The 51,841-nt window shown below is 71.6% G+C and carries 80 protein-coding genes and 1 pseudogene (2 of these 81 cut by a window edge); 73 read left to right on the forward strand and 8 right to left on the reverse strand.

The features are described 5' to 3' along the window. Window positions 1–716, reverse strand: the 5' portion of a protein-coding gene (locus IE251_RS12905) for an MBL fold metallo-hydrolase (protein WP_189753036.1). It extends 103 nt beyond the left edge of the window; only the first 716 of its 819 coding nucleotides appear in the window; it begins with the start codon at window positions 714–716; its stop codon lies beyond the left edge, outside the window. 144 nt (window positions 717–860) lie between these two features. After that, a complete protein-coding gene (locus IE251_RS12910) occupies window positions 861–3,170 on the reverse strand; it encodes a beta-L-arabinofuranosidase domain-containing protein (RefSeq protein ID WP_189753037.1) in 2,310 nt (769 codons plus the stop codon). 378 nt (window positions 3,171–3,548) lie between these two features. On the opposite strand from IE251_RS12910, the pseudogene IE251_RS12915 reads away from it, so the two are divergent. Beyond that, a pseudogene (locus IE251_RS12915) lies at window positions 3,549–4,367 on the forward strand (glycoside hydrolase family 43 protein); the annotation flags it as partial. Between the two features lie 39 nt (window positions 4,368–4,406). Then, the gene (locus IE251_RS12920) at window positions 4,407–6,068 is read left to right on the forward strand and encodes a recombinase family protein (protein WP_189753038.1); all 1,662 of its coding nucleotides are present in this window, start codon (window positions 4,407–4,409) and stop codon (window positions 6,066–6,068) included. On the opposite strand, the gene IE251_RS12925 is transcribed toward IE251_RS12920, so the two are convergent. Continuing rightward, window positions 5,983–6,540 carry a hypothetical protein gene (locus tag IE251_RS12925; RefSeq protein ID WP_189753039.1) on the reverse strand — a complete coding sequence of 186 codons (558 nt, stop codon included), beginning with the start codon at window positions 6,538–6,540 and terminating at the stop codon, window positions 5,983–5,985. The two genes, IE251_RS12920 and IE251_RS12925, sit on opposite strands and share 86 nt — an antisense overlap. 14 nt (window positions 6,541–6,554) lie before the next feature. Continuing rightward, complete coding sequence (locus IE251_RS12930) at window positions 6,555–7,016, reverse strand: helix-turn-helix domain-containing protein (protein ID WP_189753040.1); 462 nt, start codon at window positions 7,014–7,016, stop codon at window positions 6,555–6,557. A 236-nt stretch (window positions 7,017–7,252) separates the two neighbouring features. On the opposite strand from IE251_RS12930, the gene IE251_RS12935 reads away from it, so the two are divergent. The 36 genes from IE251_RS12935 (at window position 7,253) to IE251_RS13105 (ending at window position 23,819) form a co-directional block, all read left to right on the forward strand. Beyond that, window positions 7,253–7,495 (forward strand): helix-turn-helix domain-containing protein, encoded by a 243-nt coding sequence (locus tag IE251_RS12935; RefSeq protein ID WP_189753041.1) that lies wholly within the window; start codon window positions 7,253–7,255, stop codon window positions 7,493–7,495. Next, window positions 7,492–7,665: a hypothetical protein gene (locus tag IE251_RS12940; RefSeq protein ID WP_189753042.1), complete on the forward strand. Its 174-nt coding sequence runs from the start codon at window positions 7,492–7,494 to the stop codon at window positions 7,663–7,665. Before IE251_RS12935 ends, IE251_RS12940 begins: the two co-directional genes overlap by 4 nt. Window positions 7,666–7,753: 88 nt before the next feature. Continuing rightward, window positions 7,754–8,152, forward strand: a complete 399-nt coding sequence (locus IE251_RS12945) for a hypothetical protein (RefSeq protein WP_189753043.1) — start codon at window positions 7,754–7,756, stop codon at window positions 8,150–8,152. Beyond that, complete coding sequence (locus tag IE251_RS12950; RefSeq protein ID WP_189753044.1) at window positions 8,149–9,093, forward strand: hypothetical protein; 945 nt, start codon at window positions 8,149–8,151, stop codon at window positions 9,091–9,093. Before IE251_RS12945 ends, IE251_RS12950 begins: the two co-directional genes overlap by 4 nt. Beyond that, window positions 9,090–9,617 (forward strand): hypothetical protein, encoded by a 528-nt coding sequence (locus IE251_RS12955; protein WP_189753045.1) that lies wholly within the window; start codon window positions 9,090–9,092, stop codon window positions 9,615–9,617. The genes IE251_RS12950 and IE251_RS12955 overlap by 4 nt, the downstream gene beginning before the upstream one ends. Further along, window positions 9,617–10,081 carry a hypothetical protein gene (locus tag IE251_RS12960; RefSeq protein WP_189753046.1) on the forward strand — a complete coding sequence of 155 codons (465 nt, stop codon included), beginning with the start codon at window positions 9,617–9,619 and terminating at the stop codon, window positions 10,079–10,081. Before IE251_RS12955 ends, IE251_RS12960 begins: the two co-directional genes overlap by 1 nt. Further along, entirely contained in the window at window positions 10,078–10,338 is a 261-nt protein-coding gene (locus IE251_RS12965) for a hypothetical protein (protein ID WP_189753047.1), read from the forward strand. Before IE251_RS12960 ends, IE251_RS12965 begins: the two co-directional genes overlap by 4 nt. Further along, the gene (locus tag IE251_RS12970; protein ID WP_229896725.1) at window positions 10,338–11,384 is read left to right on the forward strand and encodes a YqaJ viral recombinase family nuclease; all 1,047 of its coding nucleotides are present in this window, start codon (window positions 10,338–10,340) and stop codon (window positions 11,382–11,384) included. Before IE251_RS12965 ends, IE251_RS12970 begins: the two co-directional genes overlap by 1 nt. Further along, window positions 11,381–12,166 (forward strand): ERF family protein, encoded by a 786-nt coding sequence (locus tag IE251_RS12975; protein WP_189753048.1) that lies wholly within the window; start codon window positions 11,381–11,383, stop codon window positions 12,164–12,166. Before IE251_RS12970 ends, IE251_RS12975 begins: the two co-directional genes overlap by 4 nt. Next, window positions 12,163–12,915 carry an exonuclease domain-containing protein gene (locus IE251_RS12980; protein ID WP_189753049.1) on the forward strand — a complete coding sequence of 251 codons (753 nt, stop codon included), beginning with the start codon at window positions 12,163–12,165 and terminating at the stop codon, window positions 12,913–12,915. Before IE251_RS12975 ends, IE251_RS12980 begins: the two co-directional genes overlap by 4 nt. Beyond that, window positions 12,915–13,322, forward strand: coding sequence for a hypothetical protein (locus IE251_RS12985; RefSeq protein ID WP_189753050.1), 408 nt, complete (start codon window positions 12,915–12,917; stop codon window positions 13,320–13,322). Before IE251_RS12980 ends, IE251_RS12985 begins: the two co-directional genes overlap by 1 nt. Further along, window positions 13,319–13,612 (forward strand): hypothetical protein, encoded by a 294-nt coding sequence (locus IE251_RS12990; RefSeq protein WP_189753051.1) that lies wholly within the window; start codon window positions 13,319–13,321, stop codon window positions 13,610–13,612. Before IE251_RS12985 ends, IE251_RS12990 begins: the two co-directional genes overlap by 4 nt. Further along, on the forward strand, window positions 13,609–14,232 hold the full coding sequence (locus IE251_RS12995) for a hypothetical protein (RefSeq protein WP_229896726.1): 624 nt from the start codon (window positions 13,609–13,611) through the stop codon (window positions 14,230–14,232). Before IE251_RS12990 ends, IE251_RS12995 begins: the two co-directional genes overlap by 4 nt. Next, window positions 14,229–14,675, forward strand: coding sequence for a hypothetical protein (locus IE251_RS13000; protein WP_189753052.1), 447 nt, complete (start codon window positions 14,229–14,231; stop codon window positions 14,673–14,675). The genes IE251_RS12995 and IE251_RS13000 overlap by 4 nt, the downstream gene beginning before the upstream one ends. Continuing rightward, window positions 14,672–14,917: a hypothetical protein gene (locus tag IE251_RS13005; RefSeq protein ID WP_189753053.1), complete on the forward strand. Its 246-nt coding sequence runs from the start codon at window positions 14,672–14,674 to the stop codon at window positions 14,915–14,917. Before IE251_RS13000 ends, IE251_RS13005 begins: the two co-directional genes overlap by 4 nt. Then, window positions 14,914–15,156: a hypothetical protein gene (locus IE251_RS13010; RefSeq protein WP_189753054.1), complete on the forward strand. Its 243-nt coding sequence runs from the start codon at window positions 14,914–14,916 to the stop codon at window positions 15,154–15,156. Before IE251_RS13005 ends, IE251_RS13010 begins: the two co-directional genes overlap by 4 nt. Before the next feature lie 43 nt (window positions 15,157–15,199). After that, window positions 15,200–15,637 (forward strand): hypothetical protein, encoded by a 438-nt coding sequence (locus IE251_RS13015; RefSeq protein WP_189753055.1) that lies wholly within the window; start codon window positions 15,200–15,202, stop codon window positions 15,635–15,637. Window positions 15,638–15,730: 93 nt separating this feature from the next. Then, the gene (locus IE251_RS13020; protein ID WP_189753056.1) at window positions 15,731–16,669 is read left to right on the forward strand and encodes a helix-turn-helix domain-containing protein; all 939 of its coding nucleotides are present in this window, start codon (window positions 15,731–15,733) and stop codon (window positions 16,667–16,669) included. Beyond that, window positions 16,666–16,965 carry a WhiB family transcriptional regulator gene (locus IE251_RS13025; protein ID WP_189753057.1) on the forward strand — a complete coding sequence of 100 codons (300 nt, stop codon included), beginning with the start codon at window positions 16,666–16,668 and terminating at the stop codon, window positions 16,963–16,965. The genes IE251_RS13020 and IE251_RS13025 overlap by 4 nt, the downstream gene beginning before the upstream one ends. 34 nt (window positions 16,966–16,999) lie before the next feature. Continuing rightward, entirely contained in the window at window positions 17,000–17,323 is a 324-nt protein-coding gene (locus IE251_RS13030) for a hypothetical protein (RefSeq protein WP_189753058.1), read from the forward strand. A 75-nt stretch (window positions 17,324–17,398) separates the two neighbouring features. Continuing rightward, a complete protein-coding gene (locus tag IE251_RS13035) occupies window positions 17,399–17,863 on the forward strand; it encodes a hypothetical protein (RefSeq protein WP_189753059.1) in 465 nt (154 codons plus the stop codon). Continuing rightward, window positions 17,860–18,387, forward strand: a complete 528-nt coding sequence (locus tag IE251_RS13040; RefSeq protein WP_189753060.1) for an Lsr2 family DNA-binding protein — start codon at window positions 17,860–17,862, stop codon at window positions 18,385–18,387. The genes IE251_RS13035 and IE251_RS13040 overlap by 4 nt, the downstream gene beginning before the upstream one ends. 37 nt (window positions 18,388–18,424) lie before the next feature. Continuing rightward, window positions 18,425–18,688, forward strand: a complete 264-nt coding sequence (locus IE251_RS13045; protein ID WP_189753061.1) for a hypothetical protein — start codon at window positions 18,425–18,427, stop codon at window positions 18,686–18,688. An 81-nt stretch (window positions 18,689–18,769) separates the two neighbouring features. Then, complete coding sequence (locus IE251_RS13050; RefSeq protein WP_189753062.1) at window positions 18,770–19,336, forward strand: hypothetical protein; 567 nt, start codon at window positions 18,770–18,772, stop codon at window positions 19,334–19,336. Then, window positions 19,333–19,533, forward strand: a complete 201-nt coding sequence (locus tag IE251_RS13055; RefSeq protein ID WP_189753063.1) for a hypothetical protein — start codon at window positions 19,333–19,335, stop codon at window positions 19,531–19,533. Before IE251_RS13050 ends, IE251_RS13055 begins: the two co-directional genes overlap by 4 nt. Before the next feature lie 109 nt (window positions 19,534–19,642). Beyond that, window positions 19,643–19,999, forward strand: a complete 357-nt coding sequence (locus IE251_RS13060) for a hypothetical protein (protein ID WP_189753064.1) — start codon at window positions 19,643–19,645, stop codon at window positions 19,997–19,999. After that, the gene (locus tag IE251_RS41695; RefSeq protein WP_267925860.1) at window positions 19,996–20,130 is read left to right on the forward strand and encodes a hypothetical protein; all 135 of its coding nucleotides are present in this window, start codon (window positions 19,996–19,998) and stop codon (window positions 20,128–20,130) included. The genes IE251_RS13060 and IE251_RS41695 overlap by 4 nt, the downstream gene beginning before the upstream one ends. Continuing rightward, window positions 20,127–20,555 (forward strand): hypothetical protein, encoded by a 429-nt coding sequence (locus tag IE251_RS40940; protein ID WP_229896727.1) that lies wholly within the window; start codon window positions 20,127–20,129, stop codon window positions 20,553–20,555. Before IE251_RS41695 ends, IE251_RS40940 begins: the two co-directional genes overlap by 4 nt. Then, the gene (locus IE251_RS13070) at window positions 20,552–20,722 is read left to right on the forward strand and encodes a hypothetical protein (protein ID WP_189753065.1); all 171 of its coding nucleotides are present in this window, start codon (window positions 20,552–20,554) and stop codon (window positions 20,720–20,722) included. The genes IE251_RS40940 and IE251_RS13070 overlap by 4 nt, the downstream gene beginning before the upstream one ends. Next, on the forward strand, window positions 20,719–21,204 hold the full coding sequence (locus tag IE251_RS13075; protein ID WP_189753066.1) for a hypothetical protein: 486 nt from the start codon (window positions 20,719–20,721) through the stop codon (window positions 21,202–21,204). The genes IE251_RS13070 and IE251_RS13075 overlap by 4 nt, the downstream gene beginning before the upstream one ends. 2 nt (window positions 21,205–21,206) lie before the next feature. Next, window positions 21,207–21,833, forward strand: coding sequence for a WDGH domain-containing protein (locus tag IE251_RS13080; protein ID WP_189753067.1), 627 nt, complete (start codon window positions 21,207–21,209; stop codon window positions 21,831–21,833). 2 nt (window positions 21,834–21,835) lie between these two features. Then, entirely contained in the window at window positions 21,836–22,303 is a 468-nt protein-coding gene (locus tag IE251_RS13085; protein WP_189753068.1) for a hypothetical protein, read from the forward strand. Further along, the gene (locus IE251_RS13090) at window positions 22,276–22,509 is read left to right on the forward strand and encodes a hypothetical protein (protein WP_189753069.1); all 234 of its coding nucleotides are present in this window, start codon (window positions 22,276–22,278) and stop codon (window positions 22,507–22,509) included. The genes IE251_RS13085 and IE251_RS13090 overlap by 28 nt, the downstream gene beginning before the upstream one ends. Then, window positions 22,506–22,742: a hypothetical protein gene (locus IE251_RS13095; RefSeq protein ID WP_189753070.1), complete on the forward strand. Its 237-nt coding sequence runs from the start codon at window positions 22,506–22,508 to the stop codon at window positions 22,740–22,742. Before IE251_RS13090 ends, IE251_RS13095 begins: the two co-directional genes overlap by 4 nt. Window positions 22,743–22,839: 97 nt before the next feature. Next, on the forward strand, window positions 22,840–23,595 hold the full coding sequence (locus tag IE251_RS13100; protein WP_189753071.1) for a hypothetical protein: 756 nt from the start codon (window positions 22,840–22,842) through the stop codon (window positions 23,593–23,595). Continuing rightward, window positions 23,592–23,819: a hypothetical protein gene (locus IE251_RS13105; RefSeq protein WP_189753072.1), complete on the forward strand. Its 228-nt coding sequence runs from the start codon at window positions 23,592–23,594 to the stop codon at window positions 23,817–23,819. The genes IE251_RS13100 and IE251_RS13105 overlap by 4 nt, the downstream gene beginning before the upstream one ends. 183 nt (window positions 23,820–24,002) lie before the next feature. On the opposite strand, the gene IE251_RS13110 is transcribed toward IE251_RS13105, so the two are convergent. Beyond that, window positions 24,003–24,233: a hypothetical protein gene (locus IE251_RS13110; RefSeq protein WP_189753073.1), complete on the reverse strand. Its 231-nt coding sequence runs from the start codon at window positions 24,231–24,233 to the stop codon at window positions 24,003–24,005. Window positions 24,234–24,338: 105 nt separating this feature from the next. After that, window positions 24,339–24,677: a DUF6233 domain-containing protein gene (locus IE251_RS13115; RefSeq protein WP_189753074.1), complete on the reverse strand. Its 339-nt coding sequence runs from the start codon at window positions 24,675–24,677 to the stop codon at window positions 24,339–24,341. Between the two features lie 24 nt (window positions 24,678–24,701). Here IE251_RS13115 and IE251_RS13120 point away from each other — a divergent pair, with 24 nt between their 5' ends. After that, window positions 24,702–24,908, forward strand: a complete 207-nt coding sequence (locus IE251_RS13120) for a hypothetical protein (RefSeq protein ID WP_189753075.1) — start codon at window positions 24,702–24,704, stop codon at window positions 24,906–24,908. Window positions 24,909–24,929: 21 nt separating this feature from the next. Next, window positions 24,930–25,100 carry a hypothetical protein gene (locus IE251_RS13125; protein WP_189753076.1) on the forward strand — a complete coding sequence of 57 codons (171 nt, stop codon included), beginning with the start codon at window positions 24,930–24,932 and terminating at the stop codon, window positions 25,098–25,100. Between the two features lie 26 nt (window positions 25,101–25,126). Here the strand turns inward: IE251_RS13125 and IE251_RS13130 are convergent, their stop codons facing one another. Together IE251_RS13130 and IE251_RS13135 are read right to left on the reverse strand one after the other, a co-directional pair. Next, the gene (locus tag IE251_RS13130) at window positions 25,127–25,363 is read right to left on the reverse strand and encodes a hypothetical protein (RefSeq protein ID WP_229896728.1); all 237 of its coding nucleotides are present in this window, start codon (window positions 25,361–25,363) and stop codon (window positions 25,127–25,129) included. 71 nt (window positions 25,364–25,434) lie between these two features. Continuing rightward, the gene (locus IE251_RS13135; protein ID WP_189753077.1) at window positions 25,435–26,154 is read right to left on the reverse strand and encodes a DUF6221 family protein; all 720 of its coding nucleotides are present in this window, start codon (window positions 26,152–26,154) and stop codon (window positions 25,435–25,437) included. Between the two features lie 171 nt (window positions 26,155–26,325). Between IE251_RS13135 and IE251_RS13140 the strand changes: the two genes are divergently transcribed. The 33 genes from IE251_RS13140 to IE251_RS13300 all read left to right on the forward strand — a co-directional run. Next, window positions 26,326–26,529, forward strand: a complete 204-nt coding sequence (locus IE251_RS13140; RefSeq protein ID WP_189753078.1) for a hypothetical protein — start codon at window positions 26,326–26,328, stop codon at window positions 26,527–26,529. After that, the gene (locus tag IE251_RS13145) at window positions 26,526–26,672 is read left to right on the forward strand and encodes a hypothetical protein (protein WP_189753079.1); all 147 of its coding nucleotides are present in this window, start codon (window positions 26,526–26,528) and stop codon (window positions 26,670–26,672) included. Before IE251_RS13140 ends, IE251_RS13145 begins: the two co-directional genes overlap by 4 nt. 157 nt (window positions 26,673–26,829) lie before the next feature. Beyond that, complete coding sequence (locus tag IE251_RS13150; protein ID WP_189753080.1) at window positions 26,830–27,702, forward strand: protein transporter Sec31; 873 nt, start codon at window positions 26,830–26,832, stop codon at window positions 27,700–27,702. Beyond that, entirely contained in the window at window positions 27,702–28,355 is a 654-nt protein-coding gene (locus tag IE251_RS13155; RefSeq protein ID WP_229896729.1) for a hypothetical protein, read from the forward strand. The genes IE251_RS13150 and IE251_RS13155 overlap by 1 nt, the downstream gene beginning before the upstream one ends. Further along, window positions 28,352–28,864, forward strand: coding sequence for a hypothetical protein (locus tag IE251_RS13160; RefSeq protein ID WP_189753081.1), 513 nt, complete (start codon window positions 28,352–28,354; stop codon window positions 28,862–28,864). The genes IE251_RS13155 and IE251_RS13160 overlap by 4 nt, the downstream gene beginning before the upstream one ends. Then, window positions 28,864–29,487: a hypothetical protein gene (locus tag IE251_RS13165; protein ID WP_189753082.1), complete on the forward strand. Its 624-nt coding sequence runs from the start codon at window positions 28,864–28,866 to the stop codon at window positions 29,485–29,487. The genes IE251_RS13160 and IE251_RS13165 overlap by 1 nt, the downstream gene beginning before the upstream one ends. 75 nt (window positions 29,488–29,562) lie before the next feature. Then, window positions 29,563–29,733 (forward strand): hypothetical protein, encoded by a 171-nt coding sequence (locus IE251_RS13170; RefSeq protein ID WP_189753083.1) that lies wholly within the window; start codon window positions 29,563–29,565, stop codon window positions 29,731–29,733. Window positions 29,734–29,816: 83 nt separating this feature from the next. After that, window positions 29,817–29,975: a hypothetical protein gene (locus IE251_RS13175; protein ID WP_189753084.1), complete on the forward strand. Its 159-nt coding sequence runs from the start codon at window positions 29,817–29,819 to the stop codon at window positions 29,973–29,975. Further along, window positions 29,972–30,670: a PP2C family protein-serine/threonine phosphatase gene (locus IE251_RS13180; RefSeq protein ID WP_189753085.1), complete on the forward strand. Its 699-nt coding sequence runs from the start codon at window positions 29,972–29,974 to the stop codon at window positions 30,668–30,670. Before IE251_RS13175 ends, IE251_RS13180 begins: the two co-directional genes overlap by 4 nt. Before the next feature lie 75 nt (window positions 30,671–30,745). Continuing rightward, window positions 30,746–31,024 (forward strand): hypothetical protein, encoded by a 279-nt coding sequence (locus IE251_RS13185; protein WP_189753086.1) that lies wholly within the window; start codon window positions 30,746–30,748, stop codon window positions 31,022–31,024. Window positions 31,025–31,149: 125 nt separating this feature from the next. Continuing rightward, a complete protein-coding gene (locus IE251_RS13190) occupies window positions 31,150–31,545 on the forward strand; it encodes a hypothetical protein (protein WP_189753087.1) in 396 nt (131 codons plus the stop codon). A gap of 75 nt (window positions 31,546–31,620) precedes the next feature. Further along, the gene (locus IE251_RS13195) at window positions 31,621–32,133 is read left to right on the forward strand and encodes a helix-turn-helix domain-containing protein (RefSeq protein ID WP_189753088.1); all 513 of its coding nucleotides are present in this window, start codon (window positions 31,621–31,623) and stop codon (window positions 32,131–32,133) included. 13 nt (window positions 32,134–32,146) lie between these two features. Then, window positions 32,147–33,442, forward strand: a complete 1,296-nt coding sequence (locus IE251_RS13200) for a PBSX family phage terminase large subunit (RefSeq protein ID WP_189753089.1) — start codon at window positions 32,147–32,149, stop codon at window positions 33,440–33,442. After that, window positions 33,442–33,648 carry a hypothetical protein gene (locus IE251_RS13205; protein ID WP_189753090.1) on the forward strand — a complete coding sequence of 69 codons (207 nt, stop codon included), beginning with the start codon at window positions 33,442–33,444 and terminating at the stop codon, window positions 33,646–33,648. Before IE251_RS13200 ends, IE251_RS13205 begins: the two co-directional genes overlap by 1 nt. After that, a complete protein-coding gene (locus IE251_RS13210; RefSeq protein WP_189753091.1) occupies window positions 33,635–35,224 on the forward strand; it encodes a phage capsid protein in 1,590 nt (529 codons plus the stop codon). Before IE251_RS13205 ends, IE251_RS13210 begins: the two co-directional genes overlap by 14 nt. A 30-nt stretch (window positions 35,225–35,254) precedes the next feature. Further along, a complete protein-coding gene (locus tag IE251_RS13215) occupies window positions 35,255–36,340 on the forward strand; it encodes a phage minor capsid protein (RefSeq protein WP_229896730.1) in 1,086 nt (361 codons plus the stop codon). 145 nt (window positions 36,341–36,485) lie between these two features. Beyond that, on the forward strand, window positions 36,486–37,304 hold the full coding sequence (locus tag IE251_RS13220) for a hypothetical protein (protein WP_189753093.1): 819 nt from the start codon (window positions 36,486–36,488) through the stop codon (window positions 37,302–37,304). Between the two features lie 17 nt (window positions 37,305–37,321). Beyond that, window positions 37,322–38,386: a major capsid protein gene (locus IE251_RS13225; RefSeq protein ID WP_189753094.1), complete on the forward strand. Its 1,065-nt coding sequence runs from the start codon at window positions 37,322–37,324 to the stop codon at window positions 38,384–38,386. An 11-nt stretch (window positions 38,387–38,397) separates the two neighbouring features. Next, window positions 38,398–38,931: a hypothetical protein gene (locus IE251_RS13230; protein WP_189753095.1), complete on the forward strand. Its 534-nt coding sequence runs from the start codon at window positions 38,398–38,400 to the stop codon at window positions 38,929–38,931. Then, window positions 38,931–39,440, forward strand: coding sequence for a hypothetical protein (locus IE251_RS13235; RefSeq protein WP_189753096.1), 510 nt, complete (start codon window positions 38,931–38,933; stop codon window positions 39,438–39,440). Before IE251_RS13230 ends, IE251_RS13235 begins: the two co-directional genes overlap by 1 nt. A gap of 81 nt (window positions 39,441–39,521) precedes the next feature. Continuing rightward, window positions 39,522–40,133 (forward strand): phage tail fiber protein, encoded by a 612-nt coding sequence (locus tag IE251_RS13240; protein WP_189753097.1) that lies wholly within the window; start codon window positions 39,522–39,524, stop codon window positions 40,131–40,133. Between the two features lie 13 nt (window positions 40,134–40,146). After that, complete coding sequence (locus IE251_RS13245; RefSeq protein WP_189753098.1) at window positions 40,147–41,436, forward strand: hypothetical protein; 1,290 nt, start codon at window positions 40,147–40,149, stop codon at window positions 41,434–41,436. A gap of 19 nt (window positions 41,437–41,455) precedes the next feature. After that, window positions 41,456–42,778, forward strand: a complete 1,323-nt coding sequence (locus tag IE251_RS13250) for a hypothetical protein (protein WP_189753099.1) — start codon at window positions 41,456–41,458, stop codon at window positions 42,776–42,778. Window positions 42,779–42,782: 4 nt separating this feature from the next. Next, window positions 42,783–43,451, forward strand: coding sequence for a hypothetical protein (locus IE251_RS13255; RefSeq protein WP_229896731.1), 669 nt, complete (start codon window positions 42,783–42,785; stop codon window positions 43,449–43,451). Further along, window positions 43,448–43,765: a hypothetical protein gene (locus IE251_RS13260; protein WP_189753101.1), complete on the forward strand. Its 318-nt coding sequence runs from the start codon at window positions 43,448–43,450 to the stop codon at window positions 43,763–43,765. The genes IE251_RS13255 and IE251_RS13260 overlap by 4 nt, the downstream gene beginning before the upstream one ends. A gap of 9 nt (window positions 43,766–43,774) precedes the next feature. Next, window positions 43,775–44,125, forward strand: coding sequence for a hypothetical protein (locus IE251_RS13265; RefSeq protein ID WP_189753102.1), 351 nt, complete (start codon window positions 43,775–43,777; stop codon window positions 44,123–44,125). Further along, a complete protein-coding gene (locus IE251_RS13270) occupies window positions 44,122–44,556 on the forward strand; it encodes a minor capsid protein (RefSeq protein WP_189753103.1) in 435 nt (144 codons plus the stop codon). Before IE251_RS13265 ends, IE251_RS13270 begins: the two co-directional genes overlap by 4 nt. Window positions 44,557–44,566: 10 nt before the next feature. Further along, the gene (locus tag IE251_RS13275) at window positions 44,567–45,040 is read left to right on the forward strand and encodes a phage tail tube protein (protein WP_189753104.1); all 474 of its coding nucleotides are present in this window, start codon (window positions 44,567–44,569) and stop codon (window positions 45,038–45,040) included. Continuing rightward, window positions 45,040–45,570: a DUF7426 family protein gene (locus IE251_RS13280; RefSeq protein WP_189753105.1), complete on the forward strand. Its 531-nt coding sequence runs from the start codon at window positions 45,040–45,042 to the stop codon at window positions 45,568–45,570. Before IE251_RS13275 ends, IE251_RS13280 begins: the two co-directional genes overlap by 1 nt. Before the next feature lie 11 nt (window positions 45,571–45,581). Next, window positions 45,582–45,773 carry a hypothetical protein gene (locus tag IE251_RS13285; RefSeq protein ID WP_229896732.1) on the forward strand — a complete coding sequence of 64 codons (192 nt, stop codon included), beginning with the start codon at window positions 45,582–45,584 and terminating at the stop codon, window positions 45,771–45,773. Between the two features lie 6 nt (window positions 45,774–45,779). Next, window positions 45,780–48,881, forward strand: a complete 3,102-nt coding sequence (locus IE251_RS13290; RefSeq protein ID WP_189753106.1) for a phage tail tape measure protein — start codon at window positions 45,780–45,782, stop codon at window positions 48,879–48,881. Next, window positions 48,881–51,622 carry a hypothetical protein gene (locus tag IE251_RS13295; RefSeq protein WP_189753107.1) on the forward strand — a complete coding sequence of 914 codons (2,742 nt, stop codon included), beginning with the start codon at window positions 48,881–48,883 and terminating at the stop codon, window positions 51,620–51,622. The genes IE251_RS13290 and IE251_RS13295 overlap by 1 nt, the downstream gene beginning before the upstream one ends. Window positions 51,623–51,631: 9 nt before the next feature. Beyond that, window positions 51,632–51,841: the start of a hypothetical protein gene (locus IE251_RS13300; RefSeq protein WP_189753108.1), read on the forward strand. It continues 300 nt past the right edge of the window; 210 of the gene's 510 nt are visible here — the first part of the coding sequence; its start codon is at window positions 51,632–51,634; its stop codon lies off the right edge, out of view.

Consider the following 51,841-nt stretch of genomic DNA (forward strand, 5'->3'; position numbering starts at 1 on the left):
AAGTGGGCCCAGCCGTCGTAGTGCGCCGGTACGACGACGTCCGCGCCCAGGACGGCCGCCGCGGCGGCGGCCCGGTGGCCGTCCAGGGTCAGGGGCCGCCCGTCGAACCTCGCCGGTACCCGGGCCGCTCCCGCGTGCAGGACGGCGGCGTCGATGTCCGGCACCCGGCGGGAGATCTCCACGACCGTGCGGAGCGAGGCGTTGTCACCGCTGACGTACACGGTGGGAAGCTCCTGTCCGGACAGCACGAACCCGATGACCTCGCAGTTGACGTTGCCGTCGGCATCCCGCTCGGCGTCCTCGGGGCCGTGGACGGCGGGGACCGCCAGCACGGTCAGATCGCCGGCGCCGTCCGGGCGGGGCACGGAGTGGGCGGTCCACGGGGCGAGGCCGACGGCCGGTGAGCCGAGCCGCCGCGCGGACAGCGGCCCGGTCAGCACCAGCGGAGCGGACTTCGCGAACGCGCGGCCCCGCTCGTCGAGGTTGTCCGGGTGGGCTTCGTGGCTGACCAGGACGAGGTCGACCGGCCCCACCACGTCTTCGCCGGCGGCCGGACCGGCGGTCTTGGTGAGGTACCCCTGGGGGCCCGCCGCGTCGAAGGCCGGGTCGCTGACGATGCGCAGCCCGCCCAGGTCGATGACGGCCGTCGGACCGCCCAGGACGGTGATCGCGCGGTCCTGCCGGGCCGTCCCTGTGCTGTTGATGGTTTCGTTCACGCCGTCGAGGCTAATGACAACCCGGAGCCGGATGAAATGACTTCGGCGTCACACCCATGCCCGGCGCGCATGGCTGCCTCGGCCCCGCGCCCACCGCGTGATCCCGGCGGCCGGGGCCGCTCACCGGCGGTCGTCCCGTGCCCGTCACCGTACGACGCGCCACCGGTTGTCGGCCGTGCCGTCGTCCGGGGCCTGCACCGCGAAGGCGCCCATCGCGGTGGAGTTGTTCTCGATGCCGAGCAGTTTCCCGCTGTGCGCGTTGCGGATCTTGAAGGTGCCGTCGCCCTGGTCGGTCAGGATCCACCGGTGGTCGGCGGTGCCGTTGTCCGACCACTGCAGCACGGCGGCGCCGTCGGCCGTCGACATGTCCCGTACGCCGAGCACCTTGCCGCTGTGCACATTGCGGAAGCGGACGGCGTCACCGTCGGGGACCATCTCCCAGTCGTGGTCGGCGGTGCCCGAGTCGCTCCATTGCAGCGCACGGCCGCCGTCGGCGGTGGACATGTCCTGGACGCCCAGCACCAGGCCGCTTGCCGCGTTGGCGAGCCGGACGGACGCCACACCCCCGGTCTTCCAGTAGACGGTGTAGTTGTGGCCGTGCGCGTCGTGGAACGGGCCCAGGCCGACGGGGGAGCCGTTCGCCGTGGCGGTGAAGGCGAGCGCGGTGGAACTGGTCCGCCTGATCGAGGAGGCGTCCAGGGCGGGCAGGGAGCCGAGCGCGGTGTCACCGTAGTCGCCGGCCAGCACGACCGGTCCGTAAGTGACCGCGACGACACCGGGGTTGTCGTTGGCAGGGCGCAGCACGGTGCGCATGGGCAGGCGGACGGTCACGGTGTCGCCGGACGTCCAGGCGCGGGTCAGGGCCGCGTAACCGCCGGGGGTCGTGGCGATGTTCTGTACGACGCCGTTGACACTGACGGTGGCTCCGGTGGTCCAGCCGGGGATGCGGACGCGCATCGTCCAGGTTCCGCCGACGTCGCCGGTGACCCGCAGGGTCGTGGTGTCGCTCGCCGGGTACGACGTGGTCTGGGTGACGGTGATGCCGCGCTGTGTCCAGGTGAGCACCGAGGGCACGAACAGGTTCACGGTCAGGGTGGTGCCGGCGTGGAAGTACACGGAGTCCATCAGCCGGGTGTGCATCTCCAGGCCCGTGCCCTGGCAGCACCAGAAGGTGGTGTAGTCGGTGCTCCAGGTGCCGCCGCCCCAGGTCGGCCCCACGCCCCGCCGGCCGCCGGGGTTGAGCGGGGTGAAGTAGGTGACGTGGCCGTGCGGGTCGGCGGGGTTCTGCTGGCCGATCATCTGGTTCAGCCACGCCTGCTCGTAGAAGTCGAACAGCTCGGCCCGGTCCGGGGTCAGCGCGAACAACTCCCGCGTGAGCGTGAGCATGTTGACGGTGTTGCAGCTCTCGCAGGTGTCCTGCCGCAGGTAGGCGGCGATGGCGTCCGGGGCGCGGAAGTGCTCCGCCTGGCTGTTGCCGCCGATGGCGTAGGTGTGGGCGTGGACGCAGAAGTTCCAGGCGTTGGTGGCGATGTCCCGGTAACGGGTGGTGCCCGTGGCCTTGTACTCGCGGACGGCCCCGATCCACTTGGGCACCTGGGTGTTGGCGTGCAGCCCGGCCAGCCGGTCCTCGCCCGCCGCCAGCGGGTCGAACACCGCGGCGTGGTCGAACCGCTGGGCGACGGCCAGCCATCGCGCGTCGCCGGTCTGCTGGTACAGGTCGGTCAGGACGGCGTTCATACCGCCGAACTCCGTGCCCAGCATGGCCTGGAGCTGCGCGGTGCTCAGCCGGCCGGTGCGCCGGTCGACCCAGCCCGCCAGGGCCAGCAGCACATCACGGGCCTGCGTGCTGCCGATGTACCGCCACACGTCCAGCAGACCGGTCAGCGTCTTGTGGATGGTGTAGTACGGCACGTTCCCGTTGGACAGCGTGCGCGCCTCCAGAGCGGTGAAGTCGGACTCGGGATAGCCGGAAAGGTACCCCGCGCCGAACCCGGCGGCGCCGTTGTTGGCCTGGCACTTGGCCAGCTCCGCCACCATGTACAGGGCCTTGTCCCGGCAGACGCCGTCCCCGGTCACCGCGTACGCCTGTGCCCACGCGGTGAGGAAATGGCCCTGGACATGGCTGCGGAAGGGGAAGTCGGGGGCCTCCCAGCCGCCGGTGGCGGCCGCGCCGTTGGTGGACAGACGGTGGTTGGCGCGGAAGTTGTACAGCAGCCGGTCGACGTCGACGAACCGCAGATAGCTCAGGGTCCGGTTCTGGTTGTCCAGCCATCTGCTCGCGGTCAGCCTGACCTGGCCGAGCTCGAAGGGGAGGGCCTGGGCTCCGATGTCGGACCGGGCGGGGGGTACGACCGCGTGCGCGGCGGAGCCGCCGAGGACGGGGCCCACGGCGGACGCCGCCGCGGTGACCCCGGCGAGCTGGAGGAGACGTCGTCTGCTGACGGAGGAGGACATGGACACACCCTTTCGGTGAGAGCCCGTGCTGGTGGGGGACGCGCGGCGCGCACCGCCAATGTCCGTGATATCGAACACCGTTCGCCAATTCGTCGAGAACATAGTTGGGCGCCCGACGGGCCGTCAATGTCATCGACACGGGTAATCGGCCGCCGTGCCAGGCCGGTTGGGAGCCTTGCGCCGGCCCGGAGGGAGGCGGATCGCCGCGCCGCACACCCGGGTCCGTCGCGACCATTGACGCGTCTTGAGCGACGCCTTACGGTCTGACCGGTCTCCCGAACCAGGTTCGATATATCGCACATAGCGGAGTTGCCGAGCCGGCTTCCGAACCCCACGTGTCCGCCATGTCCCGCACCCCCGTACGAGCCCGGAGCGCCGATGCAGCCCACCACGCCCGCCCGCCCCATGCCCTCCCGCAGACTCTTCCTGGGGGCCGCCGCGGCCACCTCGCTCGCCCTGGCCGCCGACCTCTCCCTGGGCGCCCGGCCCGCCCACGCCGCCGACTCGGCGTATGTGATGGGGTACTTCACCGAGTCACCACAGGGCCTCGGCACCGACTACGGCCTGCACCTGGCCGTCAGCACGGACGCGCTGAACTGGATGCCGCTCAACCAGAACAACCCGGTCGTCACCCCCACCGAAGGGGCCGGCGGGCTGCGCGACCCGTTCATCATGCGCAAGCGGGACGGCACGTTCGTCGTCCTGGCCACCGACCTCAAAGGCACCGACTGGGGCTACAACAGCCAGTACATCCACGTGTGGGACTCCACCGACCTGCGCACCTTCACCGGCTACCGCCGCCCCCGACTGCACGACATGGCGACCCACAGCTGGGCCCCGGAAGCCTTCTGGGACGCGGGCCGCGGCCAGTACGCCCTCCTGTACTCGGCCGTGAACTCCAGCGGCCACAACGTCCTGATGGTCAACTACACCACCGACTTCCGGACCGTCTCCGCGCCCCAGGTGTTCTTCGACCCCGGCTACGACGTCATCGACGGCGACATGGCGGTCGGCGTGAACGGCGTCAACTACCTCTACTTCAAAAGCAGTCGCGCCGGCGGCCTGGTCGGCGCCCGGTCCACCTCACTGAACCCGGGCAGCTTCGTGCCGTTCGGCACACCGGTCGCCCACGGCGGCACCGAGGCTCCGACCCTGGTCAGGTCCCTCACCACCCCCACCTGGCACCTGTGGGGCGACAACGTCGCTTAGGTACACAGGAGTCAGTAGCATCGATCCATGCCCTATGCGCCTGAGTACCTCCACCTCGTCATCCCCGACGTCCGCTTCGAGGCGTACCTCTATGGCCGTAACAGCGACAACGTCTTCGCTGGCCAGACGGGCGCCAGGGATTCCGTTGACGACCAGCTAGCTACCGGTCGCGACCTGTGCCACCGCCACGGCTGGCCCATCATCCACGAGTTCAAGGACTCCGATGTCTCCGCGAGTCGCCACGCGAAGAAGGCCCGCGGCGACTTCGAAGACCTGCTCGCCACCATCATCAGCAGCCCCGCTCCTGAAGGTGTCCGCCGCATCGTCGTTGCCTACGAAGCCTCCCGCTACTACCGCGACTTGGAGGCGTACGTCCGTCTTCGCAACGCCTGCATGACCACCGGGACACTGCTCTGCTACAACGACCAGGTCTACGACCTCAGCCGCAGGGACGACCGCAAGGCGACGGCCATGCACGCTGTTGACGCTGAGGACGAAGCCGACGCGATGCAAGCCCGCAACGCGCGAACCACCACGCTGGAGGCTGAGGCCGGCAAGCCGCACGGGCGGTTGCCGTTTGGGTACGCCCGTGAGTACGCGGTGGTGGGTGGCCGGTCGCGTTGCATCCGCCAGTACGAGCATCCAGTCCAAGGCCCGGTCGTTCTCAAGGCGTTCCAGCACATCGACTCAGGCCACTCGGTGCGCTCCCTCCTTCGGTGGCTCAATTCGCATCCGGACGCGGCCCGCCCGGACGGATCAAAATGGAGCTCTCGTACGGTCAGAATCATGCTGAAGAATCGGGCGTACCTCGGCGAGCGGCTTCACAACGGTGTCTACCGCAAGGGGACCTGGGAGCCGATCAAGGGGCTGGAAACGCCACAAGGTCGGGCCATGTTCAACCGTGTGACGGCGAAGTTGACAGACCCCGCGCGCCGACCGCAGCGGGGTACGGAGGTGTCACACCTACTGACCTACATCGGGCTGTGCGGGGAGTGCGGCGATCACGCGCTACTCTCCGCCCAACCTAGGCAGAACACGGGCCCCGGCTTGGCGTGCGATGCAGCTCGGGACGTCTCCATGGCTGAGGATGCCGTGAACGCCTACGTCGAAGAGCACGTCATTGCGTGGTTCAGCAACAAGGCAGCAGCGCGGGCCGCGCTCGTCCCGAAAGGCGAGGACATCGCCGAGAACTTGGCTGCCGCCCAGCGTTTGATCAACGGTTACGAAGAGCAGTTGCGGGAGGCTCGCCAACTGGCGGAGAAATTCGACGAGCAGACGGGTCGTCCGATGCTGTCCGCCGGTTCCTTGGCGCGGCTTGAGCAGAGTCTCGGGCCCAAACTAGAGGCCGAGCGGGCGAAGATGCGTGGCCTTACTGGTGTGTCGCCTTTGGTGCTTGGCCTGTTGGATTCCCCAGATCCAGATGCTGTGTGGAACGGCCGGCCGGCCACTGATACGGAGCCGGAGGTGCCGGCACTGACCTTGGAGCAGAAGCGAGAGGTCATCCGGAATGTGGTGACCGTGCGCCTGTACAAGGCCACGAAGCGCGGTTCCACGAAGCCCGACTTCACCCGGATCCGTCTCGCGTTCGTGGGCGAGCCTGGGTTCAGGGAGCAGCCTCTCCGTGCTCGCGGGACCGCTCGCGCTCAGCCGCTTGTGGTGCTGGCTGGCCCTGCTTCGGGAACGGTATGAGGTTGGCGGTAGGCGGTGCTTCCCTCCTGAGGGAGCCGGATCGTTCCATCTCAACGCCTGTCCTGAAGGCTTCCGCGGCCAACTGCGCGCGCTGCTCCTCGAACTCGGCGGCCATTTTTTGCCGTTCGGCGATGAGTAGGCGGGCGATGCGGGAGCGTTCGGCGGCCATGTCCTGGTTGAGACGCCCTTGTTCGTTCTCAAGGGCGGCCTGCGCTGCTATGTACCTGGTGCGCTCGGCCTGAGCTTCGCGCTGAGCGGCGCTCAGGATGCGCCGCTCAGCGTCGGTGTTGACTACCCAGTGCCTGACTAGTACGCAGATGATGACGGTCAGGGCGACCATGATGAGGCAGGCTCCGCCGACGGCGCCTGCCACGTTGTCGCCGGGCACGCTGCTGATGATGATGGCGAACCCTGAGATGAGGATCCCTGCGGCCGTTGTTGTGATGGCCTTGCTGGTGGCCGTGAACTCCAATGCGCACCCCCGGGTTACATCTGTGCGGCCGTGCCTCCGGAGGTGCCGGCCTCGTCGTCCTCAGCCTGAGGGGGCATGAGCTTGTCGACTGCGGCTAGGAAGATGAACCGCCCTACGTCGTCACGGATGCCCAGCCGTTCAGCCGCCTCCTCCGGAGTGATCGACTGAGAGCCTACCTGTGATTGTTTAGTTTCTGACAGTGTCTGTTGGGACTCCAGGTACTCAGGCGGCAGGATCTCTGCCGCGACGAGCAACTCAACGGGATCGAGCCCCGCAGCCTTGGCCAGGGCGGGGAAGAACTTGACGTGGGGAATCTGCTCGCCTTTGAGCAGACGCGAGACGGTGCTCTTGTTCATGCCGGTGTCGGCTACAAGGCGCTGCTGCGATCCGTAACCGGCGTAGCCGGCTACCTCGAGCGCGGGGAGGACCAGCGCGCAGAACTTCTGCACGCGTCCGTGGGGGGTGGCTTCCGTCATGTCCCCAAACTTTACTTCCCTGGAGAGGGAATAGTCACGGATTCCCTCCCTGGGGAAAGTGGTCATCCGGCCACTGACCTGCATCGATCCTGGCCGGACGTCTTTCGAACGCACGTTCGTCCCTAAATCCCGCCTTCCCGCGTGCGCACATTCCCTTGCTAGAGAGGGAATCTGTGTGGTTGAGTTTCCCTCGACAGGGAAACTACCTCGCTACCTGCGGGGGGAGGGGCACTCACGTGTACCGACTCAACGTCGCCAAGCTCCGGGCCGTCGCCGCCCAGCACGGTGACAAGACGCCCTACGCCATCGCCAAGCGCACAGGCGTGAGTATCTCGTCCGTTTATCGATACGTCGACGGGACCGCACAACCTGACCTGAACTCGGCGCTTCGACTGTCCACGGCATATGACCAGGACATTCGCACCCTCATGGACCCGGTCGATGACTCGGAGAACCAGCCCGCCGGAGCCGCCGCGTGACCCGCGAAGAGCGCCGCGCACTCCTCGGCGACGACGTCATCGCCCACATCCACGAGCGCGTCGCCGAGGCCCCGGAGCCCAGCGACGAGGTGGTCGAAAAGCTGCGGCGGATCATGACCCGCCCCGGCCACCACACGCTCAACCCGCCGCTGGCGGCCCGCGCCGCCTGACCCCTTGATGCGCCGAAGGGCCGCCCGCTTTGACCGGCCTGGCGACCCAACGACCGGCGCCCCTACAAGATCCGAAAGAGAGGCCCCGATGGGCACCCACGTTACCGAACCGAACGCGCAGGCCAGTACCCGGTCGTTGCGCCCGATCAGCGAGCAGCGGGCCGCGGCCGAGGCACTGGTCGCGCTGACCGAGATGCTGGGCGCGTTGCCCGGCGGGTACATCCAGATCCACCAGCCGTACTTCAGCCCGGCCTGGATGGGCCTCCAGTTCGAGACGCCGCAGGCGTTCGAGCTGTGGCGCGAGGCCCTGAACATCCCCGGGGCGGACGTGTCGCTGCACGCGACGTCGGACGAGTACGTGTGGCTGGACGCCAAGACCGTGTTCCGCGGGATCAGGGTCGAGCTGTCCGGGCACAATGTGCCGCTCACGGCGGAGCAGGCGACCACGCCGCAGGCTGCCGACGAGGCGCCGGCGGTGGCGGCATGAGCGATTCGATCACCGTCCGCGTGATGCTCGGCTCGTACGACATCGTGCACCCGGCCGAGCGGCAGACGCAGGTGTACGTGCAGATCCCCGAGGTGGGGCGCGCCGTCTGGCTGCTGGACGAGGAGATGTACCACGTCCTGAAGGACCGGCCGTGGCCGAGCGTGGTGGACTCGGCGGAGGAGTGCTACGTGCGGCGCGGCACGGTGTCGGACCCGGTGTCGGCTGCTTCGCGGGCCGCGGTGATGGCGTGGCTGCGGGACGACGTGAACCACGACGAGATGTACGTGGCGTGGGAGCAGGACCAGGCGCGTCAGCATCCGGTGGCGCGTCGGCTGCTCGCGGAGAACGAGCGGCTGCGCGGGCAAGTGGCTGGCGAGGAGCTGGCGTACGAGCGGCTGCGGGTGGCGCTGGAGTCCGCGAAGCGCGGTCGTCGGGAGGCGCGGGCCCGGATCGCCGAGCTGGGGACCCAGGACGAGCGGCGCCGTGCGCGGCTCGCGGCGGCCGAGTCCGACCTGCTGGCTGTGCGGGGTCTGCTGTCCCCGGCCGGCGGGGCGCGACGTGTCCCTGCGGAGGTGGAGATCCACGAGCGGGTGGCGCCGGCGGTCGAGTGGCTGCTGAACCGGGTCGCCGCGCTGGAGGCCGCCCGGGGCCGGGTCTATCGGGCGTCGCACGACTCGATCGTGATGGGCCTCTACACCACGGCCGCCGAGGCCCGGAAGCACTGCGTGACCGAGATGCTCCGTGAGTACGACGAGAGCACGAAGGTGTCGCTCTGGTGGTCTGAGGACGAGGACACCGTCGACAAGCCGGAGGACGGCGAGCAGGAGCTGTTCGCGCATGTCACTCCGCGTGGCTTCGACCGCGGGCGGACCTGGCGCACCGGCTACGTGGTGACACCGCTGGAGGTCGCCTCCGAGTACGACGAGGGGGCCGACGAGTGACCGCCCGCGACGAACTCCGGAAGTACGTCCGCCTGCTGGCCGACGCTTGGACGCCGCCGGAGCAGACCGACGCCCGAGTGGAGCGGCTCTACTCGCTGGTGCGCACCGAGGTGCTGCGCGAGGGCGCCGTCGAGCTGGACCTCATCGCTGACGAGGTCGAGGCCCGCGTCGCCGCCCACTACGGACCGGCGTCCGGCATCGGCCCCCGCTCGGCGGAGTTGGTCCGCGAGTCCGCCCGCACGTTGCGGTCGATGGCCGAGGGGAAGAGCAGCCGCCGCCCGGCGGCCGATGCCACCCCCGGGCTCACCGTCCGGCAGGAGCGTCTGCGCGACGCCATCCGCACCCACGGCGGTCCCTGGACCACCAGCCGCGTGCTGTCGCTCTACAAGGTCACCGACCCCGGCGTGGTCCAGCGCGGCACCGCTCGCCGCGACCTCGACGCCCTCCACCGAGCCGGTCACCTCGTGCTCGTGGACGACCCCGACAACCGGCACTACGTGCTGCGCAGGAAGGACGCCCGCTGATGAGCGACACGATCACCCGCCGCGGCTGGCTCCTCGCCGCCATAAGGGCCTACGGCCGGCCGGTCACCACCCAGCTCGCTGAGCAGATGATGACCGGCTCGCCGTGGCCGACGACCGGCCGCAACACGACGCGGAAGGACCTGCGGGCCTTCGCCCGGCACGGGCACCTCACCGCCGTCGACATCGACGGCCGCCGCATCTACCACCCCACGATCACCCCGGAAGGACAGCCGCCGATGAGCAGCCCGCTGACCCCGATGCAGGACCACGAGCGGGTCCTCGGTCAGATCGAGCGCGGGGAGGTCCGGGTGGGCCCGGACACCGCGCGGGAGATCGCCGCCCGCCAGGAGAAGGCGTACGGCGACGCGTTCGCCGGGACGCCCGCGGAGGCGCTGCGCCGCCAGCTGTGGGCCGCCACCGTCACCAGCGTCTTCACGACCACGGAAGGCGGTATGGCCGCATGAGCACCGGACCCGAGCACTACCGCGAGGCCGAGCGGCTCCTGAAGGGCAGCAAGAACAGCCACGGCGCCCTCGTCATCGAGGAGGGCACCAACGAGGTGCTGCTCGCGGCCATCGGCCACGCGCTTCTCGCGAACGCCGCCGCGACGGCGCTCAACGACAACTCCACCGACGAGGGCGGCATGCCGCTGGAGGACTACCGCGCGTGGGCCGAGGTGGCGGGCGTGTGGAAGCCGAAGAAGAAGGCGGGTGCTGCCTGATGATGACCACCGTGCAGGCCGGGGCTCAGGCCCCGGCCGCCGGCCGCCGGGTCACCCCCACCGGCCGCCTCATCCTCCCCGCCGACGCCGACCGCGATGTCTGGCTTCAGGCCCGCCGCTCCGGCATCGGCTCCAGCGACATCGCCGCCATCCTCGGCATCAGCCGCTACGGCAACGCCCTCTCCGTCTACCACGACAAGACCGGCGGCCTCCCGCTGGAGACCGACGACTCCGAACCGGCCCTCTGGGGCCGACTCAACGAGGAGACCGTCGCCCGCGAGTGGGCCCGCCGCAACCGCTCCGTCGTCCGCCGTGTCGGCCTCGTCGCCAACGTCGACCGGCCTTGGCAGATGTGCACCCTGGACCGTCGCGTCCTGGAGTGCCCGCTCGCCGACGGCCGCGAGAAGTGCGCGGTCGAGATCAAGTGCCGCGACAAGATGAAGGCCGGCCAGTTTCGCAAGGGCGTCGCCGACGACGTCCTGGTGCAGACGCTGTGGCAGGCCGACACGTGCGGCTACGACCACATGCACGCCGCGGTCCTGATCGGCGGCAACGACTACCGGCAGTTCGTCATCCGTGTCGCCGACCACGCCCAGCTCGTCGCCGACCTCCGCGCCGCGGGCGAGCGGGCCTGGCAGCAGATCACCGAGCGGCGGCCGCCGGTCCTCGCGGCTGACGCGGACCCGGATGTCCTCCTCGACCTGTACGGCCGCCTGTACCCGGACCGTGCCGGGGTCGTGGACCTGACCCGGGATGTCGAAACCCAGGAGGCCGTCGAGGAGTACCTCGACGCGCATCAGGAGGTCGTGGCCGCGGAGCGGCGGAAGAAGGCCGCGAAGGCGCGCATTCTCGCCGGGCTCGGTGGCGCCGAGGCCGCCGTGGTTCTGGACAAGCCGTACGTGTCTCTGGACGAGCGCTCCAAGGAGTGGACCGACACGAAGCGGCTCGCCGAGCGCTGGCCCGAGGCCTACGCGGACTGCGTCGAGGACCGCACGTACCGCCAGATCAGCATCCCCCGCTCTGTCCGTGAGGAGCACGCCGCATGACCACGATCGCTGAGCGGGCCGCCGCTGCCGCCGGCCGCACCGGCGCGGGCCCGGCCCCGGTCCCGGGCGAGGAGCCTCGCCCCGCCGAGGACTTCGCCGCGGTCCCGGACCCTATGGCCGGCTACGAGCACGGCGACGACGACCCGGAACTGGTGCCCGTCCACATCGCCTGGATCAGGGTCCGCAAGGACATCCGCGCCATCGGTAAGACCGAGCAGTACAACGACGGCTACTCCCGCTACAACTTCCGTGGCGTCGACGCCACGGTGCAGGCATTCGCCCCGGTCACGATGCGGCATGGCGTCAGCGTCATCCCGCACAAGGTCGACGCCACCTACCGTGACACGAAGACGGCCAAGGGCAAGGCAACCCGCGAGTGCACCGTGACCGTGACGTGGCACATCGTCGGCCCTCGCGGGGACGTCCTCGTCGCCCAGTCTCAGGGCGAGGCGCTTGACTCCGGTGACAAGGGCACCGCCAAGGCACAGTCGGTGGCGCTGCGGGTGCTGCTGTTGAACGCGGGCCTGGTGCCCACCGGTGACCCGGACCCCGGGCACAGCACCATCGACCGCGGTGAGGCATCCGTCCGTTCGGCCGCGTCGTACCTGGACGAGATCTGCAACCCGGGTACCAGCGCCGGGCGACTGCGGCAGATCCACTTCGAGCTGAAGCAGGCGAACCAGCTGCGGGCGTTGGTGACCAACGAGGTCGGCGACGAGGAGCCGATCGGCGACATGGTCGTCCGCATCGGCAAGGAGCGTGCAGCTGGGGGTGCCGAGTGACCTCCTTCGCCACCGTCCGCAGGGCCGCCTGGGACACCGAGACCACGGGCCCGGACCCGCTGACCGACCGCATCGTCACCGCCGCGTTCATCGTCCGCGGCGGCGGCCGGGAGGACCGCATCTTCTCCTGGCTGATCAACCCCGGCGTCCCGATCCCCCCGGAGGCGTCCGAGGTGCACGGCATCACCGACGCCATGGTCCAGGCCGCGGGCCAGGACCCGAAGACGGCGCTGGACGAGATCGCCACCAACCTGGTCAGGGCCATCGAGTGGGGCATGCCCGTCGTCGCCTTCAACCACAGCTTCGACTGGTCGATCCTCCACCACGACCTCGTCCGCCACGGGCTGCCGACCGTCGAGGAGCGCGTGGGCCTGCACCCGCTGCCCCTGCTGGACCCGCACGTCATCGACAAGCAGGTCGACAAGTACGTGAAGGGCAGCGGCCAGCGGAAGCTGAAGCCCACCGCCGAACGGTACGGCGTGCAGCTGGAGAACTGGCACACCGCCGAGGCCGACGCGCTCGCCGCACTCCTCATCGCGGAAGCACAGTTCGAGCGGTACCCGCACCTCAGCACCATGAGCCCGGCCCAGCTCTTCACCGCCCAGCAGGCCTGGCGCGCCGCCCAGCAGGCCAGCCTCCAGCAGTGGTTCCGCACCCGGGCCACCCCGGAGCAGGGCGGCGACCCCAACAAGGTGATCGACGGCTCGTGGCCGCTGATCCCGGCGCAGCGCGCGGGCGGTGAGGCGTGATGTTCGGACTGACCACCACCCGACGGCTCCGCATCGAACTCGCCGCAGCCGAAGCCGAGATCGCCCGGCAGCGGCGCCGCGCCGACCTCGCCGAGGACGACGCGGCCACCGCGGTCTACACCCGGCGGCAGCTGCTGCGGCAGCTCGCCGAGGCCGACGCCGCGAACCGCCGCCTGTACACCCGGGACCGGCACATCACTGACCGCGCCGCCGCCCTGGAGCGGCGGGTGGCCCGGCTGCTGAAGGTCGGCGCCCGGCTCCTCGCCGCCCGGGATGCAGAGCAGCAGCGCGCGGACCACCTCCAGCAGCGCCTGGACGACGCGCTGGGCCTCAACACCGCCGCGGTCATCGCGGGCCGGCACTGGCAGAGCCACCGCGAGGACGGCGGCCGGCGGGTGGCGTCATGAGCGCCGTGGCTGCGGCCCTCGGCGCCGCCATCACCGCGGTCGGAGTCGTCTCCGTCGCCATCGCCCGCACGTGGCCCGGGTCGACCGGCCGCCGCCGGGCCGGCACACCGGTCCTCGTGTCGGTGGAGGCCGTCGAGGCCCTGGAGAAGACGGCCGCCCTGTGCACGACGGAGGGCCGGATCACGGTCCACGCCCGGACCCGGGTGACGCGCGAGCTGGTCTGCCTCGACTGCCGCAACCCCAGCCTCGACCTGCCGCTCCCCGCGCACATCCGAGAAGAGGCATCGTGACGACGCTCTTCGACCTCCCCACCGAGGCCCCGGCCGCCCTCGCGGCGGCCGGGCCCCGGCCCACCGTCATCGGCCTGGACATCGCCCTCGTCCTGTCCGGCGTCGCTGGCACCGGCTGGACGGACCTGATCCGCACCGGCGACCGCCGCGCCGAGGAACGCCTTGTCTACCTCGTGGAAGCCGCCGCCTCGTTCTACCGCCGCGCGGACTTCGTGGTCATCGAGGGCGCCGCCTACTCGACAGCAAAGCAGGTCGGACACGACGAACTGTCAGCGGCCCGGTGGGCGATCCGCTGCGACCTCTGGAGGCGGGGCATCCCGTGCGCAGTCGTCAACCCGGACTCCCGCACGATCTACGCGACCGGGCGGGCCCGGCACAAGCACCCGGAGACCGGCCGAAAGTTGACCGCGGCGGAGGTCAAGGGACTGGTCCGCGACGCCGTCTGCGAGCGGTACGGCGTCCCGTGTGAGGGCCGTGGCCGGTACGACCAGGCCGACGCGTACGTGCTGCACGCGATGGGTCTGCACTGGCTGGGCTACCCGCTCGCCGACGTCCCTCCGTCGCACTCCCGCGCGCTGGACGGCGTGCAGTGGCCGGGGACACCGGCGGTAGCCCGATGAAGGTCCGCGACGACATCGCCGAGTTGCTTCACGCCGGCCACTCCAACAGCGCCATCGCTCGTCAGCTGAACGTGGACGCGAAGAAGGTCGCGGCTGCGCGCACGGTACTCGGCCTGCCCAAGGCGAAGAGCGGGTACAAGGCCGCCGCCACGCCCGAGGACCTGTTCTGGCGGCGTACCCAGCCGACGAACGATGGCCACCTCCTGTGGACCGGCTCCCGCAACAGCAAAGGTGCCCCGTACCTCATCCATGGCGGTCGCTGCCACAGCGCCTACAAGCTCGCGTACCGCATCGCCAAGGGCCGGGACCCCGAGGGGTACGCCCTGCCGTCCTGCGACCGTGACGGCTGTGTGAAGCCCGGGCACCATGCCGATCGGGCCGACCGCGCACGGAACCGCAGGGCTGACAGGCTGTACGCGGCGATCTTCGGGACCGGCCAGTGACCGCCCGTCGGCGGCGCCGCGACCCGCCGCCCGAGCCCGAGTACACCCCGGGCCAGCTCCTCGACTGGCGCGACTCCTCGCACTGGTCCGACCGGCCCCTTCCCTGCCGCTACTGCGGCTTCCCCGCGCACACCCGGGACTCCCGGATGAAGCCCGCGCACAAGGTCTGCGCGGAGGAAGCCCTCGCCATACAGGCCGCCGAAGCCGAGGCCGCCTACCGCCTGAACGGACAGAACACATGAGCCAGAAGAAGCCCGAGATCTCCGCCGACGCGGCCGCGCACGTCCTCTTCCAGGAGCGGCTCGGCGGCTGGCCGCCCAGCACCTTCCCCACCAAGTTGCTGGACGCCTGGACCTCGGCCGGCACGGCGAACGCCGAGCGCCTCGCCGCCGCCTTTCCCGAGTACGCCGCCGCCATTTCTCTCGTCCGCAGCGGCGCGCAGGGCATTGCGCAGCTCCGCGCCATCGCGGGCGACTCCTGACCCCACACCCCAGTCCGCCCCACAGATCCAGAAAGGCCAGCACATGCCCAAACTCAGCCCCGCCGACGTCCCCAGCGTCAAGCTCGACTCCGCCGCCGGCGCCATCGAGGTCAGCCTCAGCCGCGAGCAGCGCCGCGGCCTCTTCGAGAAGCCCGGCCGCACGGTCTTCGCCATCGTGGAGATCACCTCCAAGTCGTACACGGGCCATGCGGAACAGGAGGACAAGGACCCGGAGGTCAAGGTCCGCATCACCTCCTGCGAGGTCGCCCGGTCCGACGAGGACGCCGCCGCCCTGGCCGACGCCAAAAGGGCGATGTGGAGGGGCCGGCAGATCGACGGAACGCTGGACGAGGTCGGCGAGGGCCCGCAGCGCCCGGACGCCGCCCTCCTCGACGTCACGGCCAGCAAGCCCACCGAGGACGAACTCCGCGCGCACAAGCGGCGCCAGGAGCAGCTCCGCCGCGACGAGTACGTCCGCTAGCCGTCCCCTGCCGGGGCGGTCTCCAGCGGGCCGCCCCGGATCGTCCGGACCGTGCCGGATCGATTCCGCACCGCACCTGAAAGAAGCAGCGAGTTGAGCACAGACGACCGCGTGCAGAGCGTCCGCAACGCGTGGATCAACGCCCTCCGGGCCGAGGTCTTGCGCGTTGGCCGGCGTATCCCTGAGGTGGCACGCGTCGTCACGGTCGGGGTGTGGATCGCGACGTACGCGGACGCCGACGGCTCCAACTCGTTCCCCGCCCGGGACACCCTCGCGACGCTGTGCGGCTGCTCGCAGGAGACCGTCACCCGCTCCGTGAAGGTGCTCATGGGTGTCGGCGTCCTCACCCGCAAGCGCCGGCCGAACGCCTCCAGCGTCTACCAGCTGCTCATGCCTCGGGCTGGCGGTGTCGACTGGGCCGCGCACATCCACCACCTGACCGAGACCCGGCAGCGCAAGGCGTACGCGCGGAAGAAGGCGGCCGAGACCGCTGAGGCGATCGCCGCGGTGGAGGCGGAGATGGCCCGGAGAGCGTCCGTGGACGCTGTGGAAAACCCCCGGACCGCGTCCACGGACGCTGTGGGAAACCGGTCGGACAGCGACGACGGACGCTCTCCGGACAGCGTCCGTGGCGGGGGTTCCGAACCCGCCCTGGAGACCCTGGACAGCGTCCATGGACGCCCCCGGAAAGCGTCAGTGGACGCGGTCCGGACAGCGTCCGTGGCGGGGGTCTACCAGTACCTCCCTACCTTCGGTAGGGACCCACTCCCCGACCACACTCTGGCTGGCCTTGAACCTCAGCCACAGACGCGCGCGGGCGAGCCGAGTGAAGACGAGTCCTCGAAGGGTGCAGCCCCGCAGCGCGAACGCGCCGCCGAAGACGACCCAGACCGCGTCGCCGAGATCCTCGCCCGCCCGCCCCTCGCCCGCTGCGCCGAGTGCTCCATCCCGCTGCCCTACGGCGCCACCGGTCTCTGCACGGGCTGCGCCCAGTACCTCGCCACCACCAACCAGGAGAGGCACAGCGCATGACCATCCTTCTCCTGCCCTGCCGCACCGCCCCAGACCTCTGGTTCAGCCCCGACCCCACCGAACGCGCCTACGCCGCCCGCCAGTGCCACACCTGCCCCCTGCTGCTCCCGTGCATGAAGCAGGCCTTGGCCGTCGGCGAACGACACGGCGTCTGGGGCGGCGTGGACTTCGAGACACGACCACGCAGGGCACCCACGGTCGCTGGACGGACGCATGTGCCAGCCGCAGCCTCCCCGGCCACCAGCAGCCCGAACGGCGCCACAGCGGGCACACAGGCCCTCCCCATCGCCAGCTAGCCCCACCCCGCCACCCACCACGAAAGGCACACCCATGACCACCACGACCATCACCACCTCCAACGGCCCCCGCACCGTGACCGTCACCGAGCCCGTACCCGGCCTGCACATCTACGAGGTGCCCACCGACGTCAGCCCGAACTCGACGTACCGCTGGATCCTCGCCCACCACGACGGCCCCGCCCTCGCCGCCTTCCAGTCGGACACCGCAGCAACCTCAGCCGCCCACGCCATCGAACCCCTGGCCGACTGGACCCGCAGCCAGATGACGACGGCCAACGAGATCAGCCTCGGCGGCCGAGTCCAGGCCCTGACCGACGCCTTGCAGGCAGCAGGCGGACAGCACCCGAACGCCTGACCCACCGCGCGCCAATCCGGTTCCACCGGTCCCCGCGCGACATGACCACCGACCACCCGACAGAAGGACACCGTCATGAGCCACGAACTCCCGCACGACCCGTACATCACCGCCGTCACCGACGCCCTCACCGCCGCCGGCCTGGAGCCCACCGAGTGCTGGACGGAGGACAACGAGCTGGACCGGTACCGCGATGACGACCTGGCCGGGGTCGCCGTGATGCTGACCGCGGTCCTGGAGTGGGATGGCGGCCACCCGGCGGTGGACACCGGCGTGGCGCCGTACGGGGTGGTGTTGCTGTGGGAGCACCCGGCCGAGCGGTGGCAGTGGGCGCGCCGTGAGCGGGACGGCCGCCTGGAGCGCGAGCCGGAGATCCTGCCGACGCTGGGCCGGTACACCGACCCGGCCGCGGTCGTCACCGTGGTCCGAGCGCTGCTGGCCGGTGAGTCGCTGCCGCAGGGACACGCCCCGTACTGGCACCAAGCCGACAGCGTGCGGCGCGCGGTGGACGCGTGGGCCGCAGCCGAGACGAGCCAGTGACCATCGCCGCTCTCCGCCGCCTGCTGGACGAGATCGACCGCCAGGGCGGCCCCGACGCCGCTCGCCACAACACCCTCCGCCTCACCGACGACGAAGGAGCCACTGAGCCCATGACCGCCACCCAGACCGCGCGCCCGCCGGCCGCCGACACGGACCCCGAGCGCCTGCCGGTCGGCCAGCTGCTGGCCTGGGGCGACCAGCACGACGACCCCGAGATCCAGGACCAGGCCGCCCGCGCCCGGATCGCGCTCGCCGGGCTCCGGGCGCGGTACGCCGCGGACCAGGAGCTGCGCGCGCTCACCAGCGAGGAAGAGCAGTTGGCGCAGCGCCTGGCGGAGATCCGGGCGCGGAAGGACGAGTTGGAGCCGGCCAAGCCGAAGAAGGCCCGGAAGCCGGTCGACTACCCGGCGGCCGAGGTGCGGGCGTGGGCGGCGGCGAACGGCGTGGCCTGCCCGGCGGTCGGCCGGGTGCCGCGGGCGGTCGTGGATGCCTGGCGCGCCGCCCAGCAGTCGTCCGGCGCCTGACCCGCGCACCGCTACCGACGCACCCCTGGAGACTTGCATGACCGAGCGCATCCTCACCTGCCCCCGCTGCCGCTACCCGGCGACCATCGCCGAGGACGTGACCGGCCACCTCGACTGGGGGCACGCCGTCATCGACGAGAGCGGCACCATCCGCCCCGCCGATCCGCAGCAGAAGCCCCCGACCCTCACGGCCGACAACGCCGACGCCACCGGTCGCATCCGGGCCTGCTGCGCGAACGACGACTGCCAGCACGAGTGGCGCCCCCGCCGCCCCTTCGACCCGGCGCCCTTCCCCGCGTGAGCCGGCCCCGCACGACGACGGCCGCCCGGAGTCGAGTTCCGGGCGGCCGCGCCACCCCGACCCTACCTACCTGGAGCGACCATGACCGACCGCGCCACCACCGCCGAACCTGACCTCACCGAACTGGCCCCGCTGGTTCGCGTAGTCACCGGCGCCCTGCGCGAGACCCCGCTCACCCTCGGCACCCCGGCTGGCATCGCCGACCTCGCCGCCACCATCACCGTGCGCGTCGCCGCGTACGTCGGTCGGGAGGTGCTCCCGCCCGACCTGCCCGCCAACCGGGCCGTAGTGCGCGCCGAGGTGCTGCGGATGGCCGAGATGGCGTTGCGCGAGCGGGCGAACCACCTCACCGGCGAGTACAACGACAGCGACATCCTGCACGAGGACGGTCCGGCCGCCACCGTGGCGACGTGGAACAGCGCGGCGGACCTGGTGCGTCGGCTGGCTGGCGAGCAGCCCCAGGCTGACGGCCCCGCCGCACAGCGCCCGGCCGGCCTCACCGTCGAGGCCCTCGCCCGCCTCCTCGCCGGCGGCGCCGGCCTCGCCGGAGGCACGCCGCCGTACGACCAGCTGCCGACCCCCGACCGCGAGCGCTACGTCGACCAGGCCCGACAGCTCATGGCGCGCTGGGACGGAGGGCAGCTGTGACCCGCCCCCGGTGCCCCCGCGGCCACTTCCTCCCCGCCGACGCGCCGAACTCCCAGCCCGACAGCTGCCGGTGCGCACTCACCCGCCGCCGTCGGCTGCGCCGCACCCGGCCCAGCTCCGACCTCTGCGGCCAGCGCGCGACCCTCCGCCAGCTCTACACCATGACCACCATCCCGCTCACCGGGGCGTACCTGTGACCGCCGTCGTCGCGTACGTCGTACTCGTCGCCAGCAGCGCGGCCATCCTCTGCGCCCACTGGCTCTACCTCCCACGGCGCACCACCCACACCCGGAAGGACCAGACCACGTGAGCTACCCCGCGCTCTTCACCACGCCCGGCATGCGCAACTTCGCCGAAGAGGTCGACGCCGAACGCCAGCGCCAACTGGCGAAGTGGGGCGACCAGCGCCACCCGATCCTGCGCGGCCCCAGCAACCAGCACCTGTTCGAGCAGCTGGCCCAGGCCATGCGAGAGACCAACACGGACCCCGACCAGATCTGCTGGATGACGATCCTCCTCGAGGAAGCGTACGAGGCCGGTGCCGAACGGGACATGGCGAAGCTGAGGGCCGAGGTCATCCAGATCGCCGCCGTGTGCCAGGCCATCGTCGCGGACCTCGACAGCCGCAGTCCGGCGGCGCGGCGGGACGGGGCAGTCTCGTGAGCCTCCCCACGGCGCCCGGCGCGCTCGTGCTCGCGGCCCTCGCCTGCGGCGGCGTCGGCTGCCTCTGCCTCCTCGCCGCCGGCATCACCTCCCTCACCACCACCATCCGCAACCGAAGGAGCCCTCGATGAGCGAACCCCGCCGCTTCCACCTCCAGCGCGACATCGACATCACCGGCGTCTCCGGCAAGGGGACCGTGGCCGACGGCGTCATGTGGCCGGACGGCACGGTGTCGATCCGGTGGCGCGGAGAACGGCCCTCCACCGTCCACTGGGGCAGCCTGGCGGACGCCGAAGCCGTCCACGGGCACGGCGGCCACACCCGCATCGTCTGGGACGATCCCGCACCGGCGCCCGCGGGCGAGTGCCCGCACTGCCCCGACGGGCACACGCCAGCCGATCAGGGCTCACAGCCGTGGGGCGCGTACGTCGGGCCCGAGCGGGACGGCGACGGTCAGCCGATCCGCCTGTACGTCGAGCGCGCCGGCGGAGCGCACGTTGCCGAGTCCGACGCCCAGTGGATCCAGGCCCGGCTCAACGGGGCCGACCAGCAGTGACCGGGCCCAGCAGCACACCCCGGGGCGAGCACACGCCCGCCCCGGGCATCACCTGGACCCACCGCCTGGTCCGCGACGAGCAGCTGGTGGACGACGACGCCCCCGACCCCCGACCGAACCGCGAGACCCGCCGCGCGGCCGCGCGCGCAGCACGGAGGAAGAAGTGACCGACCAGCAGCAATACCCGCACCAGGACGGAGACGTGACCGTCCTCGGCCCGCGCGTCTTCGTCAGCAACGACGGCGTGGTCATCAACTGGCGGGGCGTGAACTACGTGCCGCAGCCCGACGAGCAGTCAACCGAAGCGACCACGCCCGCCGAGTCCCCGCTGCGCGACCTGATCGCCGCCGCGATCTACGAGCGCAACAACCCCGGACACCCGTGGGCAGAAGCACATCCGGACGACCGCGTCTGCTACAGCAGCGACGCCGACGCGGCGCTGGCCGTCATCCGGCCCGGCGCCCGGATCACTGCCGGCCTCGCCCGGGCGGCCGACGCCGACGTGCAGCGCGTGATCGCCCTGTACGAGCGCTGGCGCGCCGTCGGCCCCCCGCCGCTCGGCACCTCCACGGCCCGCTGGTGGGACGCCCGCCTTGCCGAGCTGCACAACGCGATCCTCCCGCCCGCCGACCAAACCCAGGAGCAGTGACCATGCCAGCTACCGACCAGCGCACCCGGACCCACATCACGGCCCTCGCCGACGAGATGAAGCGGCACCTCGGCGAGCCCGCCGCAGCGCCCGCCCAGGTCTTCCTCTCCGGCATGCTCACCGGCCTCGCCTCGGCCATCGAGATCCTCGACGGAGGTACCGCCGAGCGGGCCGCCGGGACCGTGGAGCAGCGCCTGGCCGCCGCCGTCGGCCGCGCGTACATCGACGGCAAGCTCGGCGAGCAGCCGGCGCCCGTCGACTGGGAGGCCATCGCCCAGCAGCGCGAGCGCGAACTCCGCGACGTCGGCGAGGCCCGGTACATCGCCGAGCAGGAACGCGACGGCGCGTACCGCGAGCGGGCGCACCTCGTCGCCCTCCTCGCCGCCCTCACCAACGGCGCGGTCATCACCGACGCCCCGGACGTGGACGAGCCCGGCTGGCAGATCGTCTACCTCACCATCGGCGGCCGGCAGTGCTCGTGGCACATCGCGCCCCGGGACGCCGACCTGGTCACCCACGTCGAGCGCGTCGACGCCCTGGACGTACGGGCCCTGTGGGACGGCCACACCACCGAGGAGAAGTACACGCACATCGCCGAGCACACGGCCGAGCTCTCGAAGGAGAGCTGACCATGGGACAGGCCACAGACGCGATCCTCGCCTACGGCTACGACCTCGGCGGCGAGGGCTGGAAGCTCGAAGGCCTCGGCGAGTACGGCGAACTCCCGCCCCTCCCCTGGTGGGACGAGGAGGACGACTTCGCCACGGCCGCCGAGCGCCACCTCCTCACCCGGATCGCCCAGTTCACCGAGACATGGGAGGACGGACGCGAGGGCTACTTCGAGCGCAAGCGGGCGGCGAAGGCCCGGCTCGGCCTCGTCGTTGAGACGTACTGCTCAGAGTCCTGCCCGATGTACGTCCTGGCCGCGCACGTCACCACCGTCAAGCGCGGCGACGTCGAGGCCCTCGACCCGCTCGACCTTGCGCAGCGCCCCGACGCCGGGGGCTGGGACGAGAGGCTGCGCGCCGCACTGGACGCCCTCGGACTCCAGCCGACGCAGGAACGGGCGCAGTGGCTGCTGTGCTCGTACTGGGGGTGACCGTGCCGCTCTGGCAGCTCGCCTTCGTCCTGGTCGTGCAGATCGGTGGCTGGTACCTCGCCAGCCACGTCACCGAGACCCGCGCCGCCCGCCGCGAGGCCCGGCGTGCCGTCCTCGACCAGAAGCTGCACCAGGCCCTGCGGGACCTGCGCGAGCAGCGCGAACACCACACCACCCACCAGCAGCACAGCAGGGAGCACTCATGAAGGACGTCCAGGTCCGCTACATCCTCCGCCACCACCGCGACGGCGGCCCCATCAGCCGCCTCTACGCCACCGGCGAGATCACCGAGCACACCGATCAGGCCCTCTGGGCCCGCATGGCCGACCTCACGCTCGATGGCCGCGACGCGGAAGCCGACCAGATCCGCGACGTCATCGACTACGTGAACGCGGTCGGCGCCCGGCCGCCCGTGTCCGGCTGGACCAGGCGCCGCTGACCACGCGACAGGGGCGCGCCCACGATCTCCCCAGACCCGGCGCGCCCCCTCGGTGCTGATCACCGTACCGCCCCGCAGCACCACAGGAGCCTCCACGATGAGCACCGCCGCCACCCACCTCCGCACCATCGCCCTGCACTGGGCCGACCTCGCCGACGCCGCCGGCCAGCCCGTCACCGTCGGCGCCTTCGGATTGGGGTTGAAGGGCTACCTTGCTCGGCTCGACGCCGCCGACCGCGATGAGTTTGGCTACGACCGCGCTCACGCCGCCCACCTCCGCAGCCAGGAGCGCGACCCGCTCCAGCTCGGCGACCGCCCCGTCCCCGTCCGGCTGCACATCCTCGACACCATGCGCGTCATCGAGGCCGCACTCGTCGCCTGCGCCGACGACATCGCCCACGCCGCGCAGCGCGCACCGATCACCGCGCCGGCCGCCCGACGTACGGCCACCGCTCCGTACGCCAGCCAGCGGGACGCCGACATCGCCGCTGCCGACCGGCGCCGCCGCGCGCAGCTGGCGCTCGCCGACCAGCGGGACCCGCGCCGCTGGCGGTACACCGGCCGCCGGACCGCGTCGTACGCCGCGCTGTGGCTGCTGGCCCGTGTCAAGCGCGCGCCGGGCCCGTGCCGCCCGATCACCGAGGCCGAGGAGCGGCGGATCAGCGCGGTCGCGGCCGGCGCCGCCGAGCGCCTGGAGCGCGCCCTCGACATCGCCGCGCAGCGCCGGACCCTGGAACAGCGGCACGACTGCGGCGGCCTGATCGACGTACATGGTGGGGAAGGCCGGGTGCCGGTCGCGCACTGCACCGGCTGCGGGGCAGTCTGGACCGAGGGCGGGGTGATCGCAGCATGAAGCTGCTCTGGCTCCGCATCCGTTGGCGCACGCGCGCCCTGCTCGGCATCCGCGACGTCCGACAGTTCACGCTGCGGCAGCGCATCGAGGAGCAGGAGGCACGGCGCGGACGCACGAGGCGCGAGGAGGCTCGGGACCGGCGACGACTCGCGTTCCGGTTGACGGGGTGGGCGCTGATCTTCGCCAGCCTCGCCGTCGTCGCGTGGGTGGCGGTGACTTCCTGAGGCAAGCGAGCCGGCACTCATGCCCTGAGCAGCACGCGGCCCGCCGTCCCTCAGGATCGGCGGGCCGTCGCGGAGGTGCCCCCTCCCGGTGTGCAGCCGACCGTACGCCCGGCGTCTCACTGCGTCCAGACGTTCGGTCCGCACCACCATGCCGCCCACCGATACTCTCGGCGGGCGGATTCCTCATGCGGCCTGCTCGTGCCCCGCTTTGCAGACGGAGCAGACCGGCTGACGCTGCTGAAGCACGACGCCCCAGCCGATGTCCGGCTTCACGGTGTACGCCGCCTCGATGCCGTCGTGGTACGGGAAGCGGTGGTCCTCGGTGTCGTAGGCGTGGATGACGGTGCCCGGGCCAGAGGCGCGCGGGACGTCGTCATGTTCGGCCAGCTGAATGGCGATCTTCAGAGTGGTCATGGCCCGAGTATGTGAGCTGGCGGCCACCGGACTCCAGAAATTCACGGATCGGATTTCGTGAGACCTTCCTGGGCGCCCGACGGGGACCGAGAGGGCGCTGGTGCCTCACCCGTCCAGGTAGCCGAGCGCGCTGTCAGGCCGGCAGTGCGGGCAGGCGGGCACTCCCTCGACCAGGGCCCGGAGCGCGGCGTCCCGGGACACCCCGCGCGCCCGTTTCCCGGTTGACCAGCACCCGCCTTCGTGGACGTAGACCGGAAGCGAGTCCCGGCCGATCCCCAGCTCCATCACCCAGTCGGGCGTCGGCGGCCGGGCATGCTCGCCATGCTGCCGCTCCTGCTCCTGCCGCTCGACCGCCGCGATCTGCTGCCGGACCCGGTCGAGGCTCACGGCGAGCCACGTCTCCAGGGTGCGGAGTCGGGGCAGGTCAGGTGGCAAGTCGTTCACGTGTTCGATAATAGGATGGTGGCCGTGACGAGCAAGCCGAGCCCCGCGCGGTACCACCTCCTGCTGACCAGTGGTGGCCGGCCGGTACAGCACGGCTGGTGGAACAACGAGTCGACCGCCCGACGGAAGCTGTCTCAGTGGATCGGCGCCTGGGGCCACCCCGGCGCCCGCATCACCCTCACCGACGAGGACGCTGGCGAGCTGTTGACGAGCTGGCCCGAGGAGCCGTGACCGTCTGCCATCCTGAGCGTCATGGCTCACCGCCCGTACCCGAACCCCGCTCGCGCCCGCCGGCAGCTGGACCGGCACAAGCCCCAGCCGCCGACCGTGTCGCAGCCCACGGCGGCCGAGGCCGGCGCGAGGCTGGCCGACTTCTTCAACGCGATGCCGAGGGTCGGGGAGTACCGCATCTCAACCCGCTGAACCCGGGCCGCACCGGGCCCGCGCGGTCACCCGGCCGGGTCATCCTCCGCGTGCCGGACCGCCAGCTTCACCGCCATCTCCACGTCGTACCGCGACTGCCCGTTCGCCGCGGCGTGGTCGGCGATCGCCGCCAGCGCCGCTGCCGACGCCTCGCGCCACGCCCGGAGCTGCGCCTCGTACTCGGCCCCGTCCAGGCCGTCCAGCTTCGCGCGCTGCTCCTCGGCGGCGCGCTCCAGCGCGATCAGATCATCGGGTAGGTCCACGGAGTGGATCTTAGGCCGGGCGTGACGAAGCCCCCGCCTCGGCGCGCGAGACGGGGGCCGACGGGGTGCGGCTACGGCCGCCACTCCTCGCGGTAGCCGGGCCGGTCGACGTACGGAAGACCGAGCAGACGAACTACCGGATCGAGTTGCTCGGCGACCCGCATCAACTCGGACTCCTGCCGATGAAGACGGCCGAACTCGTCGGGGTCCGTGTGGAGTGCCTCGCGCATCCGGGCCCGCAAGGCCACCCGGTCCTCCACGGCGGTGGCGTACAGGTCGAGGATTCCCCGCTTGGCTTCCAGCTCGCGCAGCGCCCGGCGCGGGTCGTACTCCGCGACGTGCGCACCGATACCGGCCGGCACGTCGTAGATGAGGTCGTAGCCACGCGCGGACACGACTTTGCCCCCCAGTTCGTCGTCCGGCCGGTACTCCCAGTCCATGTTCACCTTGCCGAGCGAGTCGTCAGCGGCGCGGGCGATCCGCTCGTCCTCGGTGAACTGGGCGCGTAGCCACTGCACGAACTCGCGGGCCGCCTCCAGGGCCTCGTTCGGTGGGACCGCAAGTCTGGTCGCCTCCACTGGCACTCCTTCGTTGTGACGAGCGAGGTCTGTCCGCTTGCCCTGCTGAGGCGGGTTCGCTTCGAACCACGCGGCCACCTCATCGGCGCGGTACTGGATCTTCGTGGAGCCCTCGACCGGGACCGGCTGAGGGAAGGAGGCGCTGCGCCGGTACGTGTGCAACGCCGACCGGCTGACCCCGTGCTCCTGCTCGATCTGCTTCAAGGTGATCAAGCGGCTCCCCTCGCTTCCAGGGTTCTCGGGCACGGCTACATCCTTCCCGAACTTCTGGACAATGTCCATAAGTTCTGCCAGTGTGGAACGGCACCAATGGAACGGCCCCGGTCGGTGTGTGAGAGCCCGGCCGGGGCCAGCCGATCCCCTGAGCGACCAGGAGAAACGACCGTGGAACACGGTATCCGCACCGCCCACCCGCAGCCCAGCCCGCGGGCCGCCGTCGAACCGCTCGGTGACCTCATCTCCGGCGACGCCCTCCACATCAACCCGGCCGCGATCAGCGTCCGGACGTGGATGACGGTCGACGTCGCCGAGCGCGTCGCCATCGCGGCCGACGCCCGCGCCGCGCACACCGCGGCGGTCGCCGCATGAGCGAGCAGGAGCCCGAGCAGCCGGACCTGACCCCCCAGCCCAGCCAGATCCTCGCCGAGCCCGCTACCCCCGCCGCGTGCCAGCAGGACTACGCCCAGGCCGCCGACATCCGCGAGCGCCTCGGCTGGAAGGACAGCGCATGATGCGCGCCCTCTACCTCTTCGCGATGGCCTGGCCGCTGATCCTCGGCGCCATCTACCTCGGCCGTCACCTCCACTGACCCACCAGACCGCCGGCCCCCGCACCCCAACCCAACCCCGTCCGCGGGGGCCGGCACCCCTCCCGCTCCGGAGGAGCACCGTGAAGACCCGCACCATCGAGCGGACCCGCCTCGTCCCGCACACGGTCGACGGCGAGACCGAGCTGGTTCTCGACCACGAGACGATCGAGGTCCCCGCACCGCCCCGCGACTGGGACCAGCTCATCCGCACAGCCGTCACCCTCGGCGCCGGCCTCCTCGTCACCGTCTCCCTCACCTGGACCACCGCCTCCATCGGCACCCTCCTGGCCATGTCCGTCGTCGCGGTCATCGCCTACGGGGCCGCAGTCGCCTTCGACGCCGCATGGATCATGTGCATGGGCGTCGAGTGGCTGCTGCGCTACGACCCCGACCGTGCCGCGCTGCCCCGCCGCGTCGGCCACGTCGCCCTGCTCATCTCGATGGGCGCGGTCTTCGCCGACGGCTACCTCGTCACCGACCAGTGGGCAGTCGGCGCCGTCGGCGCGCTCGTCTCCGCGCTCGCCAAGGGCGGCTGGACCATCGCCATGCGCGTCCACGCCCGGCCCCTCGACCCGCTCACCCAGCAGTGGGTGGCGAAGCGCCGCGCCGCAGTCGACGGGCAGCTCGCCATGATCCCGATCCGGCGCGAACTCCAGCGCGGCCAGGCCCTCGTGGAGGCCGAGCAGCGCAGCCTCGCCGGAGCCGCGGAGGAGAACGGATCCGCGGATCCGGAGCCCTCCGGAGGTCCGGAAGGTGCCCCGGAGAGTCCGGAAGCCACGGTCAGCCCGATCCGGTCCGGCCGCGTGACCACGCAGGAAGCCGTCCGGAACGCCTGGGACTCCGGAATCCGGGAGCCGGAAGCAGTCCTCCGGACCGTCCGGAAGGCCACCGGCAAGGACGTTCCGCAGAGCAGCGTCGACCGCTACCTCCGCGCCCTCAAGGTCGGCGCCTGATGGGCGCGCAGCCGTCCCCCGGCGGTGACGAGCTGCGCGCCCGCCACTACCTCCGCCGCCTCGGCGCCCGCCCCCTCGGCCACCACCAGGAGCCCACCGTGTCCATCCCGGAGCCCCGCCGTCCCGTCACCCCGACCCGCGTCATCCCCGCCGGCGCCCCGCTGCCCCCGAGGCCGCCCGAGCCGGGCGAGGCACCACCGTGGCGCACGCCGCCGCCCCCGCCCGTCCTCGCCAGCCCGCCCCCGGCCGTACCGCCGCCTCCGCCGCCCGCCGAGGTCGTCGTCCACCACCACGTGCACGAGATCGTCCTCGTCCCGGCCGAGGAAGAGCAGCCGCCGCGCCTGTGGGAGCGGCTGTGGGACGCACTGGTCACCTGGCGGATGGTCGTTGCGCTGCTCGCCGCCCTCGTGCCGTGGGTCGGCGGCCGGAGCCTGGTCGGCGTCTGGGCCCACACGCTCCACCAGGCCCGCACCGAGGCCGGCATCCTCGCCGCCTACATCATCGCCGGGGTCGCGATCGCCGCCGCCTGGGTCCTGGACCGGCGCACCGGCCGGGCCGTACCCAGAGCCCTCCTCGTCACCGCCCTGCTCGGCGCCCCCGGCGTCCTCGACTGGTACGACGCGCTCACCCTGCTCACCGGAGTACACCGATGACCAGCACCACCACCCTCACCGTTAGCGGCCTTCTCGCCGCCGTCCTCATCTTGATCGCGAACCTGCGGCCCTGGTGGAAGGGCAGCCGGGAGATGAAACTCTTGGCTCCCTTCGGGAAGGGATTCGGCGCCGCGGCCTGCGCCGCCGCGTGCCCTGGCGGCATCCTCGGCTGGCTCCACACTCACGCGGCACCCGTCGCCAACCGCGCAGGAGCACGCGCCGGCGACGCGGCGACCGGCACCTCATCCGCGAGCGGACTGACCTCCGGCCAGCTCGTCGGCCTCGGCGCGACCGGCGCCGGCGTGGTCATCGTCATCGCGTACCTCACCGTCCTCGCCTACAAGGACGCCGGTAAAAAGGACAAGCGGCGCATTATCGGCGGGGTCATCGTCGGCAGCGTCCTGACCCTCACAGCCGGTGTCGCTGGCGCACTCTTCTGGCTCCCCGCCGCACTCAACGGCGTTGGCCAAGCGGTGGTCGACGCGGCGCAGAGTTCCGGGCTGCTGTGATGCACCGGCTCGCCCGCCTGGCCCGCGTCGTCATCCGCCTCACCACAGGATCCGCCGCCCTCGCACGCCGTCTCACCCAGGGCACCACCGTGTGGGTCGCGCGCGGCCGACGGCACGACCTCACCGGGTGGAAGGCCGCGCTCGGCTGCTGGCTCCGTCTCGTTGCGATTGGTGCACTTCTGTACGGGCTGTGGTGGCTGTTCCGCAGAGTCCCAACCCTGATGTGCCTGCTCGCCGGCGCGTGGGTGGTCGCCGCCTGGCGGGCCGGGGCCCCATCCGAGCAGGCGGCCGACGACGCCGACGAGGAGGGCGCCTCGGAGGCCGCCCCAGCGCTCGATCGGGAGGCCGTCCGCACCCTCCTGCTTACCCTCATGGACGGCGGGTCCGGGGTGCACCTGCGGACCGTCCTCGCCCACCTCCAGAAGCACCCCCAGACGGCTGCCCTGACGGCCGGCTGGAAGGTGCCCGATCTGCGCGCCCGGTTGGTGGCTCTGGAGGTGCCCGTTGACCGCGGCGTGAAGGTGGCCGGCGTGCCGACGTGGGGAGTGCGCCGGAGGGACCTCGAGACCCCCTCCCCGCTCTCGGCCCCGGAGGCGTCTACCGCCCCGTCTACCGCTGCCTGACCTGCACGTCTACCGCGCCATCTACCGCCATCTACCGCTCCGTCTACCCGCCATCTACCGGAGGAGAGACCCGTCATGGACAAGCAGGCCGCGATCGAGGAGGCCGCCCGCGAGGTGCTCGCGCACGGCGGCCCGGACTGCCTCACCGATCCGAAGCAGGTGACGCGGGCGATGGCCCGCGCCTACAACCTCGGAGCCACCGAGCAGGACATCACCGCCGAGATGCGCCGCCAGCGCGGCGCCTGACCCACCAGACCCCGGGGCGGCCGACTGCTGCCAGGCGACCCGGCCGCCCCGGTCCCATCCCACGAAGAGACAGGACCGCCATCATGGCCTTCCGCCGATCGATCCCCCAAGCCGAACTGCGTGCCAAGTTGACACCCGAGGAGCGGGCCAACGGGCCGGTGTACCAGGCGTCACGCGGCGGCTGGTTCAAGGCGCCGACCAAGCCCGTGCCCGGCACCCCGAAAGGGAAGACGACCCGATGATCACCACCGGCCACGCCACCCGCGAGGGCACCGCCAAGGACAACGCCGACGCCTGCCGGGTCTACCGCCTCGCCGACGGCACCGTAGGGGCCGCCGTGGTGGACGGCATCGGTCACGGGCCCCGCACCTCCGCCACCGCACCGCTGCTCGCCGAGACTGCCGCCCGTATCACCGCCCGGCGCGGCCCGCTCGCCGGCCTCCTCACCGCCGGCGAACTCATCGCGGAGTCGACCGCCCACCCGGACGAGGCCGACGCGGTCGCCGTGACCGCCCGGGTCCGCGTCCACGAGGTTGGGGCTGTCGTGTCCTGGACCGGGGACTGCCGGGCGTACGGCTGGGACGGCATCACGCTGACCCGGTACACCGACGACCACACCGTGGGCCAGCAACTCCGTGCGAACGGTGTTCCGGTGGAGGTCGCCCGCGACCACGACAACTGGCTGAGGACGAGCCTGTCCCGGGCGACCGTCGGGACCGTCTACACCGTGACCGTGGACGATCCGCTGGTCATCCTCACCTCCGACGGCGTCCACGACCAGGTCCCTCCGCGCGTGCTGGAGACCGTGGTGCGCACGCTGGAGACCGACCCGCAGGCCCTCGCCGACAGGCTGGTGGCTGAGGCGCGCGGGCGCGGGAGCGGCTACCGGGATGACGCGACCGCCGTGGTGATCCGGATCGGAGAGCCGGAGAGCTGACCTTCAGCCCTGCTCTGTGTAGGCCCCGCCGTCCTCTACCGTGACGGCGGGGCCTACACGCGAGAGAATCAGCCCGTGAAGTTCTGGCCGCGCCGCCGCCCGCCCGTCGCACCCGCACCCCCGCGCGCGAATGCCACCCGGATCGCCGTCATCGAACACGACCTCCTCGGCATCCCCCCGGAGCCGGGCAGCGCTGCCGCGCTCGTCATCGCCATGCGGCGCACCGGGACCTGCATCGAGCACGAGCCCGTGGAGACAACCGGCTTCCACGAGGCGCGCCGCCACGGCCTGTGCACGCGGTGCGGCGCCGCGATGGTGCTGGAGGAGGACGAGTGGCGAGTCGCCACTCCCTGAACCTCAACCCCGCTTGACGTTCCGGTCGATCATGCCCCACCATGGGCCGCAGATCTGGCATGCCCGGAAACAGACGCACCAGATCCGGCATCATGGCCCCTCAGCCACACTGTCCTAGGGGGGACATGAACACCCGCATCACCGCCGTCGGCCTCATCGCCACCGCGCTCCTCAGTCTCACCGCCTGCTCCTCCAGCAGCGACGACGACACCAAGCCCAGCGCGCCGGCCTACAAGGTCGTGCACCGCGACACCAGCGGCAACCAGCGGAAGATCACCGTCGAAGTGACCTCGGAGACCAGGCTGCGTGCCGTCTTCGACGACGTCATCAAGGACGCCGACGGGAACGCGGGCTACTTCGTAGAGATCAACTGCTCGACCGGCGGCACCAGCTCCGTCGACAACCGCCTCGCCAACGGCCAGTACGCCGCCGGCAACATCGGCGCAGCCACGACCGGGCTGAAGGATGGCGAGTCCAAATTCGAGCCCGTCGCCGGCCGCTCCTGCCCGGCGAAGAGCTGACCGCACCTCACTGACCGGCCCGGCCGCCCCCTCGCTCAGCGGCCGGGCCCTCTGCATGCTCGGGAGGAGGCGCCCATGCCCAACCCGCCCCGCAAGAACGGCCTCCGCAAGGACCAGCGGCCCGTCACCGAGGCCGACTACAACGAGGTCCGGCGCCTGCACGCTCAAGGCCTCGGCCGCAACGCCATCGCCCGCGAGATGGGCCGCGGCCCCCGGACCGTGTCCGTCATCGCCGCCGAGTTGGGGCTGGACTTCGACCGAACGATGACCGAGGAAGCCACCCGCGCGCGGAAGGCCGACCTGGAAGAGCGTCGGGTCATCCTCGCGGAGGCGCTCCAGACTGACGCCGAGAAGCTCACCGAACGGCTCTGGCAGAGGTACCGCGTCTTCAACTTCGGCGGCAGCGACAACTCGTACGCCTCCCGCGTGCTGGACGAGCCGCCGGCCGACGCGCAAAAGGCGCTGATGGCAGCCGCAGGGCTCGCGATCGAGAAGAGCCTGAAGCTCGTTCCGCCGGACCGCGAGGACCTGGAGGGGCTGGCTGCCGTGGACGCCTGGTTGAGGGGGATGATGCCGGACCAGCAGTGAGGGGGCGGCGGCCGTGTTCACTCCCCTCGCTGGCAAGGCCCTGCGCGCGACCCAGCTCGCGGCCGCACGCGGAAACCTCTGGGAAGGCGCGGTCCGGTCGGGTAAAACGATCAGCTCGATCATGGTGTGGCTGCGGTACATCCGTACCGGCCCGCCCGGCGCCCTGCTCATGGTCGGCAAGACCGAACGGACGCTGAAGCGGAACATCATCGACGTCATCGTGCAGATGATCGGCAAGAAGCGCTGCGACTACCGCGCGGGCGCTGGCGAAGTCGTCATCTTCGGCCGCACGATCTACGTGGCCGGCGCGAACGACGAGCGTGCCGCCGACAAGATCAAGGGCCTGACCCTGGCGGGCGCGTACTGCGACGAGCTGACGACCTACCCGGAGAGCTTCTTCCGGATGCTGGAGACCCGGCTCTCCGTAGAGGGGGCGCAGTGGTACGCGACCACCAACCCTGAGGGCCCGAACCACTGGCTGAAGACGCAGTACCTGAACAGGGCCCGGCTCCACCTGCGCAGGGACGGCACGGTCGTGGAGACGCAGGACCCGGACGCGCTGGACCTGCACCGCTTCAGCTTCGTCCTGGACGACAACCCGACCCTGCCGGCCTCGTACGTCGACTCGCTGAAGCGGTCGCACAAGGGTCTGTTCTACCGGCGGTACATCCTCGGCGAGTGGTGCCTGGCGGAGGGCGTCATCTACGACGCGTTCGATGAGGCCCGGCACGTCGTGGACCTGGTCCCGGAGATCTCCCGGTGGATGGCGGTCGGCATCGACTACGGCACCGTCAACCCGTTCGCGGCTCTCCTGGTCGGGATCGGCGCGGACAACCGGCTGTACGTGGCCAGTGAGTACCGGCACGACTCCCGGGTGGCGAAGCGGCAGCTGACGGACGCGCAGTACAGCGCCGGTGTCCGCCGGTGGCTGTCGTCGTACGAGCACCGTGGGCAGAAGGGCGTCCAGCCGAGCTGGATTTTCGTGGACCCGAGCGCGGCCAGCTTCATGACGCAGCTGTGGGCGGACGGGGTTCCTGGCGTGGCCCGGGCGGACAACGCGGTGACGGACGGCATCCGGACTGTGTCCACGGCGTTCGGCGCGGACCTGCTGTCGATCCACCGCTCGTGCACGGGCCTGCTGGAGGAACTGCCAGCGTACGTATGGGACTCGAAGGCTGCCGAGAAGGGCATCGACCAGCCGCTGAAAATTGATGACCACAGCGTTGACGGTCTGCGATACGGGCTGCACAGCTCGGTGACCGAGTGGCGGCACCTGCTGCCCGGAGCATCCCTGGAGGTGGCCGCCTGATGCCCACCGAGATCACCCTGCCCGTCGCCGTCCGCGTCGGTGCCACCGAGGCGCAGTGGGGCACGATCACCCTCACCGAAGAGGACGGCCCGGTCACCGAGGACACGATCCGCCGAGCGACGGCCGCGTTCTTCCGCACTGCCGTCGACATCCTGGAGCACCCCAACAGCGACGACGTCGAGGAGGTGGACGGTGCCGCTCCCTGAGAAGAACCAGCCCTGGCCGCCGATCCACCCCGCGATCCAGGCAGACATGGCCGACTGGGCCGCCTGGTTCTCCGCGAACCCGGACCGGCTCGCCTACCGCTACCGTAACCGGCACCGCGACCAGGCCCGGTTCGGCCCGCAGAACCGACCGTCGCAGTACCGCGGCGGCGTCGTTGGCCGCGTCTCCCGCTGGTTCTGGGGCGAGCCGACACCCCTCGGCGAGAAGCGCGCCAACCTCCACATGCCGCTCGCCCGGGACATCGCCCGCACCAGCAGCGACCTCCTCTACAGCGAGCCGCCCACCCTAAAGGTCGAGAACCCGGGCACTCAGAAGCGTCTCGAAGCGCTGATGGACCTGGGCATGAAGCGCACGCTGATCGCCTCCGGGGAGACGTGCTCAGCGCTCGGTGGCGCGTACCTGCGGATCGTGTGGGACGACGCGCTTCGGCCCGGCCCGTGGATCAGCATGGTGCACGCCGACGGCGCCGCCCCAACCTTCGCGCACGGCGACATCCTGCGCAGCGTGACCTTCTGGACGGTCCTCGTCGCCGACGGCCAGCGCGTCGTACGGCACCTGGAGCGCCACGAGCCCGGCCTGATCCTGCACGGCGTGTACGACGGCACCGAGGAGCACCTCGGCAAGCCGCTGCCGCTGGAGGCGTTCGAGGAGACGATGGACTTCCTGCCGGTGCGTCAGCTGCCGGCGGGGATGGAGAAGCGGCTCGCGGTCTCCTACATCCCGAACACGATGGTGGCGCCGGACTGGCGGGACATCCCCGGCGCCGCCGGGCTCGGCACGTCGGACTACCAGGGCGCCGAGACGTTCCTGTCGGCGATCGATGAGACCTACACCTCGTGGATGCGGGACATCAGGCTGGCCAAGAGCCGGATCATCGTCCCGGCCGGCTACCTCAACAGCGCTGGCCCCGGGATGGGCGCGGTGTGGGAGGACCGCGAGGTCTACGCCCCGATGAACGTGCCGCCCACCTCGGATCAGCCGATCACCCTGAACCAGTTCATGATTCGGCACGAGGAGCACCGGGCCACGATCGAGGAGCTGGTGGGCAAGGTCATCCGCAACGCGGGCTACTCCGGGAACACCTTCGGTGACGACTCGTCTGGGACGGCGACGACGGCCACGGAGATCAAGGCCCGCACCGCGCGAAGCATGAGCACCCGCGCGCGCAAGGCCGAGTTGGCGGCGACCGGCATCGCAGACATCGTGGAGACCCTCCTCATCCTGGAGGCCAGCGGCATGTTCAAGGGAGTGTCCGGGGTCGAGGTGGAGCGCCCGGACGTGGCCTGGCAGGACTCGGTCCAGGACGACATCAAGACCCTCGCCGAGACCGCGAACCTCCTCAACCAAGCCGAGGCGGCATCGACCGAGGTCCGGGTCGCGCTGATCCATCCGGACTGGGATGAGCGGGCGCAGCGCGAGGAGGTGGACCGGATCTTGAAGGAGTCCGGCCGCCTGGTCGAGGACCCGCTCACGCTGGGCGCGGACCGGCCAGCCCTCGATGAGCAGCAGCCCGACGAGCAGCCGCCGGCCGACGCCGAGGCGGAGACCGAGCAGTAGCGGGGGTGCCTCATGCCGGTCAGTCCCGACATGGCCGAGGATCTGGCGTCCGCCGTCTCCACGTTGTACGAGCAGGCCGAGCTGGCGCTGATCGAGAAGGTCACCACGGCGCTCGCCGAGGGCCTGGACTCGCCGCTGTGGGCGCAGATGAAGCTCGCCTCGATCGGCCACCTCCGTACGGCGATCGAGGACATCATCGCCGCGCTTCAGGCATCAGCGGTCCCGGCGATATACGAGGCGGTGGCGCAGGCGTACGACCGCGGGTCCCAGGCGGCCGTGGCCGAGCTGGGGGCGCTCGCCCCGACGGTAAAGGCGATCCCGGCAGGCACCCAGGCGGTGGACCGGCTGGCCGCAGCACTGGTGCAGGAGACCGGCGCCACGCACATGCGGATTCTCCGTACGGGCATGGACGTGTACCGCCAGGTGATCGCGGAGGCATCGTCGGCACCTCTGCTGGGGGCGACGACCCGCAGGGACGCAGCTGCGCGGGCACTGGCGAAGTTCGCGGACCGCGGGGTGACCGGGTTCGTGGACCGAACCGGCCGCCCGTGGAACCTCACCTCCTACACGGAGATGGCCACTCGCTCCGCTGTCGGGCGCGCGGCCGTGCAAGCGCACACGGACCGGCTCGCCGCCGCTGGCGTGGATCTGGTCCTCGTGAGCGACGCCCCCGAGGAGTGTTCGCGCTGCAAGCCGTGGGAGGGGACGATCCTGACCCGGGACGGCGCGGGCGGCGCGGACACCATCACGGTGGAGCACGCCACCGAGGACGGGCGCATGGTCGAGGTCCGTGTCGCCGGCAGTTTGCCGGAGGCGCGCGCGGCCGGGCTGATGCATCCGAACTGCCGGCACTCGATCGCGATCTACCTGCCCGGCGTTACCCGGCCTCGGCCGAAGCCGCCGTCGCGGGCGACGTACGAGCAGACGCAGCAGCAGCGCTACCTGGAGCGGCAGGTGCGGGCATGGAAGCGGCGTGCGGCCGGAGCGGTCGACGAGGACGCGCGGAAGCGGGCGAACGCGAAGGTCCGCGAGTACCAGGGCCGTATCCGCACGCTGGTCGCTGAGACCGGGCTGCCCCGCAAGAGCCACCGCGAGCAGCTCGCCACCGCGCGCTGACACAGACTTCCGGCCGCCAGGCGCGGCCCGGAGCGGCAGCACCAGGCCCGCCAGGAGCGGGCCACCAGCACACCCGGGACCGCCAGGCGCGGCCCCGATTCCACGGGCCCGCCAGGCGCGGGCGACACCTGCCCTGGAGGGCGCAATGCGGAAGAGGACTCTGCCCCGGCTGATCGCCGCGGGCACCGGCTGGTCGCACCCGTACGGCCACGGCCCTTTCTCCCCTGTCCTGTACGCGGACGGCGGCGGGGGCGACGGCGGCTCCGGATCCGACAACGGCGCCGGCGGGACCGGTGACGGTGGCGGGGACGGCGCGGGCGACAGCAACGGAAGCGGAGGTGGGTCCGGCAGTGACGCCGGTCAGGGCTCCGGCGACGGCGGCTCCAGCTCCGGGAAGGACAGCGGCCAGGGCAAGGACGACGACCTCGCGGCCACGGTCAAACGGCTGGAGAAGGAACTCGCCGACGCCCGCCGCGACGCCGGCAAGGCCCGCACCGACGCCAAGAAGCAGGCCGCAGACGACGCGGTCAAGGCCCTCACCCAGCAGCTCGGAAAGGCCCTGGGGTTCGTCAAGGACGACACCCCGCCGGACCCGGCGAAGCTGGCCGAGGCCATCGCTCAGAAGGACACCGCGCTCTCCCAGAAGGAGTCGGTGATCCGCGCGAAGGACGTCGAGCTGGCCGTATGGGCCCGCGCCGACAAGCTCCAGGCGAAGGCCGGCGCGCTGCTCGACTCCCGCTCCTTCATCAGCGCGATCTCCAGCCTCGACCCCTCCGACAAGGGCTTCCAGGCCGCCCTCGACCAGGCCATCAAGGACGCCGTGAAGAACAACCCCGCCTTCGCGGCGACCGCTTCCGCCGGCAAGAGCGGCGGCGACCTCTCCGGCGGCACCGGCGAGGGCGCCACCAAGCAGCGGGCCGCGGGCGGACTCGCTGGCGCGATCCGCGGCCACTACCAGACCTGACCATCAGGGAGTAATTCATGCCCGTGACGCTCGCTCAGGCGCAGCTCAACACGCAGGCCGACGTGGACTACGCGGTCATCGACAACCTGCGCCGCTACTCGTGGCTGCTGGACCAGATGGTGTTCGACGACACCGTCACCCCCGGCACCGGCGGCGCAACCCTCACCTACGGTTACACGCGCCTCGTCTCGGCGAGCGGCGCGGACTTCCGCGCGGTGAACACCGAGTACAGCCCGACCGAGGCGACCCGTCAGCGGTACACCGTCGACCTCAAGCCGCTCGGCGGCGCGTTCCAGGTCGACCGCATCCTGGCGAAGCTCGGCCCGGCCGCGACCAACGAGATCATGTTCCAGATGCAGCAGAAGCTGACCAGCATCCGCTCGCGCTTTCAGGAGGAGCTGGTCAACGGCGACACCGCCGTGGACGCAGACGGCTTCGACGGCCTCGACAAGATTCTTGTCGGGCAGCCGACCGAGTACCTGCCTGCGGCCAACGGCGTCACCGTCGGTTACGCCGACTGGTCCCCGGGCACCATCACCGACCAGCAGAAGGCGATGGCCGCCCTCGACCACCTCGACAGCTTCCTGTCGCGGATCGTCCCCTCGCAGACCGGAGGTGGCGACCAGGGCACGGCCGGCGCCCTCCCGCCTGGCGTCAAGGCCATCCTCGGCAACACCGTGTCCATCACCCGCGTGCGCGCGCTCGCCCGGTGGGCGGGCCTGTACACCGCCACGAAGGACGACCTCGGCCGACAGGTCGAGTCGTACGGTCCGTGGACCCTCGTCGACCTCGGCGACAACCACACCGGCACGGCCCCGATCATCCCGATCGAGACCCGTGACCCCGACGGTGCCGGGGCGGGCGGCAACGTCACGGGCCTGACGGACCTGTACGCCGTCAGCTTCGGCCTGGACGCCTTCCATGGCGCCTCGGTCGCGGGCCAGCCGCTCGTGCAGACGTTCATGCCCGACTTCACCCAGCCCGGCGCGGTCAAGCGCGGCGAGGTGGAGATGGGGCCCGTCGCCGCGGTGCTCCGCAACACGAAGGCGTGCGGCGTGTTCCGCAACGTCAAGGTCAGCTGAGGAGGAGCACCATGACGACGTACCAGATCACGGCCCCCGAGCCGCAGTTCTCCGGCGAGGTCGCCGGCGTGAACTTCAGCAGGGGCAAGGCCACCGTGGACGGCGACCACCCGGAGGCAGCCGCGGCGCTGGCGTACTTCCGTCGGCGCGGCTACGGCGTGGACGGCTCCGAACCGACTGCGGGCCCGGCCGAGCCGTTCGAGCCCGTCGACCCGCGCGGCATCGCCACGGTGGAGAGCGGCACGCTGCGAGACGGCGCGGTCGAACCGCGCGCCACGGACGCCGGGCTGCCGACGAACGCGGGGGTGGCCAACCCGCACGGCCGGCAGGTCGTCTCCCCGGAGGCGCCGACCCCGCCCGGGCAGGAGCTGTCGACCGAGGCCTCCCTCGAGGAGGGGAAGGCGGCCGGTCGGCCGACGCGGGGCGCGTCGAAGGCGGAATGGCAGGCGTACGCCCGGTCGCAGGCGAAGGACTCCAACGAGGAGGCCACGATCGACGGCATGACGAAGGACGAGCTGGTGGCGCGGTACGGGGGCGGTAGCTGATGGCGCTCTCCAGCACGCTCGCGGTCAGCGCGTTCACGGAGCTGACCGGCTCGTCCGGGCTCGGTACGGCGCGGATCCCCGCGGGCCTGTCCCGGGCGGTGACGCTCGCTTCCGGCACCGGCGCGGGGAAGGCCGACCGGGTGTTCCAGGCGCGGCGGACGATCGCCGCGTCCGGCACCGACGACCTCGACCTGGCGGGCGTCCTCCTCGACGCCTTCGGCAGCACGATCACCTTCGCCCGGATCAAGGGCCTGTTCATCGCCGCCTCGACCGCGAACAGCAACAACGTCGTGGTTGGCAACGCCACCTCGAACGCGTGGGCGACGCTGTTGAACGCCACCGGCACCGTCACACTGCGGCCGGGCGCGGTCCTCGCGGCGATCGCCGGCCCTGCGGACGCCACGACGTACGGCGTGACCTCGTCCACCGGCGACGTCTTCCGCATCGCCAACTCCGGCGGCGGCAGCACGGTGTCGTACGACATCTGCATTGTCGGCGCGTCCGCGTAGCCAGCACCTGACGCACACACGGGGCACGCCGGGCCCGCTCGGTCGCCCCGGCGTGTGCGCCATCACCGACAGGAGAGGGCCATGCCTCTGACTGACCTCGGCCGTGCAGCGGCCCTGTCCGGCGGCCTCACGGGCGCCATCACCCACATCAGCCTCCACTCCGCCATCCCCAACACCTCGGGCAGCGCCGAGCTGTCGGGTGGCTCCTACGCCCGGCAGGCCGTCATCTGGGGCGCCCCGTCGGCGGGCGTGGTCAACTCGTCCGGGCAGATGACGCATGACGTGCCGGGCGGGGCGACGGTGGCCGCGTACGGCTACTGGACCGCCCCCACCGGCGGCTCCTTCCTGGGCTGGGCGCCCCTGAACGGTGTCCGGCACGCGGTCGCCACGGCGGACGTGACCGGCAACACCCTCACCAGCACGGGACACGGCCTCGCGAACGGGGCCCGGGTGCTGGTGTACGACCTGATGGATGAGGCGCTGCCGGGCGGCCTGACTGAGGGCACCGTCTACTACGTGGTCGGCGCCGCCACGAACACCTTCCAGCTGGCGGCGACGTCCGGCGGCGCGGCCATCGACCTCACCTCCGGCGGTCACCTGTGGTGGCAGACGGTCGTGCCGGAGACGTACGGCAGCGACGGCCAGCTCATCACCGCCGACGGCGGGCTGACGCTGGACATGACCGCACTGTGATGGGGGGTGGGCGGTGGCCAGGCTGACCTACGGGGGCGCGCCGGCGGACTGGACGGTCGGCGCGGCCACCGTCACCGACACGGGCGGGGTGGACCGGCCGGTCGCGGCGCTCGTGGGCGGGGCGACGCTGACGGTGTGGCAGGCGGCCAGTGGCGGCTCGCCGGTAACCGACCTGCAGGACACCAACGGGACCCCGCTCGGCGCGCTGGTGTCCACGAGCGCGGGTCTGGTGCCGGCGTTCCTGGGGCCGGACGGGTACAGCGGGGACCTGTGGGTGTCCCAGGGCGCTGGGCCCCGGTTCCGGCTGGCTCCGGCCGGGACGGCGGCCCGGGTCGCGGCCCTGGAGACGGGGACGCTGCAGAGGTCGGCGAACCTGTCCGATCTGGCCAGCCCGAGTACGGCGCGGGACAACCTCGGGCTGGGCGGCGCCGCCACCCTGAACGTGGGCACCACGACGGGCACCGTCGCCGCCGGTGACGACGCCCGCCTGAGCAACTCCCGCACCCCCACCGGCAGCGCGGGCGGCGACCTGTCCGGCACCTACCCGAATCCCGTCGTCGCCCGGATCAACGGCATCGCGGTCACCGGCACCCCCACCGTCGGCCAGGTCCCCACCGCCACGTCCGGCACCGCCGCGACGTGGCAGACCCCGCCCTCCGGCGGCACCCCGTCCGGCACGGTCACCGCCGCCAGCAGCTTCGGGCAGACGGCATCCGCGGGCAGCTCCTCCACCTACTCGCGCGGCGACCACACCCACGGCACACCCGCCTACCCGAGCGAGTGGCTGCCGTCCGATCACGGGCTCACCGCGTGGACCTTCGACCCGGCCTGCTCGAGCACGACCGGCACCACGCTGACCGCCGGGTACATCTACCTGGTGGGCCTGCAGCTGCGGCAGGCCGCCACCATCAGCACCGTGCACGCCCTCCTCGGCGCGGCCGGATCGGGGCTCACCTCCGGGCAGTGCCTCGCCGGGCTGTACGACTCCTCCGGCACCCGCCGCGCCGTCACGGCCGACATGTCGACAAGCTGGGCGAGCGCAGGGCACAAGGCCATGGCGCTGACCTCGTCTTACGCGGCGGCCGCGGGCCGGTACTACGTGGCGCTGCTGTTCGCCGGGACGACGTCGCCGACCTTCGCCTGTGGGTCGACTCTCGGCAACTTCACCCCGGGCAACGCCAACTTGAGCTCGGGCGGCTACCGGTTCTGTCGGTTCGGCCCGTCGCAGACGTCCCTCCCGGCGAGCGTGACCCTGGGGTCGTTCACTGCGGACGCCAACAACATCTGGGCCGCCGTCAGCTGATCCGGCAGGGGGTGACCAGGTGCCGATCCTCGTCGCCCTCCCGCCCGACGCCACAGGCCGCACGGAATTCGCGGCCACGACCAGCGGCACCAGCCGCCCGGTCCGGCACGGCACCGGTCGTCTGTGCGGCGCCCCGCGCACCGCAGGCGCGAGCACACGCACCACCGCGGGCACGAGCGCGCTCGAGGGAGCAGCAGCTGCGGCCTCAGCTGCCGCGTCCGGCCGGCACCGCGCCGGCGGGCGTACCCCCGCCGGCGCGGACAGCACCGCCACAGCCACGACTGCGACCGTCCACCAGGCCCTCACCCCGGCCGCCGCCGCCACTGCGGGTGCCGGGCGCACCGTCCGCTACGCCACAGGCCACCTCACCGGGGCCGCCCACACCACGGGCACCGGCACGGCCGTACGCGCCGGCGCGAGCACGGGAGCGGCCGCGGCCACCGCCGACGCCGCCGGGAGCGGCCAGCGGCATACCGCGGCTCGTACCGCCGCCGGCGGCTACGGCACCGTCCGGGCCGCCTCCGCAGCCACCCACCAGGCAACGAGCATCACCGCGGCCGCCACGGCGGGCAGCGGCAACACCATCCGGTACGGCAGCGGGCAACTCGTCGCCGGGCCGTCCTGCGTCGGCGTCGGCACGGCCGCCCGCGCCGGGACCGGGCGGGTGGTGCTGTGCGCCGCAGGCAGCGGCACGGCCACCAGCGCCGACCGCGCCAGCGGCCGCACCCTCGCCGCGGCCGCGAGCACGGGCGCGGGCACCCGCACCAATATGGGCACTGCCCGGACCGCCAGCGCGGCCGGGACTGCGGGCGTTGGGCGGACGATCCGGTACGGCACGGGCACCTGCCGAGGCACGGCCGGCACAGCAGGGACCGGAGCAGCCGCTCGTGCCGGGGCGGCACGGGGGCCCGCGGGACCGGCCACCTCCGGCACCGCCCGGACTGCCCGGACCGCTGCGGGTCTCGGTGTCCTCGGCGCCCGCAGTGCGAGCCGCGGCGGTCCGGCCCGGCGCGGCACGGGCGCGGCCGTGGGCGGCGCCCGCACCAGCTCGGCCGGGGCGCGGCCGACTCACCGCGGGGCCGTTCTCGGCGGCACCGTCTCCACCGGCGCCGGCAGACCCGTCCGGCGGGCCCAAGCCCGACTGCCTGCCGCGGTGGCGTGCCGGGCATTCGGCGCCCCGCCCGGCCACGGGCCCACGCCGGTGCTGACCCCGGCGACCCGGCCCGCCGCCGACCTCACCGCCACCACCTCACAGGCGGCCACGGCAGCAGAGACCCGGGCCACGTCCACCCTGAGCACCACGACCAAGGGGAGTGAGCTGCATGCCAGTTGGCGTAGGTGATCAGGTGACGGCCACCCTGACCGTCACCCCCCACGGGGCCGACACACTGGCCGCGCTGGCGGTCACCGCCCCGGACGGCTCCATCACCACCCCGGTGGCGACCAGCGGCGACGGCGGCGCCACCTGGACGGCCCCCGTCCTGTACACGCTGGCCGGGGTGTGGCGGCTGACGTGGACGGTGACCGGCACCGGCGCGAGCGTCGAGCACCAGCTGGTGTCCGTCGCCCCCACCCCGGGCGCGCCCGCGGGCCCGGGGGTGCGGGTGTACGCCACCACCACCCAGCTCGCCGACTACCTGCACGACGCCCCACCGCTCGACGCCGCGCGGCTCCTCGCGGACGCCTCCCGGATGCTCGACGCCAGGGTTTTGGCGTACTGCCGCTACGACGTCGACACCGCCGGCCTGCCGAGCGACCCCGACGTCGCGGCGGCGATCGCCCGCGCGGTGTGCGCACAGGTCGCGTGGTGGGGCGAGGTCGGTGACAGCATGGGCGCGGCCGGGGTGGGCTACGGCAACGTCAGCATCGGCAGCGTCAGCCTCGGCAGGCCGGTGACCGCCGTCACCGGGGAGGACTCCGCCGCCCGGCAGATCGCCCCCCAGGTGTGGGACGAACTGCGCGCCCCGGGCCTGTACGACAAGCTCGCGGTGGGTGCGGTGGGGGTGGGCTGGTGAGCCGCATCCCGGGGTGGCTGCTGCGCCACCGCATCCGCGTCGAGCCGTACCGCGGCACGTCCAGCAAAGGCCCCGTCTACGGCCCGCCGCAGGACGTGCGGTGCTTCCTGGACGAGCAGACACGCACCGTCCGCTCTCCGGGCGGCGACGAGGTCACCTCGTCCTCTACCGCCTACGCGGCGCCGGGTACGACCGTGCCGCCTCAGTCCCGCGTGACCCTGCCCTCCGGCCGCGTCACCCGGGTCATCACCCTCCTGAACCGCGACGGCGGCGGCCTGCCTACCCCGGACCACGTGGAGATCCAACTCGAATAGGAGGCCGTCGTGCCGCAGAGCTTCCGACTCCGCTTCAACGCCGGGCCCGCGGCACGGGTGCTCCGTGAGGGCGCCGCCCGCGGTTTGTTCCTCGCCGCCGAGCACGTCCTGGGCGAGGCGGACCAGGTGGTACCGCTGGACGAGGCGGCCCTTCAGCGGTCCGGGACGGCGAGCGTAGACCCCTCGTCGCTGACCGCCATGGTCAGCTACGACACTCCGTACGCGGTGCGCCAGCACGAGGAGCTGACGTGGCGGCATGCGCCGGGCAGGACCGCGAAGTACCTGGAGAACTCGCTGAACGCGGCCCGCCCTGAGGTTGCTGCGCTCATCGCCGCCCAGCTCAGGCGGGCGCTGCGGTGAGCGGCTACACCAGCAGCCTCCTCGACGGCGTTGCCGCGCTTCTTCAGGAGGCCGGCATCGGCATCTTCCGGCCGGACAGCGTGATCGGCGAGCAGGACACCGGCATCTTCCGCGCCGTCATGCCGGACCAGCCCGACCGGGCCATCGGCCTGACCGCCTACCCGGTCGAGGACAGCGACCTGGAGGACGCCATCACCGGCGTGCAGGTCCGCATGCGCGCCGGGCGGGATCCGGACGCGGTCGATGACCTTGCCGACGCCGTGTTCGACGCGCTGCACAACCGGCAGCACTACCAGGCCGGAGGCGTCCACGTCGCCCTGTCGTGGCGGCAGTCGCAGGCGTGGATCGGCCAGGACGCCCACGGCCGCATGGAGCTGACCAGCAACTACTACTTCCGGACCGTGCGGTCCGGGTCTCACCTGAACGACTAGGAGGACCGCAATGTCCACTCCCACCCCGGTGACCGCACTCGCCCGCCGCTGGCGGCTGGAGATCGACATGTCCGCGGCCAAGGACGGCAGCGACTGGCAGCTCGTGCCGGGCGTGACGTCCTTCGAGCCGTCGGCCGACCCGAACATCGAGGACTCCTCGGACTACGACAGCGACGGCTGGGCGGGCAACACGAAGACGGGGCAAGCCTGGGAACTCGGCGTCACGATCAACCGCCGCATCAACGACCAGGTCAAGGTCTACCACCCCACCCACGAGGCCCTGCGCGCCGCCGCGTTCGCGTTCGGCAGCGCCTCCCAGGTGCACCTGCGCTACTACGACCGCAACGGGCTCCCGGAGGCGTACGAGGGCACCGCCCTGGTCACCTGGAAGCCGTCCGGCGGCGAGTACACGGCCTTGGACCAGGTGGAGCTGACCCTCACCGGCGACGGCCCGCTCCTGCTCATCACGAACCCGGTGGGCTGATGAGCAACGTCAACGACTTCGAGGCGCTCGACAACTTCCTCGAGGACTTCCTTGAGCTGCCCGTGCGGGGCCGCGACGGGCAGACCCGCGTGTACCGGATCGAGGACCCGTCCGCCGAGGACGGCATCAAGATCGAGCGCATCACCTCGCTGGCGGCCCGGCTCGCGGCCGGCGGGAAGGCACCGGGCACGCCGGTCCTCGATGACCAGGAAGAGCTGAACCTCTACCGCATGTGCCTCGGCGAGGCGTACGAGCCGCTGATGCGCGAGGTGAAGTGGGGCCCGTTCAAGCACGTCGCCCTGACGGCGATGTTCTGGGTCACCACCGACCGCGAGACCGCGCTCCAGTTCTGGCGGACGGGGCAGCAGCCGGGAAAAGCACCGAACAGGGAGACCCGTCGGCAGGCGTCGCGCGGCTCCTCGGTGTCGGCCACGGCGAGTACGACCCCGTCACCGGCCTCTACGAGTGGTACGAGGGCGGCATCCCGGCGCCGAAGCAGAAGCCGAGCGGCGGCGCGGCGCCAGACCTGAGCTGGCACAACTTGCTGTCGCTGTGGCCGCTCATCGAGGCCGACCTCCACTCCGAGTACGGCATCGACGTGGAGTCCGGCATCCTCCGGCGCCGCTCCTGGCGCTGGCTCCAGGCCCGCATCTACGGCCTGCTCAGCGCTGACACCCGGCTGCAACGGCACTTCGCTCCGCCTCCCGAACAGCCCCGACCCCGCAGGAGGTGAGCGGCCGTGGCCCTGACCGTCGGCGAGCTGAACGGCATCATCACGATCGACGACCGCTCGGTGGACCCGGCTCTGCGCCGTACCGAGCAGGCTATGCGGCGCACCGCCGAACGGCTCGGGCAGACCGCCGAGGACGCCGGGCAGCAGGCCGGGCATGACCTCGGCGAGGGCTTCGTCAGGGGCGCCGATGGCCAGTGGCGCAACATGCGCGGCGAACTCGTCGACGCTGTCCGGGCCGCGGCCCTTGAGGCGGAGGCGGCGGCGCGGCGCGGCGGCCAACAGGCCGGTGAGACGCTCGGTGACGGGCTCGCCGATGGTGCGGCGGACGGCGCGGACGACGCCGTGGACCAGGCCGAGTCCGGGCTGTCGCGGCTGAAGACCGTGGCGCTCGGCGTCGGCGCAGCGGCCGGCGCCTTCCTCATCGACGCCTTCGGGCAGGCGATGGAGCAGGGGCAGATCACGGCCAAGCTCGGCGCCCAGCTCGGCGCGACGGGCGCCGAGGCTAAGCGGTATGGGCAGATCGCCGGGCAGCTGTTCAAGGACGCCATCGTCTCGGACTTTCAGGAGGGCGCGGACGCGATCCGCGCGATCGCCTCGACCGGTCTGCTGCCGCCCGACGCGACGAACGCGCAGATCAAGTCCCTGGCCACGAACGCCGCCGACCTCGCCACAGCGTTCGACGTCGATGTGACCATGGCGGCGCAGGCCGCGGGCAGCATGCTGAAGAACGGCATGGCCAAGGACGGCCGGCAGGCCTTCGACATGCTGACGGCCGGAATGACCGGGCTCGGCCCGGCCAGTGAGGACCTGGTCGAGACGTTCACCGAGTACGGGCCCATTTTCAAAGCTGCCGGGCTTTCCGGGCAGACCGCGCTCGGCCTGATCAAGCAGGCCATCCAGGGCGGCTGGACGAAGGACACCGACAAGATCGCGGACGCGTTCAAAGAGTTCGGGCTCCTGGCCACCTCGGGTAGCGACGCGGTGAAGGACGCCTTCAAGTCCCTCGGCTTGAACGCGAAGCAGACCGGCGACGACGTCGCGGCCGGCGGCAAGCGCGGCGAGGAGGCTCTGGGCAAGGTCCTCGACCGGCTGCGCGAACTCGGCCCGAACAGCCAGCAGGCCAAACAGATCGTGTCCACGCTGTTCGGCGGCCCGGGGGAGGACTTGGGTGCAGCTTTGTTCGCGCTGGACGTCACCAAGGCCTCCGCTGCGATGGATGGTGCGAAGGGCGCGGCAGACCGGCTGGGCGACGGCATGCGTGACAACGCCGCCTCGAAGGTCACCGCGTTCAAGAACACGCTGCAGCAGAACGTGGTCGACTTCCTGGGCACCAACGTGGTCCCGGCGATGCAGAGCATGTTCACGTTCATCAGCGACCACAAGACCGAATTCACCGCGGCCGGCATCGTGATCGGCGCCGCGTTCGCCGCGATCGGCGCTGCTGCCCTGCTGGCGGGCACGCAGATGGCGTACGCCTGGATCATCGGCCTGGGCCCGGTCGGCTGGGTGGCTATGGCCATCGCCGGCCTGGTGGTCCTGGTGATCGCCTACTGGGATCAGATCAAGGCTGGCACGCTCGCCGCGTGGGACTGGGTCGTGGCCAAGGTGTCGTCCGCGAAGGACGGCGTCCTAGCCGCGATCTCGTTCCTGGGCACGATCCCAGGGATGGTGTCCGGCTTCTTCGGGCAGGCCAAGGACTACGCGGTGGCCAAGCTGACATCGCTTCTCACCTGGCTGTCTGGGCTGCCCGGGCGGGCGAGTGCGGCGATCTCCGGCATGGGCTCCGCTGTGACCGGCCGGGCGAACGCGGCCTGGAACAGCTTCAAGGCGGCCTCGGTCGCGAAGGCGATCGGCTTCATCTCCTGGGTGTCCGGCCTGCCGGGTCGGATCTCGGCGGGCATCGGCTCGCTGTCCGGGCTGCTGGTGTCCAAGGGTGTCAACGTGGTGCAGGGCCTGTGGAACGGCATTCGCTCCATGGGCGGCTGGATCAAGTCGCAGCTGATCAGCTGGGCGAGGAGCATGATTCCGGGCCCGATCGCGAAGGCGCTGGGCATCGCGAGCCCCTCGAAGGTCACCAAGGCGCAGGGCCGTTGGATCGCCCGGGGTCTGATCGACGGTCTGACCGGGTCGTCGAAGCAGGTCCAGGCCGCTTCCGCCAAGCTGGCCGACATCGTCTCCGACAGCATGAAGCGGGGCTCGAAACGCTCCCGAGCCCTGGCGTTGATCAGCTTCGACAACAAGAAGCTGAGCGCACTGGCTTCGCAGCGGGACCGGATCAGCAACCGGCTGAAGGACGCCCAGAAGAGGCTGGACACGCTGATCAAGGACCGGGACAAGCTCGCGGCGAACGTCAAGAGCGGCGTCCTGGGCGAGGCCGACATCACCAAGCAGGACACCGGCGGCGGCCCTCAGTCGGCCCAGTCGATCCTGATCGGTCTGAAGGAGGACCAGGCCGCCGCCGCCGCGTTCGCGAAGAACCTGGCGAAGCTGCGGAAGAAGGGCGTCCGCAGTGACCTGATCGCGCAGATCGCGCAGGCCGGTGTCACGCAGGGTGGTTCGGCGGCGGCCGCTCTGGCGAACGCGGGCGCCGGGCAGATCAAGGAGATCAACGCCACCCAGGCGGCGCTCGTCAAGTCCGCCGAGCAGGCCGGTGCCAGTGCCGGCGACGCCATGTACGGGGCCGGCATTCACGCCGCGCAGGGCCTGGTGAAGGGCCTGCAGTCACAGCAGAAGGCCCTCGAGAAGATGATGCTGGTCATCGCCAAGTCGATGTCCAAGTCCATCCGCAGTGCGCTCGGGATCAAGAGCCCGTCGCGGGTGATGGCGCAGGTCGGCGCGTACACGGCGGAGGGCCTGCGGCAGGGCATCGAGGGCGGCCGCGCGGCCGTGAACCGCAGCATGGCCAGCCTGGTGGAGACGCCGGCGCCGGGCTCGTGGGACATGGCGGGCGGGCGCGCCCGCGCAGCCGCGTCTCAGCGGGTCGTGCTGGAGCTGCGTTCCTCCGGTCAGGCCGAGGACAACTACTTGATCGAGCGGGTGCGGCGCGGGATCCGGAAGAAGGGCGGCGGCGACGTCGACCTGGTGCTCGCTGGAAGGAGGAGTGGCTGATGGCATTCCCTGAGGACCCGCTGAACGTCCGGACGGAGTTCCAGATCGGCGGGGTGTGGACCGACGTCACGCCGTACGCGATGACCCGGGACATCATCACCCACACCCGCGGGCGTACGGGTGAGGGGCAGGAGGTCGACCCGGCCTCCTGCTCCCTCACCCTGCGTTCCCCGGACGGTCTGTTCTCGCCGCGGAACCCGAGGTCGCCGTACTACGGGAAGATCGGCCGCAACACGCCGATGCGGGTGTCCGTCCAGGCTGGCCAGCAGCGGCTGGTGTTGCCCGACGACGCGCCCACCGCCCGCGCCACCACACCCACCACGCCCGCCCTGAACCTGGCGGGGAACCTGGACGCGCGGATCGAGCTGGCCCTGCTCAACTGGCAGCCGGGCAGCGAGGTGGAGCTGTTCGGCAAGTACGCGCCGATCGGGAACCAGCGATCCTGGCAGCTGAGCGTGAGCAGCACAGGAGGCCTGGAGCTGCGGGCGAGCCTCGATGGCGGCGCGGCCAACGCCTACGCCTCGACGGTCCCGCTGTCACTGCCCCCGTCGGGGCGGCTCGCATTGCGCGTCACCCGGGACAACGCGACCGGCATCGTCACCTACTACACGGCGCCGTCCATCACCGGCCCCTGGAGCCAGCTGGGGGCACCGGTCACCACACCGGCCGGCAGTATTTTCGCGTCGACGGCTCCGCTCACCGTGGGGGACATCGAGGGCCTGGACCGGACGTTGCCCGTGGGGAGCGTCTACGCCGTGCAGGTCCGCAACGGCATCAACGGCCCCTTGGTCGCCTCGGTGGACTTCACCGCCCAGACCAGCGGTGCCACCTCCTTCGTGGACGCCACCGGCCTGACGTGGACGCTGTCCGGCGGCGCCGCCATCACCAACCGGCGCGTGCGGTTCGTCGGCGAGTATTCGGACTGGCCCGCCAAGTGGAGCAACGGCGGTCACCTCATCACGGTCTCCGGGGAGGGCGCGGGCATCCTGCGCCGCCTCAATCAGGGCAAGAAGCCCTTGTCCAGCACGCTGCGGCGCCGGATCCCGTCCGGACGTCCGCTGGCGTACTGGCCGATGGAGGACGGCGAGCTGTCCACCCAGGCCTCGTCCGCGACCGTCGGCGGACAGCCGCTGAAGGTCACCGGGTTCACGTTCGGCAGCGACGACCACCCCTCCGGGTCCGGCACGTTGCCCGTCCTCGGCCCCATCGCCACACTCGACGGCCGGGTGACCGGCGCCCAGTCCGGCGGCTGGCACGTCGAAATGGTGTACAAGCTGGACGCGCTGCCCGTCGTCGAGCAGACCCTCCTGAGCGTCACCCTCGCCCCGGGCGCCGGCGGTGTGACGCAGGCGGTGTGCCGCGTCTCCACCGCCGGGATCAAGGTGCAGGTCCTCGACAGCGACGGCACCTCGGTCGCGTTCTTCACCGTGACGACCCCGGCCGCCCTCGCCGCCTTCACCGGCCGCTGGAACAGGTTGCAGATCTTCTCGGCGACCACCGGATCGCAGACGTACGTCACCGTCGGCTGGCTGGACGTCGTCGCGAACACCTGGTGGTACGCCCGGACGGTGTACACCGGCAGCCCGGGGCGGGTCACCGGCGTCAAGGGGTCCTGGGGATCCAACTTCGAGGGCATGTCGATCGGCCACCTCGGCGTTTTCGACGTCGGCGGCACGCCACCCCCGGCGGCCGTGTCCGCAGGCGTCACTATCTACGCCAGCGCCGACGACGGGTTCGCCGGGGAGACTGCGGCAACCCGCCTCCTCCGCCTGGCCGTCGAGGAGAACCTCCCCGTCACGGTGACCGGCACCCACGGCGAGACCGCGCGGATGGGACCGCAGCGGCTGGCGACGCTGCTGGAGGTGATGGAGCAGTGCGCGGCCGCGGACGGCGGGATCCTGGTCGAGGACCGCGAGCGGCTCGGGCTGCGCTACCGGACCCGGACGAGCCTGTACAACCAACAGCCCGTGCTCACGATCCCGTACACGTCGCGGGCGCTCGGCGCGCTGGAGCCCGTCGAGGACGACACCGACGTACGCAACGACGTCACCGTCGAGCGGGACGGGGGCTCCTCGGCGCGGGCGGAACTCACCGAGGGCGCCCTGTCCACGCAGGACCCGCCCGCGGGCATCGGCCGCTACGACGACTCAATCACGCTGAACCTGTACTCGGACGAGCAGACCGAGCCGATGGCCTGGTGGCTGCTGCACCTGGGCACCTGGGACGAGGCCCGCTACCCGACGATCACGCTGCGCCTGCATCGGATGCCGTCGCTGATCCCCGCGATCCTCGACCTGTCCGAGGGCGACCTGATCCGCATCACCGACCTGCCCGCCTACCTGCCCCCCGGCCCGGTTGACCTCCTGGTCCAGGGCTACACGGAACGGATCGGCGTACGGACATGGGAGATCGACCTGGTGTGCGCACCGGCCGGCCCGTGGCAGGTGGGCGTGGTCGGTGACACCGCGTACGGGATCGTCGACACCGACGGCAGCGAACTGGCGGCCGCGGTGAACGAGTCGGCGACGTCGCTGTCGGTGGCGGTGACGGCCGGGCCCGTGTGGCGGTTCGAGACGCCGTTCCTGATCAGGGTGGGTGGTGAGGTGATGACCGTCACCGGCATCACCGGCAGCACCAGCCCGCAGACGTTCACGGTGGCCCGATCCGTCAACGGCGTCGTGAAGCCCCAGGCGGCCGGTACGGACCTGCGGCTCGCCTACCCGACCCGAGTCGCACTCTAGGAGGACCGAGTGGCGTACGAGCCGTGGCAGCCCGGCATGGTCATCACGGCCAACCGGCTGCTGTCCATCAGCCCGACGTGGCAGGACTGGACGCCCGTGTGGACGACCTCGACCGGCGCGAACCTGCCTGCGCTCAACAACGCGACGGTCACCGCCCGGTACGCGCAGTCCGCGCTCACCGTCTACTACCGGATGGAGATCGTCTTCGGCACGGCGACG

It is taken from the genome of Streptomyces eurythermus (genome assembly GCF_014649115.1).
GTDB classification, from domain to species: Bacteria; Actinomycetota; Actinomycetes; order Streptomycetales; family Streptomycetaceae; genus Streptomyces; species Streptomyces eurythermus.

What these genes read in the sequence shown, in the direction of transcription:
- IE251_RS13205 (WP_189753090.1), top strand. Translation starts at nt 33,442, where the DNA reads ATGCCCACCGAGATCACCCTGCCCGTCGCCGTCCGCGTCGGTGCCACC.
- IE251_RS13105 (WP_189753072.1), top strand. Translation starts at nt 23,592, where the DNA reads ATGAAGCTGCTCTGGCTCCGCATCCGTTGGCGCACGCGCGCCCTGCTC.
- IE251_RS12960 (WP_189753046.1), top strand. Translation starts at nt 9,617, where the DNA reads ATGAGCGACACGATCACCCGCCGCGGCTGGCTCCTCGCCGCCATAAGG.
- IE251_RS13045 (WP_189753061.1), top strand. Translation starts at nt 18,425, where the DNA reads ATGACCGAGCGCATCCTCACCTGCCCCCGCTGCCGCTACCCGGCGACC.
- IE251_RS13170 (WP_189753083.1), top strand. Translation starts at nt 29,563, where the DNA reads ATGGACAAGCAGGCCGCGATCGAGGAGGCCGCCCGCGAGGTGCTCGCG.
- IE251_RS40940 (WP_229896727.1), top strand. Translation starts at nt 20,127, where the DNA reads ATGAGCGAACCCCGCCGCTTCCACCTCCAGCGCGACATCGACATCACC.
- IE251_RS13280 (WP_189753105.1), top strand. Translation starts at nt 45,040, where the DNA reads ATGAGCAACGTCAACGACTTCGAGGCGCTCGACAACTTCCTCGAGGAC.
- IE251_RS13220 (WP_189753093.1), top strand. Translation starts at nt 36,486, where the DNA reads ATGCGGAAGAGGACTCTGCCCCGGCTGATCGCCGCGGGCACCGGCTGG.
- IE251_RS12990 (WP_189753051.1), top strand. Translation starts at nt 13,319, where the DNA reads ATGAGCGCCGTGGCTGCGGCCCTCGGCGCCGCCATCACCGCGGTCGGA.
- IE251_RS13295 (WP_189753107.1), top strand. Translation starts at nt 48,881, where the DNA reads ATGGCATTCCCTGAGGACCCGCTGAACGTCCGGACGGAGTTCCAGATC.
- IE251_RS13165 (WP_189753082.1), top strand. Translation starts at nt 28,864, where the DNA reads ATGCACCGGCTCGCCCGCCTGGCCCGCGTCGTCATCCGCCTCACCACA.
- IE251_RS13030 (WP_189753058.1), top strand. Translation starts at nt 17,000, where the DNA reads ATGACCACCACGACCATCACCACCTCCAACGGCCCCCGCACCGTGACC.
- IE251_RS12950 (WP_189753044.1), top strand. Translation starts at nt 8,149, where the DNA reads ATGAGCGATTCGATCACCGTCCGCGTGATGCTCGGCTCGTACGACATC.
- IE251_RS13035 (WP_189753059.1), top strand. Translation starts at nt 17,399, where the DNA reads ATGAGCCACGAACTCCCGCACGACCCGTACATCACCGCCGTCACCGAC.
- IE251_RS13180 (WP_189753085.1), top strand. Translation starts at nt 29,972, where the DNA reads ATGATCACCACCGGCCACGCCACCCGCGAGGGCACCGCCAAGGACAAC.
- IE251_RS12910 (WP_189753037.1), bottom strand. Translation starts at nt 3,170, where the DNA reads ATGTCCTCCTCCGTCAGCAGACGACGTCTCCTCCAGCTCGCCGGGGTC.
- IE251_RS13015 (WP_189753055.1), top strand. Translation starts at nt 15,200, where the DNA reads ATGCCCAAACTCAGCCCCGCCGACGTCCCCAGCGTCAAGCTCGACTCC.
- IE251_RS13085 (WP_189753068.1), top strand. Translation starts at nt 21,836, where the DNA reads ATGGGACAGGCCACAGACGCGATCCTCGCCTACGGCTACGACCTCGGC.
- IE251_RS13215 (WP_229896730.1), top strand. Translation starts at nt 35,255, where the DNA reads ATGGCCGAGGATCTGGCGTCCGCCGTCTCCACGTTGTACGAGCAGGCC.
- IE251_RS13095 (WP_189753070.1), top strand. Translation starts at nt 22,506, where the DNA reads ATGAAGGACGTCCAGGTCCGCTACATCCTCCGCCACCACCGCGACGGC.
- IE251_RS13240 (WP_189753097.1), top strand. Translation starts at nt 39,522, where the DNA reads ATGCCTCTGACTGACCTCGGCCGTGCAGCGGCCCTGTCCGGCGGCCTC.
- IE251_RS12985 (WP_189753050.1), top strand. Translation starts at nt 12,915, where the DNA reads ATGTTCGGACTGACCACCACCCGACGGCTCCGCATCGAACTCGCCGCA.
- IE251_RS12920 (WP_189753038.1), top strand. Translation starts at nt 4,407, where the DNA reads ATGCCCTATGCGCCTGAGTACCTCCACCTCGTCATCCCCGACGTCCGC.
- IE251_RS13000 (WP_189753052.1), top strand. Translation starts at nt 14,229, where the DNA reads ATGAAGGTCCGCGACGACATCGCCGAGTTGCTTCACGCCGGCCACTCC.
- IE251_RS12970 (WP_229896725.1), top strand. Translation starts at nt 10,338, where the DNA reads ATGATGACCACCGTGCAGGCCGGGGCTCAGGCCCCGGCCGCCGGCCGC.
- IE251_RS13275 (WP_189753104.1), top strand. Translation starts at nt 44,567, where the DNA reads ATGTCCACTCCCACCCCGGTGACCGCACTCGCCCGCCGCTGGCGGCTG.
- IE251_RS12930 (WP_189753040.1), bottom strand. Translation starts at nt 7,016, where the DNA reads ATGACGGAAGCCACCCCCCACGGACGCGTGCAGAAGTTCTGCGCGCTG.
- IE251_RS13080 (WP_189753067.1), top strand. Translation starts at nt 21,207, where the DNA reads ATGCCAGCTACCGACCAGCGCACCCGGACCCACATCACGGCCCTCGCC.
- IE251_RS13175 (WP_189753084.1), top strand. Translation starts at nt 29,817, where the DNA reads ATGGCCTTCCGCCGATCGATCCCCCAAGCCGAACTGCGTGCCAAGTTG.
- IE251_RS13225 (WP_189753094.1), top strand. Translation starts at nt 37,322, where the DNA reads ATGCCCGTGACGCTCGCTCAGGCGCAGCTCAACACGCAGGCCGACGTG.
- IE251_RS13050 (WP_189753062.1), top strand. Translation starts at nt 18,770, where the DNA reads ATGACCGACCGCGCCACCACCGCCGAACCTGACCTCACCGAACTGGCC.
- IE251_RS13125 (WP_189753076.1), top strand. Translation starts at nt 24,930, where the DNA reads ATGGCTCACCGCCCGTACCCGAACCCCGCTCGCGCCCGCCGGCAGCTG.
- IE251_RS12965 (WP_189753047.1), top strand. Translation starts at nt 10,078, where the DNA reads ATGAGCACCGGACCCGAGCACTACCGCGAGGCCGAGCGGCTCCTGAAG.
- IE251_RS12945 (WP_189753043.1), top strand. Translation starts at nt 7,754, where the DNA reads ATGGGCACCCACGTTACCGAACCGAACGCGCAGGCCAGTACCCGGTCG.
- IE251_RS13235 (WP_189753096.1), top strand. Translation starts at nt 38,931, where the DNA reads ATGGCGCTCTCCAGCACGCTCGCGGTCAGCGCGTTCACGGAGCTGACC.
- IE251_RS13195 (WP_189753088.1), top strand. Translation starts at nt 31,621, where the DNA reads ATGCCCAACCCGCCCCGCAAGAACGGCCTCCGCAAGGACCAGCGGCCC.
- IE251_RS13110 (WP_189753073.1), bottom strand. Translation starts at nt 24,233, where the DNA reads ATGACCACTCTGAAGATCGCCATTCAGCTGGCCGAACATGACGACGTC.
- IE251_RS13025 (WP_189753057.1), top strand. Translation starts at nt 16,666, where the DNA reads ATGACCATCCTTCTCCTGCCCTGCCGCACCGCCCCAGACCTCTGGTTC.
- IE251_RS13100 (WP_189753071.1), top strand. Translation starts at nt 22,840, where the DNA reads ATGAGCACCGCCGCCACCCACCTCCGCACCATCGCCCTGCACTGGGCC.
- IE251_RS13230 (WP_189753095.1), top strand. Translation starts at nt 38,398, where the DNA reads ATGACGACGTACCAGATCACGGCCCCCGAGCCGCAGTTCTCCGGCGAG.
- IE251_RS13160 (WP_189753081.1), top strand. Translation starts at nt 28,352, where the DNA reads ATGACCAGCACCACCACCCTCACCGTTAGCGGCCTTCTCGCCGCCGTC.
- IE251_RS13155 (WP_229896729.1), top strand. Translation starts at nt 27,702, where the DNA reads ATGGGCGCGCAGCCGTCCCCCGGCGGTGACGAGCTGCGCGCCCGCCAC.
- IE251_RS13010 (WP_189753054.1), top strand. Translation starts at nt 14,914, where the DNA reads ATGAGCCAGAAGAAGCCCGAGATCTCCGCCGACGCGGCCGCGCACGTC.
- IE251_RS13145 (WP_189753079.1), top strand. Translation starts at nt 26,526, where the DNA reads ATGAGCGAGCAGGAGCCCGAGCAGCCGGACCTGACCCCCCAGCCCAGC.
- IE251_RS12975 (WP_189753048.1), top strand. Translation starts at nt 11,381, where the DNA reads ATGACCACGATCGCTGAGCGGGCCGCCGCTGCCGCCGGCCGCACCGGC.
- IE251_RS13190 (WP_189753087.1), top strand. Translation starts at nt 31,150, where the DNA reads ATGAACACCCGCATCACCGCCGTCGGCCTCATCGCCACCGCGCTCCTC.